General features: G+C 60.7%; 47 protein-coding genes (1 of these 47 running past the window's edge). 28 read left to right on the top strand and 19 right to left on the bottom strand.

Annotated features, from left to right (window positions below; translation table 11 throughout):
• The 7 genes from QRN36_RS23925 to QRN36_RS23895 all read left to right on the top strand — a co-directional run.
• On the top strand, window positions 1-2,425 hold the 3' portion of the coding sequence (locus QRN36_RS23925; RefSeq protein WP_285426305.1) for a glycogen/starch/alpha-glucan phosphorylase. It extends 59 nt beyond the left edge of the window; 2,425 of the gene's 2,484 nt are visible here — the last part of the coding sequence; the start codon falls outside the window, past its left edge; the stop codon is at window positions 2,423-2,425.
• A gap of 201 nt (window positions 2,426-2,626) precedes the next feature.
• A complete protein-coding gene (locus QRN36_RS23920) occupies window positions 2,627-5,470 on the top strand; it encodes a DUF2339 domain-containing protein (RefSeq protein ID WP_285426304.1) in 2,844 nt (947 codons plus the stop codon).
• The gene (locus QRN36_RS23915) at window positions 5,467-6,852 is read left to right on the top strand and encodes a DUF3999 domain-containing protein (protein ID WP_373568793.1); all 1,386 of its coding nucleotides are present in this window, start codon (window positions 5,467-5,469) and stop codon (window positions 6,850-6,852) included. Before QRN36_RS23920 ends, QRN36_RS23915 begins: the two co-directional genes overlap by 4 nt.
• 198 nt (window positions 6,853-7,050) lie before the next feature.
• A complete protein-coding gene (locus QRN36_RS23910; RefSeq protein ID WP_093465452.1) occupies window positions 7,051-8,061 on the top strand; it encodes a class 1 fructose-bisphosphatase in 1,011 nt (336 codons plus the stop codon).
• 6 nt (window positions 8,062-8,067) lie between these two features.
• Complete coding sequence (locus QRN36_RS23905; RefSeq protein WP_285426303.1) at window positions 8,068-8,670, top strand: DUF924 family protein; 603 nt, start codon at window positions 8,068-8,070, stop codon at window positions 8,668-8,670.
• A 180-nt stretch (window positions 8,671-8,850) separates the two neighbouring features.
• Window positions 8,851-9,105: a hypothetical protein gene (locus QRN36_RS23900; RefSeq protein WP_285426302.1), complete on the top strand. Its 255-nt coding sequence runs from the start codon at window positions 8,851-8,853 to the stop codon at window positions 9,103-9,105.
• 32 nt (window positions 9,106-9,137) lie between these two features.
• Window positions 9,138-9,689: a lipocalin family protein gene (locus QRN36_RS23895; protein ID WP_373568794.1), complete on the top strand. Its 552-nt coding sequence runs from the start codon at window positions 9,138-9,140 to the stop codon at window positions 9,687-9,689.
• Between the two features lie 122 nt (window positions 9,690-9,811).
• On the opposite strand, the gene QRN36_RS23890 is transcribed toward QRN36_RS23895, so the two are convergent.
• On the bottom strand, window positions 9,812-11,176 hold the full coding sequence (locus QRN36_RS23890; RefSeq protein WP_285426301.1) for a formimidoylglutamate deiminase: 1,365 nt from the start codon (window positions 11,174-11,176) through the stop codon (window positions 9,812-9,814).
• Window positions 11,177-11,374: 198 nt separating this feature from the next.
• Here QRN36_RS23890 and hutC point away from each other — a divergent pair, with 198 nt between their 5' ends.
• The 13 genes from hutC (at window position 11,375) to hutG (ending at window position 27,584) form a co-directional block, all read left to right on the top strand.
• Complete coding sequence (hutC, locus tag QRN36_RS23885; protein WP_177182164.1) at window positions 11,375-12,085, top strand: histidine utilization repressor; 711 nt, start codon at window positions 11,375-11,377, stop codon at window positions 12,083-12,085.
• Entirely contained in the window at window positions 12,082-12,675 is a 594-nt protein-coding gene (locus QRN36_RS23880; protein ID WP_285426300.1) for a HutD family protein, read from the top strand. The genes hutC and QRN36_RS23880 overlap by 4 nt, the downstream gene beginning before the upstream one ends.
• 117 nt (window positions 12,676-12,792) lie before the next feature.
• The gene (gene nhaA / locus QRN36_RS23875) at window positions 12,793-13,980 is read left to right on the top strand and encodes a Na+/H+ antiporter NhaA (protein WP_285426299.1); all 1,188 of its coding nucleotides are present in this window, start codon (window positions 12,793-12,795) and stop codon (window positions 13,978-13,980) included.
• A 365-nt stretch (window positions 13,981-14,345) separates the two neighbouring features.
• Window positions 14,346-16,040, top strand: a complete 1,695-nt coding sequence (hutU, locus tag QRN36_RS23870) for a urocanate hydratase (RefSeq protein WP_285426298.1) — start codon at window positions 14,346-14,348, stop codon at window positions 16,038-16,040.
• 157 nt (window positions 16,041-16,197) lie between these two features.
• The gene (locus QRN36_RS23865) at window positions 16,198-17,667 is read left to right on the top strand and encodes a cytosine permease (protein WP_285426297.1); all 1,470 of its coding nucleotides are present in this window, start codon (window positions 16,198-16,200) and stop codon (window positions 17,665-17,667) included.
• 125 nt (window positions 17,668-17,792) lie between these two features.
• Window positions 17,793-18,758: an ABC transporter substrate-binding protein gene (locus tag QRN36_RS23860; protein ID WP_285426296.1), complete on the top strand. Its 966-nt coding sequence runs from the start codon at window positions 17,793-17,795 to the stop codon at window positions 18,756-18,758.
• 185 nt (window positions 18,759-18,943) lie between these two features.
• On the top strand, window positions 18,944-19,795 hold the full coding sequence (locus QRN36_RS23855) for a proline/glycine betaine ABC transporter permease (RefSeq protein WP_285426295.1): 852 nt from the start codon (window positions 18,944-18,946) through the stop codon (window positions 19,793-19,795).
• Window positions 19,795-20,622, top strand: coding sequence for a glycine betaine/L-proline ABC transporter ATP-binding protein (locus QRN36_RS23850; RefSeq protein ID WP_306470564.1), 828 nt, complete (start codon window positions 19,795-19,797; stop codon window positions 20,620-20,622). Before QRN36_RS23855 ends, QRN36_RS23850 begins: the two co-directional genes overlap by 1 nt.
• A 14-nt stretch (window positions 20,623-20,636) precedes the next feature.
• Window positions 20,637-22,277, top strand: coding sequence for a histidine ammonia-lyase (hutH, locus tag QRN36_RS23845; protein WP_285426294.1), 1,641 nt, complete (start codon window positions 20,637-20,639; stop codon window positions 22,275-22,277).
• Entirely contained in the window at window positions 22,274-23,824 is a 1,551-nt protein-coding gene (gene hutH, locus QRN36_RS23840; protein WP_373568792.1) for a histidine ammonia-lyase, read from the top strand. The genes hutH (QRN36_RS23845) and hutH (QRN36_RS23840) overlap by 4 nt, the downstream gene beginning before the upstream one ends.
• A 243-nt stretch (window positions 23,825-24,067) precedes the next feature.
• Window positions 24,068-25,459, top strand: coding sequence for an amino acid permease (locus QRN36_RS23835; protein WP_285426293.1), 1,392 nt, complete (start codon window positions 24,068-24,070; stop codon window positions 25,457-25,459).
• An 88-nt stretch (window positions 25,460-25,547) separates the two neighbouring features.
• Complete coding sequence (gene hutI / locus QRN36_RS23830; RefSeq protein ID WP_285426292.1) at window positions 25,548-26,753, top strand: imidazolonepropionase; 1,206 nt, start codon at window positions 25,548-25,550, stop codon at window positions 26,751-26,753.
• Window positions 26,754-26,780: 27 nt separating this feature from the next.
• A complete protein-coding gene (gene hutG, locus QRN36_RS23825) occupies window positions 26,781-27,584 on the top strand; it encodes an N-formylglutamate deformylase (protein ID WP_285426291.1) in 804 nt (267 codons plus the stop codon).
• A 171-nt stretch (window positions 27,585-27,755) separates the two neighbouring features.
• On the opposite strand, the gene QRN36_RS23820 is transcribed toward hutG, so the two are convergent.
• Window positions 27,756-30,041: a heavy metal translocating P-type ATPase gene (locus tag QRN36_RS23820; RefSeq protein WP_285426290.1), complete on the bottom strand. Its 2,286-nt coding sequence runs from the start codon at window positions 30,039-30,041 to the stop codon at window positions 27,756-27,758.
• A gap of 84 nt (window positions 30,042-30,125) precedes the next feature.
• On the opposite strand from QRN36_RS23820, the gene cadR reads away from it, so the two are divergent.
• Window positions 30,126-30,584 carry a Cd(II)/Pb(II)-responsive transcriptional regulator gene (gene cadR / locus QRN36_RS23815; protein ID WP_285426289.1) on the top strand — a complete coding sequence of 153 codons (459 nt, stop codon included), beginning with the start codon at window positions 30,126-30,128 and terminating at the stop codon, window positions 30,582-30,584.
• 118 nt (window positions 30,585-30,702) lie between these two features.
• Here the strand turns inward: cadR and QRN36_RS23810 are convergent, their stop codons facing one another.
• The 5 genes from QRN36_RS23810 to QRN36_RS23790 form a co-directional block, all read right to left on the bottom strand.
• Complete coding sequence (locus tag QRN36_RS23810; RefSeq protein ID WP_373568791.1) at window positions 30,703-32,157, bottom strand: catalase; 1,455 nt, start codon at window positions 32,155-32,157, stop codon at window positions 30,703-30,705.
• Between the two features lie 263 nt (window positions 32,158-32,420).
• Window positions 32,421-33,578, bottom strand: coding sequence for a cyclopropane fatty acyl phospholipid synthase (cfa, locus tag QRN36_RS23805; RefSeq protein WP_285426287.1), 1,158 nt, complete (start codon window positions 33,576-33,578; stop codon window positions 32,421-32,423).
• A gap of 422 nt (window positions 33,579-34,000) precedes the next feature.
• Complete coding sequence (locus tag QRN36_RS23800; RefSeq protein WP_285426286.1) at window positions 34,001-34,834, bottom strand: thymidylate synthase; 834 nt, start codon at window positions 34,832-34,834, stop codon at window positions 34,001-34,003.
• 55 nt (window positions 34,835-34,889) lie between these two features.
• Complete coding sequence (lgt, locus tag QRN36_RS23795; RefSeq protein WP_285426285.1) at window positions 34,890-35,702, bottom strand: prolipoprotein diacylglyceryl transferase; 813 nt, start codon at window positions 35,700-35,702, stop codon at window positions 34,890-34,892.
• Window positions 35,703-35,746: 44 nt separating this feature from the next.
• Window positions 35,747-36,529 (bottom strand): sulfite exporter TauE/SafE family protein, encoded by a 783-nt coding sequence (locus QRN36_RS23790; RefSeq protein ID WP_285426284.1) that lies wholly within the window; start codon window positions 36,527-36,529, stop codon window positions 35,747-35,749.
• Window positions 36,530-36,642: 113 nt separating this feature from the next.
• On the opposite strand from QRN36_RS23790, the gene QRN36_RS23785 reads away from it, so the two are divergent.
• A complete protein-coding gene (locus QRN36_RS23785; RefSeq protein WP_285426283.1) occupies window positions 36,643-37,389 on the top strand; it encodes an NRDE family protein in 747 nt (248 codons plus the stop codon).
• 82 nt (window positions 37,390-37,471) lie between these two features.
• Here QRN36_RS23785 and ptsP read toward each other — a convergent pair whose 3' ends face one another.
• Both ptsP and QRN36_RS23775 read right to left on the bottom strand, forming a co-directional pair.
• Window positions 37,472-39,751, bottom strand: a complete 2,280-nt coding sequence (ptsP, locus tag QRN36_RS23780; protein WP_093465520.1) for a phosphoenolpyruvate--protein phosphotransferase — start codon at window positions 39,749-39,751, stop codon at window positions 37,472-37,474.
• Between the two features lie 21 nt (window positions 39,752-39,772).
• Complete coding sequence (locus QRN36_RS23775; protein WP_062379340.1) at window positions 39,773-40,252, bottom strand: RNA pyrophosphohydrolase; 480 nt, start codon at window positions 40,250-40,252, stop codon at window positions 39,773-39,775.
• A 165-nt stretch (window positions 40,253-40,417) separates the two neighbouring features.
• Between QRN36_RS23775 and QRN36_RS23770 the strand changes: the two genes are divergently transcribed.
• The gene (locus tag QRN36_RS23770; protein ID WP_285426282.1) at window positions 40,418-41,074 is read left to right on the top strand and encodes an HAD family phosphatase; all 657 of its coding nucleotides are present in this window, start codon (window positions 40,418-40,420) and stop codon (window positions 41,072-41,074) included.
• 39 nt (window positions 41,075-41,113) lie between these two features.
• On the opposite strand, the gene QRN36_RS23765 is transcribed toward QRN36_RS23770, so the two are convergent.
• Both QRN36_RS23765 and ilvA read right to left on the bottom strand, forming a co-directional pair.
• The gene (locus tag QRN36_RS23765; RefSeq protein ID WP_285426281.1) at window positions 41,114-41,542 is read right to left on the bottom strand and encodes a DUF2269 family protein; all 429 of its coding nucleotides are present in this window, start codon (window positions 41,540-41,542) and stop codon (window positions 41,114-41,116) included.
• 316 nt (window positions 41,543-41,858) lie between these two features.
• Window positions 41,859-43,373, bottom strand: a complete 1,515-nt coding sequence (gene ilvA, locus QRN36_RS23760; RefSeq protein ID WP_285426280.1) for a threonine ammonia-lyase, biosynthetic — start codon at window positions 43,371-43,373, stop codon at window positions 41,859-41,861.
• A 244-nt stretch (window positions 43,374-43,617) separates the two neighbouring features.
• On the opposite strand from ilvA, the gene rpiA reads away from it, so the two are divergent.
• The gene (gene rpiA, locus QRN36_RS23755; protein ID WP_285426279.1) at window positions 43,618-44,289 is read left to right on the top strand and encodes a ribose-5-phosphate isomerase RpiA; all 672 of its coding nucleotides are present in this window, start codon (window positions 43,618-43,620) and stop codon (window positions 44,287-44,289) included.
• A gap of 101 nt (window positions 44,290-44,390) precedes the next feature.
• Here rpiA and QRN36_RS23750 read toward each other — a convergent pair whose 3' ends face one another.
• The 4 genes from QRN36_RS23750 to QRN36_RS23735 form a co-directional block, all read right to left on the bottom strand.
• Window positions 44,391-45,299 carry an SdiA-regulated domain-containing protein gene (locus QRN36_RS23750; RefSeq protein ID WP_285426278.1) on the bottom strand — a complete coding sequence of 303 codons (909 nt, stop codon included), beginning with the start codon at window positions 45,297-45,299 and terminating at the stop codon, window positions 44,391-44,393.
• A 111-nt stretch (window positions 45,300-45,410) separates the two neighbouring features.
• Window positions 45,411-46,334 carry an SdiA-regulated domain-containing protein gene (locus QRN36_RS23745; RefSeq protein WP_285426277.1) on the bottom strand — a complete coding sequence of 308 codons (924 nt, stop codon included), beginning with the start codon at window positions 46,332-46,334 and terminating at the stop codon, window positions 45,411-45,413.
• Window positions 46,335-46,517: 183 nt separating this feature from the next.
• Window positions 46,518-47,183, bottom strand: coding sequence for a fumarylacetoacetate hydrolase family protein (locus QRN36_RS23740; protein ID WP_093465647.1), 666 nt, complete (start codon window positions 47,181-47,183; stop codon window positions 46,518-46,520).
• Window positions 47,184-47,231: 48 nt separating this feature from the next.
• On the bottom strand, window positions 47,232-48,626 hold the full coding sequence (locus QRN36_RS23735; RefSeq protein ID WP_177182166.1) for an FAD-binding oxidoreductase: 1,395 nt from the start codon (window positions 48,624-48,626) through the stop codon (window positions 47,232-47,234).
• A 204-nt stretch (window positions 48,627-48,830) separates the two neighbouring features.
• On the opposite strand from QRN36_RS23735, the gene serA reads away from it, so the two are divergent.
• Window positions 48,831-50,060, top strand: coding sequence for a phosphoglycerate dehydrogenase (serA, locus tag QRN36_RS23730; protein ID WP_285426276.1), 1,230 nt, complete (start codon window positions 48,831-48,833; stop codon window positions 50,058-50,060).
• Between the two features lie 75 nt (window positions 50,061-50,135).
• On the opposite strand, the gene QRN36_RS23725 is transcribed toward serA, so the two are convergent.
• Both QRN36_RS23725 and QRN36_RS23720 read right to left on the bottom strand, forming a co-directional pair.
• Window positions 50,136-50,573, bottom strand: coding sequence for a DUF4399 domain-containing protein (locus QRN36_RS23725; protein ID WP_093465658.1), 438 nt, complete (start codon window positions 50,571-50,573; stop codon window positions 50,136-50,138).
• 190 nt (window positions 50,574-50,763) lie between these two features.
• A complete protein-coding gene (locus QRN36_RS23720) occupies window positions 50,764-51,402 on the bottom strand; it encodes a 2OG-Fe(II) oxygenase (RefSeq protein WP_285426312.1) in 639 nt (212 codons plus the stop codon).
• 194 nt (window positions 51,403-51,596) lie between these two features.
• Between QRN36_RS23720 and QRN36_RS23715 the strand changes: the two genes are divergently transcribed.
• Window positions 51,597-52,337 (top strand): DUF2059 domain-containing protein, encoded by a 741-nt coding sequence (locus tag QRN36_RS23715; RefSeq protein ID WP_285426275.1) that lies wholly within the window; start codon window positions 51,597-51,599, stop codon window positions 52,335-52,337.
• Window positions 52,338-52,370: 33 nt separating this feature from the next.
• Here the strand turns inward: QRN36_RS23715 and QRN36_RS23710 are convergent, their stop codons facing one another.
• Window positions 52,371-53,318, bottom strand: a complete 948-nt coding sequence (locus QRN36_RS23710) for an alpha/beta hydrolase (RefSeq protein WP_285426274.1) — start codon at window positions 53,316-53,318, stop codon at window positions 52,371-52,373.
• Between the two features lie 108 nt (window positions 53,319-53,426).
• Here QRN36_RS23710 and QRN36_RS23705 point away from each other — a divergent pair, with 108 nt between their 5' ends.
• Window positions 53,427-54,011, top strand: a complete 585-nt coding sequence (locus QRN36_RS23705; protein ID WP_285426273.1) for a DUF6436 domain-containing protein — start codon at window positions 53,427-53,429, stop codon at window positions 54,009-54,011.
• A gap of 15 nt (window positions 54,012-54,026) precedes the next feature.
• On the opposite strand, the gene QRN36_RS23700 is transcribed toward QRN36_RS23705, so the two are convergent.
• On the bottom strand, window positions 54,027-54,941 hold the full coding sequence (locus QRN36_RS23700; protein WP_285426272.1) for a ParB/Srx family N-terminal domain-containing protein: 915 nt from the start codon (window positions 54,939-54,941) through the stop codon (window positions 54,027-54,029).
• Window positions 54,942-55,114: 173 nt separating this feature from the next.
• On the opposite strand from QRN36_RS23700, the gene QRN36_RS23695 reads away from it, so the two are divergent.
• Window positions 55,115-57,502: a penicillin acylase family protein gene (locus QRN36_RS23695; protein ID WP_285426271.1), complete on the top strand. Its 2,388-nt coding sequence runs from the start codon at window positions 55,115-55,117 to the stop codon at window positions 57,500-57,502.
• Window positions 57,503-57,671: the final 169 nt, after the last annotated feature.

Raw genomic sequence — 57,671 nt, 5'->3', positions numbered from 1 at the left:
TACCAAACTCGAGTATGCCGTCGGTAAGGATGCCGACCACGCGTTCGACCATGACTGGTTCATGGCAATCGCCTTGGCGACCCGCGACAAGATGGCAGAGCGCTGGATGAATCACACGCGCTACATCTATCGGCAAGAAAAAAAGCGCGTGTATTACCTCTCCCTTGAGTTTTTGATTGGCCGGCTGATGTTCGACAGCCTCAGCAATCTGGGCATCCTGGAAATCGCGCGTGAAGCGCTCAAAGACCTGAAGGTCGATCTGGAAAGAATCCGCACCCTGGAGCCCGACGCGGCCCTGGGCAACGGCGGCCTGGGTCGTCTGGCCGCCTGTTTCATGGAAAGTATGTCCACGCTGGGCATCGCCGGACATGGCTACGGCATTCGTTATGAACACGGCCTGTTCCGTCAGGCGATCGTGGATGGCTGGCAACAGGAACAGACTGAAAACTGGCTGGACTTCGGTAACCCGTGGGAATTCGAACGCCCGGAAGTGATTTATCAGATCGGCTTCGGCGGCAGCGTTCAGCCGGTTCTGGATGCCGCCGGTGCGCCGGTGCTCGACGCCTCCGGCGAAACGCGGCAGGTCTGGACAGCAGGCGAAACCGTGCGCGCCATTGCGTATGACACGCCGGTCGTGGGCTGGCGCGGCAAAGCGGTCAACACCTTGCGCCTGTGGCGTGCGCGTGCCGTCGAAGACTTGCATCTGGAGCGCTTCAACGCGGGCGACCACGTAGGTGCCGTGGCCGAAGTCGTCCGGGCGGAAAGTATCTCGCGCGTGCTTTACCCCAACGACAGTACCGAAGCCGGTCAGGAGCTGCGCCTGCGTCAGGAGTATTTCTTCGTGTCGGCATCGCTGCAGGATCTGCTGCGTCGCCACAAGAACATGGGCTACTCGATCAACAGCCTGCCTGAACACGCCGCCATCCAGATGAACGACACGCACCCCTCGATCGCGGTGGCTGAGCTGATGCGCATCCTCATCGACATCTATGACGTCGAGTGGGACGAAGCCTGGCGCATCACCGTCGGCACCCTTGCGTACACCAACCACACGCTGCTGCCCGAGGCGCTGGAAACCTGGTCCGTGGGATTGATGGAACGCATGCTGCCGCGCCACATGCAGATCATTTACATGATCAATGCGCAGCACATCGACGACGTACGCCTGGAGTACAAGGACGATCCTGACCTGTTCGGCCTGCTGCGCGCCGTGTCGCTGATCGAAGAAGACAACGGCCGCCGCGTGCGCATGGGTAACCTCGCGTTCCTGGGTTCGCACAGCGTCAACGGCGTATCGGCGTTGCACACTCAGCTGATGCGCAAGACGGTGTTCGCACAGCTGCATAAGCTGTACCCGGAGCGCATCAACAACAAAACCAATGGCATCACCTTCCGCCGCTGGCTGTTCCAGTCCAACCCGCAGCTGACCTCGATGCTGGTCAACGAACTGGGCGAACAGGTGCTCGATAATCACGAGACCGCGCTGCTGAAACTCGAGCCGTTGGCCAACGATCCGAAATTCCAGAAGGAATTTGCCGCTCAGCGACTCCAGAGCAAGCAGGCGTTGGCGACGATCATTCAGGAGCGGATGGGCATCGTCATCAATCCCGAAGCGATGTTCGATGTGCAGGTCAAACGTATCCACGAATACAAACGCCAGCTGCTGAACCTTTTCCACACCGTGGCGCTATATCAGGCCATGCGCGCCGATCCGAGCACCAACTGGGTGCCGCGCGTGAAGATTTTCGCCGGCAAGGCGGCGGCCAGTTATCACTCGGCCAAGCTGATCATCAAACTGGCGAACGACATCGCGCGCACCGTGAACAACGACCCGACCCTGCGCGGACGCCTGAAAGTGGTGTTCATGCCTAACTACAACGTCAGTCTGGCCGAAAGCATCATTCCGGCAGCCGACCTGTCGGAGCAGATTTCCACCGCGGGCCTGGAAGCTTCCGGCACCAGCAACATGAAGTTCGGCCTCAACGGCGCGCTGACCATCGGCACGCTGGACGGCGCCAACGTGGAAATGAGCGAGCAAGTCGGGCTTGAGCACATGTTCATCTTCGGCATGACCGCGCAGGAAGTCGAAGCGCGCAAGCACGCCGGCGAATTCAACGCCCATAACGACATTGCGGCGTCCGGACGTCTGAACGATGTGCTCCAGGCGATTCGCGGCGGGGTCTTCTCCCCGGACGATCCGTATCGTTACGCAGGGTTGATCGATCAGTTGATCAACTACGACCGCTTCTTCGTCTGCGCCGACTTCGAGTCGTACTGGCACGCCCAGGCCAAGGTCGAGGCGCGCTGGCACGACTCCACCGAATGGTGGCGCTCGGCAGTGCTCAACACGGCGCGCATGGGCTGGTTCTCGTCTGACCGGACTATTCGCGAGTACGCCGACGAGATCTGGAAGGCGCTGGATTAGTAGCCTGCAAATACCTGTAGGAGCGCTCCGATGATGCGTTGAGTCAGACACTGCAACGTTGACTGACACACCGCCATCGCGGGCAAGCGCGCTCCTACAGTGATCGGGTCCTCAGCACCCGACACAAATTGTTTCCTCTTCCCCTACGCCCGATATACTCCTCGCCATCGCCGGTCACCGGCCGAGAAGGGATGTCGTCGCGTGCAATGGATTCTTTTGTTGGCTGGCCTGGTCATCGGGGCGTTGCTCGATGAATCACTGATTGGCGGGGTTGTCGGCGCGGCGATCGGGCTGTCGGTGGGTTTGAGCCTCCGCCTGTCGACCCTCACCCAAGAAGCTGCCCGCCAAAAAACCGAGCTGGCGCAAACGCGACTGGATCTACAGGCCATTCAACAGCGCCTCGGCCAGCTGGATTCGGCGGCGGTGCAAATGCCGGACGCTCCCACAGCCACCCCGCTGGACATCGAGCCCATTTCGGATGCCGGTCCAGAGTTGATATGGGATCTACCGGACCTCGAGCCCGCCGAGCCGGAACCCGCAACCTCTGCCCAATGGCGTCCCTCGCCAGACCCCACCCACCGCGCCGCCTCCGTCAGTCATTCACCCGCTCAGCCGAACCTGTTCGATCGCGCAGTCCTTCGCGCCAAAGACTGGCTTCTCGGCGGCAACACGGTGTTGCGAGTGGGTGTGGTTCTGTTGTTTCTCGGCCTCGCGTTTCTGCTGCGTTACGCCACCGAAGGCATGGTCGTACCGATCGAGGCCCGATACGCCGGTGTCGCGGCTGCTGCATTGGCCTTGCTCGGACTGGGCTGGTGGCTGCGCCAACGCAACGCCTCCTTCGCCCTGATGCTGCAGGGCACCGGGGTCGCCGTGCTGTACCTGACGGTCTTCGCGGCGATGAAGGTCCATACGCTGCTGGCGCCCGGCATGGCGTTCGGTCTGCTGGTGGCCGTAACGGTTTTCTCAGCCGTTCTGGCGCTCACCCAGAACGCTCTGGCGCTTGCCTGCGTCGCGGCACTGGGCGGTTTCGCAGCGCCGTTGCTCACCTCCTCCGGCGACGGCAGCCATGTGGCGCTGTTCAGCTATTTCGCGCTCCTCAACGGCGGCATTTTTGCCATCGCGTGGTTCAAGGCCTGGCGCACGCTGAACCTGATCGGCTTCATCGGCACATTCGGCATCGGCTTCGCCTGGGGCCTGAACGCCTACACGCCAGCGCTGTTCTGGAGCACCGAACCGTTTCTCATCCTGTTCTTCCTGATGTATTTGGCGATCGGGCTGTTGTTCGCCCGGCGCAAGTTGCAGGAACACGCGATTGGCCCCGAGGACGACAGTCGTGAAGCGTTGCTGCGCTGGTCCGCAAGACAGAGTCATTACGTGGATGGAACCCTGCTGTTCGGGACGCCCATCGCTGGATTCGGCCTGCAATACGCACTCATTCAGCACGTTGAATTCGGCGCTGCATTCAGCGCGCTGGTGTTGGGCGTTCTCTATATGGGTATCGCCCGGTTCCTCGCCGGGCGTGCGTCAGGCCGGACGCTATTGCTGGTCGAGACCTGCCTGGCATTGGGCGTGGTCTTCGCGACGCTGGCCGTCCCGCTCGGACTCAGCGCGCAATGGACCACCGTGGCGTGGGCCGTCGAAGGGGCCGCCGTGTTCTGGCTGGGCATGCGTCAGAACCGGTTGCTTGCGCGGTTCTTCGGCTTGCTGCTGCAGCTGGGCGCAGGCTTTGCCTTTCTGGGCATTGTTGGACGCTGGTACTCGCCAAGCTTCAATCATGGGGATTTCTGGACGCCTTCGATCATCTCGATCGCCGGCCTGATCAGCGCTTTCACTGTCGAACGCATCGGCACGCTGCGTCTGGCGTTCAGCGAACGGGTGTTGCAACCCTCGTTGCTGATCTGGGGCGCGTTGTGGTGGTCCATCGCCCTGTGCGTCAGTACCCATTACGTATCGGGACCACGCGAAGTCCCGACCCTTCTGCTGCTGGGCGCGCTCAGCGTCGCGCTGTGGGCCGTGCTCGCCTTGCGCCTGAAATGGTCCGGGCTGGCGCAACTGTGCTGCCTGCTGACACCGGCGAGCGCAGTTTTACTGGGCCTGATGATTTTCAACCCTTACTACAACCCGGCCGCCGACTTCGGCTGGTTGAGCTGGCTTGCAGTATTCACCGCTCACCTGCTGACCCTCAAGCGCCTCGACGGCATGCTCGACTCACGCCTGCGCAGTGCGTCTCACATACTCGGCTGCTGGCTGATCATCGGCGTGCTGTCGCTGGAGTTGAGGTACGGTCTGCTCGTGATGTCCGAGGCCTACAATGCGTGGCGATGGCTGGGCTGGGCGCTACTGCCGAGCCTGTATCTGCTGGCAATGACGGCGCCACGCAGCTGGCCGTGGCCGATTGATACGTACACAAAAGAATACGGCGTGTGGGCCGCCGCACCGCTGGCGGCGCTGATGCTGGCCTGGTTCTGGCTGGCGAACGGCTTCAGCGACGGCAATGCCGATCCCCTGCCGTACATCCCACTGATCAGCCCGCTGGAGCTTGGCCTGCTGATCACGCTGGCGGGCGTTTTCAGCTGGGTTCGCAAGCAGTTGCCGCCATTGGGCGTCAGCGTCGATCACGCGCACAAAGCCGCTCTGCTGATCGCCGGCACGTCCCTGTTCGCGCTGATGACAGCGATGGTCATGAGAACGGCGCATCACTGGGCTGGCATCGCCTGGCAGACCGATGCACTGCTTGAATCCATGCGTGTGCAGGCCGGTCTTTCCATCGTGTGGACGCTGATGGCGCTGGCACTCATGATCGGCGGCCACCTGCGTGCACGCCGTGACATGTGGATCGTCGGCGCCGCGCTGATCGGCGTGGTCGTGGCCAAACTGTTCTTCGTCGAGCTGAGCAATCGCGGCGGACTGGAGCGCATCGTTTCGTTTATCGGCGTTGGCATTCTGTTGCTTGTAGTGGGATATTTCGCACCATTGCCGCCGAAAAACCCTACACGAAGTCAGTCATCAATCGATGCTGCGCCTACCGATTCGGCACCGGAATGAAGCGCGTAAGGAGTCACCCGTTGAGCCGTCAGTGCATCTTCAAGGCCGCCATGTTCGGCTCTCTGCTGTGCGCAGCATTGCTGACTCAGGCGGAGGATTTGCCGGATGATTTCGCCAGTCACACACCGCTGACCCTCAGCGGAGAAGGGCCGTGGTACAGCCTCGAACTGCCGCTCGGGCTGCAGCTCAATGCGCGTCAGGGCAATCTGAACGATGTGCGCGTGTTCAATGCCGACGGCCAGGCCCAGCCTTATGCGATCACCCTCGGACAGCCGCAGCGCGCGGCGGATGAAACGCCGGTCGCAGTGAAGTGGTTCGCGCTCTACAACAGCGACGATGCCAAGGACGCCGAACCCCGAATTCGCGTCGAACGCACGCCGGAGGGCACGCTGGTCGAGGTTCAGCCCCAAGGCGAAATCGAGGCCGGCGAAGAAGTGCTGCGCGGCTGGTTGCTGGACACCAGCGCCATCAACGCGCCCCTTGATCAACTGATCCTGGACTGGAGCACCGAGCGCGAAGGGTTTCAGCGTTTCAGCATCGAAGCCAGCAACGACCTGCAACACTGGCAACGCTGGGGAGAAGGTCAGGTGGCGCGGCTTTCTTTCGCCGACGAACTGGTCGAACAGCGCATCGTGACGTTGCCCGGGCGAACCGCGCGGTACTTGCGGCTGCTGTGGAGCACGCCGCAATCGGCGCCCACACTGACCTCGGCGCAGTTGGTCAGTACCCGCCCCGGCGTGCTGCCACTGAGCTGGTCGCCGACCATCAATGGCCGCGTGGAGAAACCGGGCGTATACGTGTGGCAGCTGCCTGTGGCGTTGCCGTTGGAGCGCATGAAGGTCGACATCGCTCAGCCCAACAGCCTGGCCCCTGCAACGCTTTACGCACGTCGCGACAGCAATGCGCCCTGGCAGATGATCGACAGCGGCCTGCTGTATCGCCTGACTCAGAATGGCCAGGATGCCGTGCAGGATGAAATGGAATTGCCGGGCAATGTCGTTCAGCAGTTGAAACTCGAAGTCGACGACCGAGGTGGTGGTCTGGGCAAGGATGCGCCGAAGCTGAGCTTTGCCGTGCGGGCCACGCAACTGGTGTTTCTGGCGCGCGGCGCACCGCCCTACAGCCTGGCCATCGGCAACGACAAGATCGAGGGCGCCAGCCTGCCGCTGACCACGCTGGTGCCGGGTGTGACGCCCGAAAAAGCCGCGTCATTCGGTAAAGCCTCGCTGGCCGTAGCGCCCGCGCCTGCCATGACGCCCGTGCTGCCGGCAGCCAGCGGGCCCGACTGGAAACGCATCGGTCTGTGGAGCGTGCTGGTACTGGGCGTCGTGTTTCTGGGGTGGATGGCGTTGAGCACGCTGCGCACTTCACGCAGCAAATAAATATCGCGTCGGTGCCAGCGCTGAACCGATCCCGCAGGGGGAAATCGCGCCGGATGCACACGAACTTGTAACCAGTGAACGTCTACGCTCATGTAGTTCGTGAACTCAATCACTACGAAGCCGGTCTGACAGGCAGTATTAACTCCCCACTCGCGCTAAACTGTGCGCGTTTTTTTATTCCCATCTTCGGAGCTCTCCATGTCCCGCACTACCCTGAGTCGCTATCTGATTGAGCAGACCCGCAGCAACAACACTCCTGCCGATCTGCGCTTCCTTATCGAAGTGGTGGCGCGTGCGTGCAAGGAAATCAGCCACGCGGTATCCAAAGGCGCGCTGGGCGGCGTGCTTGGCAGCATGGGTACCGAGAACGTGCAAGGTGAGGTGCAGAAGAAACTGGACGTGATGTCCAACGAAATCCTGCTGGAAGCCAACGAATGGGGCGGTCACCTGGCAGGCATGGCTTCCGAGGAAATGGACAACGCTTACCAGATCCCGGGCAAATACCCGAAAGGCGCTTACCTGCTGGTGTTCGACCCACTGGACGGTTCGTCCAACATCGACATCAACGCCCCGGTCGGCACCATCTTCTCGGTGCTGCGTTGCCCTAACGAGTACCTGAGCCAGAACGAAGCGCTGAACGAAAAGGCCTTCCTGCAGCCAGGCACTCAACAGGTTGCCGCCGGTTATGCCATCTACGGCCCACAGACCATGCTGGTTCTGACCCTGGGCGACGGCGTCAAAGGCTTCACCCTGGACCGCGAAATGGGCAGTTTCGTGCTCAGCCATGAAGACATCCGCATCCCGGAATCCACTCAGGAATTCGCGATCAACATGTCTAACCAGCGTCACTGGGAAGCCCCGGTCAAGCGCTATGTGGAAGAGCTGCTGGCGGGCGAAGAAGGCCCTCTGAAGAAGAACTACAACATGCGCTGGGTGGCCGCGATGGTTGCCGACGTGCACCGCATCCTGACCCGTGGCGGCCTGTTCATGTACCCGCGCGATGCGCGTGAGCCTTCCAAGCCAGGCAAACTGCGCCTGATGTACGAGGCCAACCCGATGTCGTTCCTGGTTGAACAGGCGGGCGGCGCTTCCACTGACGGTCATCAGCGTATTCTCGACATTCAGCCTGAAGGCCTGCACCAACGCGTGGCTGTGTTCCTGGGCTCGAAAGAAGAAGTGGAACGCGCTACGTCGTATCACAAGGAATAACGGATCATGAGCGCGCCCTGGCTGCCGCTGCTGGATTGGTGGTTCGGCTCCGCTGAATCGCCAGCAGAGGCCGCGAGGGAGAAGAACAGGCTCTGGTTCGGCAAGAAGAAATCCCAGGACGCCGACGCGTTGAATCGCTTCGGCGGTCTGGTGGACCTCGCGCTCAAAGGCGGGCTTTCCGAATGGACGGCCACGCCCCAAGGCTGGTTGGCGCTGGTGCTGTTGCTCGATCAGCTGCCGCGCATGATCTTCCGCGACACACCCGAAGCGTATGCCGGAGACACCCGCGCTCAGGCGCTCGTCGCCCACGGCTTGAAGCTTCATCGCGATCTGGCCCTGACGCCACTGCAACGCACGTTCATCTATCTGGTGCTCGAACACACTGAGGACCTTGCCGCCCAGCATGAAGCGATTCGCCGCTTCACCGCCCTGCTCGATCTGCTGCCTGCCACGGATCGCGAATACTTCACCAGCACGCTGAACTACGCCAAAAAGCATCGCGTGGTCATCGAGCGGTTCGCCAGATTCCCCCACCGCAACGCCGTGCTCGGCCGAGAATCGACGCCTGAGGAAGTAGAATTCCTGAAGGAGCGTGGGTCGCGGTTTTAAGCCCGTCTGCCGCCTTGTTCCGGCAAATAGGCAGGAATCGTGAAGCCGCCCTGAATGGAACTTCTGCCTCCACGGAACCAGACCTGCGGTTTTCTCTTCTAAGCTTTCGGCATCGCGCCAGTGACCCGGGCCAGCCCCTCACCGTGCCGTCGCCCCCTCTCGATTCAGGAGCTTCATTCCATGTCTTTGCGCTCTCTAGCGTTATTGTCGTTCTGCGTGCTGCTTGCGGCGTGCAGCAAGATCAACCAGGAAAACTACTCGAGAATCAAAGCCGGCATGTCCAAGGCCGAGATCGAGCAGCTGCTGGGCAAGCCGACCGAATGCTCAGGTGCCTTGGGCATGTCCAGCTGCACATGGGGTGATCAGAAGACATTCATCAGCGTTCAGTACGCTGCCGATAAAGTCGTTTTGCATACGGGTCAGGGCCTGGAATGAATACTCGTCGCGTGATGAAACTGGCCGCAATGATGGCCGCGGCAGTGTGGCTGTCGGCCTGCTCAGTAACCCCGGAAGGTGAATCCATGGCACCCAGAACTGTCGATCACGTCGACCTCAAGCGCTATCAGGGCACGTGGTATGAATTGGCACGACTGCCGATGTTTTTCCAGCGCAACTGCGCGCAATCGGAGGCGCATTACGCCCTGAAGGATGACGGCAATATCGCGGTCACCAACCGTTGCCGCACCCAGGAAGGCAAGTGGGAAGAAGCGACCGGTACGGCCTCGCCTCAGGTTCAGGGCAAGACCGACAAGCTGTGGGTGGTGTTCGATAACTGGTTCTCGCGACTGCTGCCCGGCCTTGCGAAAGGCAACTATTGGGTGCTGTACGTCAGCGACGACTACAAGCTGGCGCTGGTCGGCAACCCGAATCGCAAATACCTCTGGCTGCTGTCGCGTACCGCCCACGTCTCCGAGAGCGTGCGCAACGACCTGCTGATCAAGGCGCAACAGCAGGGCTACGACACGACCAAGCTGATCTGGAGAGTCGACGACTCGCAGATTGGGAAGTCAGCGCAATAGCGCCGCTTCCAGACAGGAGCGAACTGCCCGCGCTCGTGGCATATCCGGCAATGTGATGCCGACCAGCCGCAATCGCGGGCAAGTTCAGTTCTGCAGGCTATTCATCCCCGCACGCCTGGGGTTTAGCCCAGCAATTCTCGCAGCACCTGCGCAAACGCCCGGCTGCTGTGCTCTTCGTCAGCGTGTCGCCCGTCGCGGATCACCCAGCGCCCGTTGACCATCACCTCACGAATCTGCCGGTCGCTGCCTGCGAACAGCCACCGATTGAGAATCGCATCCCCCGAAGCCGTCGACAGGTACGGATCGTTACCATCGAGCACCAGCCAGTCTGCACGCTTGCCGACTTCCAGCGCGCCGATCGGTTGGCCCATGGCCTGAGCGCCGCCTGACAACGCAGCGTCGTACAACGTGCGGCCGACCATCGGCTGGTCTGCCCGGTGCAGGCGATTACGACGCTGATCACGCAGACGCTGGCCGTATTCGAGCCAGCGCAGTTCCTCGACCACGCTCAGCGACACATGGCTGTCGGAGCCGACGCCCCAGCGTCCGCCCTGAGCGATGTAATCCACTGCCGGAAAAATCCCGTCACCCAGGTTTGCTTCTGTGGTCAGGCACAGCCCCGCGACGGCGCCGCTTCGGGCCATCGAGGTCACTTCGTCGGCTTGCGCATGCGTGGCATGGACCAGGCACCAACGCGAATCGACGTCGACGTTCTCGAACAACCACTGCAACGGACGGCGGCCGCTCCAGCTCAGGCAGTCGTCCACTTCCTTCTGCTGCTCGGCAACATGAATGTGCACCGGACAGTGCTTATCACTGGCCGACATGACCTCGCTGATCTGCCGGGGCGTCACCGCCCGCAGCGAGTGAAAACACAGGCCCAGCGCCTGCGCGGGCTGCTCGTTGATGATCGTCCGCAGCTGATTGTGCAGGTCCAGGTAGCGTTGCGTGCTGTTGATAAACCGGCGCTGGCCCTCGTTGGGCGCCAGCCCGCCAAAACCTGAGTGGCTGTAAAGCACGGGAAGCAGCGTCATGCCGATCCCCACTGAACGGGCTGCCTGACTGACCTGCAGTGCGAGTTCGGCGGGATTGGCGTAGGGCTTGCCATCGGCGTCCTGATGCACGTAATGAAATTCGGCGACCGAGGTGAAACCGCCTTTAAGCATTTCGATGTACAGCTGGCGGGCGATGACGCCCAGTTGCTCCGGACTGATCTGGCCGACAAGCCGGTACATCAGATCGCGCCAGGTCCAGAAGCTGTCATTGGGGTTGCCCGCTACTTCCGCCAGACCCGCCATGGCGCGCTGGAATGCGTGTGAATGCAGATTGGGCATGCCCGGCACCACCGGCCCGCTGAGCAGTTCGGCGCCCTGACGATCGGCATCCGCCTGAACGCTCGTCAACAGCCCGTCGGCGCTGACTTCAAGACGTACGTTATTGGCCCAGCCTGTGGGCAACAACGCGCGTTCGGCAAAGAAAACGGACATGGTTTCGCACCCCTCGCGTGAAATTGTCTATACATATACAGACGTTTGCCTGCCCGGTAAACTGCGGCAAGCTTGTCGGCACACGCGTTAATGGTTAGCGTGGACGCTGTTGGTCATATCTTCTTTTCGTCTCATTACGCCATAACAAGGATTTTCTCTGTGCCGACTCCGCCTGCCAACTCTCCGCTGGCCGCCCAGATGGGTGACAGTCCGGCGCCGCTTTACGCTCGGGTCAAGCAAATGATCACCCAGCAAATTCAGAACGGCAGCTGGCCGCCGCATCATCGCGTGCCCTCCGAGAGCGAGCTGGTGACCCAGTTGGGCTTCAGCCGCATGACCATCAACCGCGCCCTGCGTGAAATGACCGCCGAAGGGCTGCTGGTGCGCATGCAAGGCGTCGGTACCTTCGTCGCAGAACCCAAGACACAGTCCGCCCTGTTCGAAGTCCACAATATCGCCGATGAAATCGCCGCCCGGGGCCACGTCCATACCTGCCAGGTGATCATTCTGTGCGAGGAAGCCGCGGGCTCCGAACGCGCGCTGGCGCTGGACATGCGTGAAGGACAGCGGGTTTTCCATTCGCTGATCGTGCATTTCGAAAACGATATTCCCGTGCAAATCGAAGACCGCTTCGTCAACGCGCTCGTCGCCCCCGAATACCTGCGTCAGGATTTCACCAGACAGACGCCTTACGCTTACCTCAACCAGGTCGCGCCGCTGACTGAAGGCGAGCACGTGGTGGAAGCGATACTGGCCGAGCCCGACGAATGCAAACTGTTGCAGATCGAGACCGGTGAGCCATGCCTTTTGGTGCGCCGCCGGACCTGGTCTGGCCGACAGCCGGTCACCGCCGCACGCCTGATCCACCCCGGCTCCCGTCATCGTCTCGAAGGACGCTTCAGCAAATGACCCGATTGACCGTTCTCCGCTCCGCCGATTATCCACGCATGCCCTGGAAAAACGGTGGCGGCAGCACTGAAGAGATCACCCGCGACGCCGGCCAAGGCCTCGACGGCTTTGGCTGGCGCCTGTCGATTGCGGACATCGGCGAATCGGGCGGTTTTTCACTGTTCGCCGGGTATCTGCGGATCATCACGGTGCTGCAAGGCGCAGGCATGATCCTGAACATCGATGGCAAGGACAGCGAGCCGCTGCTGCCCTCGGACCCGTTCGCGTTCAGCGGCGACAGCAATGTGAACTGCACGCTGCTCGACGGTCCGATTCGCGATTTCAATCTGATCTACGAGCCGACGCGTTATCGCGCGCGCCTGCAATGGATCGACGTGCTGCAGCCGCAACGGTTTTTCAGTTCGGCCAACGCGTTTCTGGTGTTCAGCACGGCCGAACAGATGGCGGCTAACGTGGGCGATCACCCTCCGCAACTGCTGGAGCGACACGACTGTCTGCAACTGGACAACGCCGAAGGCTCGCTACTGGAAGTGGTGCTCTATGCGCCGCGTGCAAGCCGGGTCTGTGTGATCGAGCTGACCGCGATCTGAGTGCCGAATTGCAGGAACACGCTTGTCACGCTCTCACGCCACCGGCAACAGCGAGCCTGCACTGCGTCATACCACCTGTGCTAATTTGCGCTCTTTTCAACCCGAACAAGGACGCCGATGACCCAGCTCAACCCTCAGAAAGAAAGCCCTAGAGCGCTGGCTATCCTCACCGGCTTTCTGGCTTCGGAATCTGCTGGCGGCATCGTTCTGATGGTCGCGGCGCTGGCGGCGATCATCGTTGCCAACTCACCGATCGCGTCTCTCTATTTCGCATCGCTGCACAGCGTCTGGGCTGGACTGTCGGTAGAGCTGTGGATCAACGATGGTTTGATGGCAATTTTCTTCCTGATGGTGGGCCTGGAGATCAAGCGCGAAGTGCTGGCGGGCGGTCTGGCCAGTTGGGGCCAGCGCGCCCTCCCCGGCTTTGCGGCGGCGGGCGGCATGCTGGTGCCGGCGCTGATTTATATCGCCATCAACATGGGCAACGCTGAAACACTGAGTGGCTGGGCGATTCCGGCCGCCACCGATATTGCATTCGCATTAGGTGTGCTTTCGCTGCTGGGTAAGCGCGTTCCGACCTCGCTGAAAGTGTTTCTTGCTGCTCTGGCGATCCTCGACGACCTCGGCGCGGTGACGATCATCGCGCTGTTTTACAGCACAGGCCTGAACATGCCGATGCTGGGCGCCTCGTTCGTGACGCTGGCCGTACTGGTGATCATGAACCGCATGGGCGTCCAGCGATTGCTGCCCTATCTGCTGCTCGGCCTGCTGCTGTGGTTTTTCGTGCTGCAGTCCGGCGTCCACGCAACACTGGCAGGCGTCGCACTGGCGTTATGCATTCCGCTGGGCACGCGAGAGGAGGAAGCTCGCTCGCCGCTGCTGTTTCTCGAAGAAAAGATGCACTACTGGGTGGCCTTCGCCGTCGTCCCGATTTTCGGCTTCGCCAACGCGGGCGTGTCACTGTCCGGCATCACGCCCGGTAACCTGCTGGATCCGGTGCCGCTCGGCGTCGCGCTGGGCCTGTTCGTTGGCAAGCAGATCGGCGTATTCCTGGCCGCGACGCTGGCCATCCGCTCAGGCCTCGCCGCTCTGCCCGAAGGCAGCAACTGGCCACAGCTTTACGGTGTCGCCTTGCTGTGCGGCATCGGCTTCACGATGAGCCTGTTCATCGGCAATCTGGCATTCCCCGGCGCGCCCCATCTGATCGACGAAGTGAAAGTCGGCGTGCTCATGGGCTCGATTCTGTCTGCGCTGGCCGGCGTAATGCTGCTGCGCAGCGTCGCTGGCCGCTCATCAGCGCGCTGATGCTTCGCAGGGCGCTGATCGACTCAGCGCCTGTTACCCGACGCACCGGCTTGGGGCGTGCGCACCCAAAAGTAACAAATCAGGCGTTCGCGTAACGCCAGTCCTTCCCGCCCGATTTTCTGCCCGCCTCTCTAGAGCCCGACACGTTGCGGCTTTGCGGCGTTTTTTCAACGCGTCTGAAAAGTTGGCCCTTCGGTTGCATATGCTTGTATGTACAAGTAAATATGAGTACGCATGAGTATTTGCCGCCCTCTGTCGAGATTCATCGACTGCGGCGCTTGATCTGCTAAACCCATATTCCGCCTGTTCGACACAGGCACCGTCAGCCCAGTGCCTGGGCCGGATTGATCATCGAGGATTGTTACGTGACTACTGACAACAAAACCCCCGCTCAGCAATGGACCAGACGCCGCGACGTGGAAATCCGCGCGGCACGTGGCACGCAACTGACCGCCAAGAGCTGGCTGACCGAAGCGCCGTTGCGGATGTTGATGAACAACCTGGATCCGGAAGTCGCCGAAAACCCCAACGAGCTGGTGGTTTACGGCGGTATCGGGCGCGCGGCGCGTAACTGGGAGTGCTACGACAAGATCGTCGAGAGCCTCACCCAACTGAACGACGATGAAACCCTGCTGGTGCAATCGGGCAAACCCGTCGGCGTTTTCAAGACCCACAGCAACGCCCCACGCGTGCTGATCGCCAACTCCAACCTGGTGCCGCACTGGGCAAGCTGGGAACACTTCAACGAACTGGACGCCAAAGGCCTGGCCATGTACGGCCAGATGACCGCTGGCAGCTGGATCTACATCGGCAGCCAGGGCATCGTCCAGGGCACCTACGAAACCTTCGTCGAAGCCGGTCGCCAGCATTACGACGGCAACCTCAAGGGACGCTGGGTGCTGACCGCCGGTCTGGGCGGCATGGGCGGTGCACAGCCGCTGGCCGCGACACTGGCCGGCGCGTGCTCGCTGAACATCGAGTGCCAGCAGAGCCGCATCGATTTCCGCCTGAAAAGCCGTTATGTCGACGAACAGGCCAACGACCTGGACGATGCTCTGGCGCGCATCGCCAAGTACACCGCCGAAGGCAAGGCGATCTCGATCGCACTGCTGGGCAACGCCGCTGAAGTACTGCCGGAACTCGTGAAGCGTGGCGTGCGTCCGGACATGGTCACCGACCAGACCAGCGCCCACGACCCGCTCAACGGTTACCTGCCAAAAGGCTGGACCTGGGAGCAGTACCGCGATCGCGCTGTCACCGAGCCTGCCGCAGTGGTCAAAGCCGCCAAGCAATCGATGGCCGAGCATGTCGAAGCGATGCTGGCGTTCCAGAAACAAGGCATTCCGACCTTCGACTACGGCAACAACATCCGTCAGATGGCCAAAGAGGAAGGCGTCAGCAACGCGTTCGACTTCCCAGGCTTCGTACCCGCCTACATCCGTCCTCTGTTCTGCCGTGGCATCGGCCCGTTCCGCTGGGCAGCGCTGTCGGGCAACCCGGAAGACATCTACAAGACAGACGCAAAGGTCAAGGAGCTCATCCCGGACGACGCGCACCTGCACAACTGGCTGGACATGGCCCGCGAGCGCATCAGTTTCCAGGGTCTGCCGGCACGTATCTGCTGGGTCGGCCTGGGGCAGCGCGCCAAGCTGGGGCTGGCATTCAACGAAATGGTTCGCCGTGGCGAGCTTTCGGCACCGGTCGTGATCGGTCGTGACCATCTGGACTCAGGCTCCGTGGCAAGTCCGAACCGCGAGACTGAATCCATGCGCGACGGCTCCGACGCCGTGTCCGACTGGCCTCTGCTCAATGCCTTGCTCAACACCGCGAGCGGCGCGACCTGGGTGTCGTTGCACCATGGCGGCGGCGTCGGCATGGGCTTCTCGCAGCACTCGGGCATGGTCATCGTCTGTGATGGCAGCGACGAGGCTGCCGAGCGCATCGCCCGCGTGCTGCACAACGACCCGGCAACCGGCGTGATGCGCCACGCCGATGCGGGCTACCAGATCGCGATCGATTGCGCCAAAGAGCAGGGCCTGAACCTGCCGATGGTCAAGTAACAGAGAGAACAACGCAGAACCTGTAGGAGCGCGCTTGCCCGCGAAGACGTCAGCACACTCAACATCGATGATGACTGACACGACGCTATCGCGGGCAAGCGCGCTCCTACACGGGGCCGCGGCGTGAACCAACACACGCTTTAGGGGAAGTTTCGAGATGGCTGTTTCAGATGATCGTGTTGCACATTCTTCCGTGATCGAAAAGCGTTCGATCGATTACATCCCTGACGCGGAAAGGCATGGCCGTCTGTTCAGCCAGTTCACACTCTGGCTGGGCGCCAACCTGCAGATCACTGCGATCGTCACCGGCGCCCTGGCAGTGGTGCTCGGCGGTGATGTGTTCTGGTCGCTGATCGGGCTGTTCGTCGGTCAGTTGCTCGGCGGTGCGGTCATGGCGCTGCATGCCGCACAAGGTCCGAAGCTCGGCCTGCCGCAGATGATCTCCAGCCGCGTGCAATTTGGCGTCTACGGCGCCGTGATCCCGTTGGTGCTGGTGTGCCTGATGTACATCGGCTTCTCGGCCAGCGGCTCGTTGCTTGCCGGGCAGGCGGTCGCTCAACTGATTCAGGTTCCCGACTGGCAAGGCATCGTGATTTTCGCGGCGGCCATCGTGGTCCTGACCATCTTCGGCTACCGGGTCATTCACATGATCGGCCGGGTTGCCAGCCTCATTGGCGTGATCGCCTTCGTCTACTTGTTCGGCGCGCTGCTGGCTGGCAACGATGTTGGCGCGTTGCTGGGCAACAAGCACTTTTCGCTGAGCAGCTTTCTGCTCGCCATCTCCCTTTCGGCGTCGTGGCAAATCGCGTTTGGTCCGTATGTCGCGGACTACTCGCGCTACCTGCCGCGCAGCACGTCGGCCAGCAAGACGTTCTGGGCCGTTGGCCTGGGCGCAGTGATCGGCGCGCAGGTGTCGATGGTGTTCGGCGTGTTTGCGGCAGCGCTGGCAGGCAAACAGTTCGCTCACCACGAAGTGCAGTTCATCGTCAGCCTGGGTGGCACAGGTGCAGTTGCCGCGGCGCTGTATTTCAGCATCGCCTTCGGCAAAGTCACCGTCACCACGCTCAATGCCTACGGCAGCTTCATGTCGATGGCGACCATCGTCAGCGGCTTTCGCGGCAACCGTCACATCTCCAGCGCACTGCGCCTGACCTACATTTTCGCAATGGTCGGCGTCGCCACTGCGCTGGCCCTGGCCGGTAAGGACTCGTTCCTCAAGGACTTCTCCGCATTCATCCTGTTCCTGCTGGCGTTCTTCACGCCCTGGAGCGCGATCAATCTGGTGGACTTCTACTGCATCACCAAAGAGCGTTACGACATCCCTGCCCTGTCAGACCCTGACGGCCGCTATGGCCGCTGGAACTGGATCGGGATCAGCATTTACGTCGTCGGTGTGCTGATCCAGATGCCATTCATCTCCACGCATTTCTACACTGGACCTTTGGTGGCCAGCCTGGATGACACCGATATCTCATGGATCATCGGCCTGGTGGTGCCGGCTGCGCTGTATTACGTGGCAGCGAAGAAATGGCCCGGCAGGATTGCGGATCGCTTGATCCTGCCCTCAGAGCAGGACGCGCCCAACGCACGGCCTCACGTTGTACCTGCTGGAACGGCGATGAACTGACCGCCGCTGATGCACGTCTGTTTAAGCTGGAGTGAAGCGGAACGGGACCACCAAGTGTCCTTCCCATCGGCTGGATGCCACTTGCTTACTGCCGTAATCCAACTCAAGACCAGGAGCGTCTCACAATGAAAACCAAAAAGGCCCTGCTATCCACGTTGCTGACAGTGGGTGTGCTTGCCAGCGGCGCGAGTCAGGCGGCGGGATGGTGCGAGTCCGGCAAGCCGGTGAAATTCGCCGGCTTGAACTGGGAAAGCGCAATGCTGCTGACAGACGTGCTGCAAGTCGTGCTGAACAAAGGGTATGGCTGTGAAGTGGACAGCTTGCCTGGCAACTCCATCACCATGGAGAACGCTCTGAGCACCAACGACATCCAGATTTTTTCCGAAGAATGGGTGGGCCGCAGCGAGGTCTGGAACAAGGCCGAGGCCGCTGGCAAAGTCGTCGGCGTGGGCGCACCGGTCAAAGGCGCCGTGGAAGGCTGGTACGTGCCGCGCTACGTGATTGAAGGCGATGCCAAACGCAAACTGGAGGCCAAGGCTCCGGACCTGAAATCCATCGCTGATCTGGGCAAATACGCAGCGCTGTTCAAGGACGCCGAAGAGCCTGAAAAAGGTCGCTTCTACAATTGCCCGGCAGGCTGGACGTGCGAGCTGGAAAACAGCGAGATGCTGAAAAGCTACGGGCTGGAAAGCAAATACACCAACTTCCGCCCAGGCACCGGCCCGGCGCTCGACGCTGCGATTCTGTCCAGCTACAAGCGTGGCGAGCCAATCCTGGCTTACTACTGGTCGCCGACACCGCTGATGGGTCAGGTGGACCTGGTGCGCCTGGAAGAGAAAGCCGGCGTCAACAAGACCATCGACATCAAGGTGGGCCTGTCCAAAGCCTTTCACGATCAGGCCCCTGAACTGGTCGCCGTGATGGAAAAGGTAAATATCCCGATCGACCTGCTCAACCAGAATCTGGCGCGCATGACCAAGGACCGCATCGAGTCGCCGAAGCTGGCGAAGATCTTCCTCAAGGAACATCCTGAAGTGTGGCATCAGTGGGTCAGCGAAGATGCTGCCAAGAAGGTTGATGCGTCACTCTGACGGGCAGCGCTGCCTGTAGGAGCGTGGCTTGTCCCGCGAACTGGCGCGAAGCGGCAGTAAATCTGTAAACGCGACCTGTCAGGCAGAGTGCAATGGCAGGTATTACGACGGTTACACCGCCGATCGCTGGACAAGCCGCGCTCCTACAGACGTTGAGCGAACACTTCATAGATCGAGACACGCTTATGTTCCCCGAAAGCTTCACGTTCTCCATCGCCGACTGGGTCAATGACTGGGTCGACAAGCTGGTCACCAACTACGGCGATGTGTTCCGGCACATCTCCGACACGCTGTTGTGGGCCATCGTCAAACTCGAAGGCCTGCTGCGCATCGCGCCGTGGTGGGTGTTGCTGGCCATCGTCGGCCTCATCGCCTGGCACGCTACGCGCAAAATCACCACGACGGCGATCATCATCGGTCTGCTGTTCCTGGTGGGCGCCGTCGGGCTGTGGGACAAGCTGATGCAGACCCTGGCGCTGATGCTGGTCGCCACGTTCATATCGGTGCTCATCGGCGTGCCGCTGGGCATTCTCTCGGCACGCAGCAATCGTCTGCGTTCGGTGCTGATGCCGCTGCTGGACATCATGCAGACGATGCCGAGTTTCGTGTACCTGATCCCGGTACTCATGCTGTTCGGGCTGGGCAAGGTGCCGGCAATTTTCGCCACGGTCATCTACGCCGCCCCGCCGCTGATTCGCCTGACCGATCTGGGTATTCGTCAGGTCGACGGCGAGGTGATGGAAGCGATCAACGCCTTCGGCGCCAATCGCTGGCAGCAACTGTTCGGGGTGCAACTGCCGCTGGCCCTGCCAAGCATCATGGCCGGGATCAACCAGACCACGATGATGGCCCTGTCGATGGTCGTCATCGCTTCGATGATCGGCGCGCGAGGCCTGGGCGAAGACGTGCTGGTGGGCATTCAGACGCTCAACGTCGGTCGCGGCCTGGAAGCGGGTCTGGCCATCGTGATCCTTGCGGTGGTCATTGACCGCATCACTCAGGCCTATGGCCGCCCACGACATGAGGCGAGCAAATAATGAGCGCTGAGCAAAACAAAATCGTCGTCAAGAACGTCTACAAAATCTTCGGCAGCCGCGCCAAAGACGCGCTAGCCATGGTTCGCCAGAACCACAGCAAGGATCAGGTGCTGGCGCAGACCGGCTGCGTGGTGGGCGTTAATGATCTGTCGCTGTCCATCGGCAGCGGCGAGATCTTCGTGATCATGGGACTTTCGGGTTCCGGAAAGTCGACCCTGGTGCGGCACTTCAATCGCCTGATCGACCCGACCAGCGGCGAGATCCTGGTCGACGGCGAGAACATCCTCACCTACGACATGGAAGCGCTGCGCAACTTCCGTCGGCACAAGATCAGCATGGTGTTCCAGAGTTTCGGCCTGCTGCCGCACAAGACCGTGATGGATAACGTCGCTTACGGACTCGCTGTACGTGGCGAGAGCAAGGCGCAATGTGCCGAACGCGCACAGCACTGGATTACCACCGTGGGCTTGCAGGGCTACGAGAAAAAGTACCCGCATCAGCTCTCTGGCGGCATGCGCCAGCGTGTCGGCCTGGCCCGTGCGCTGGCAGCCGATACCGACATCATCCTCATGGACGAGGCGTTCAGTGCGCTCGATCCGCTGATTCGTGCAGAGATGCAGGACCAGTTGCTGGAGCTGCAATCGACGCTCAAGAAAACCATCGTGTTCATCACCCACGACCTCGACGAAGCCGTACGCATCGGCAACCGCATCGCCATTCTCAAGGACGGCCGGTTGATACAGGTCGGAACCCCCAAAGAAATCCTTTACTCGCCAGCAGACGAATACGTTGATCGTTTCGTCCAGCGGCGCGTGGCGACCATTTAAGGACGGCTGCAGTCATGTCGCGAGCAGAACAGGTCATCATCGGCGACGCACCGGTCACGTGGCAGGACGTCGTCGCTGTCGCCCGCCACGGTGCCACGCTGGCATTGTCCGAAAGCGCCTGGGCGCGCATCGACAATGCGCAGGCAATCGTGCAAAGCATCGTTGCCAGCGGTGAGCGCGCTTATGGCGTCAACACCGGTCTGGGCGCGTTGTGCAACGTCTCGCTGGAGCGCGAGCAACTGAGTCGCCTGTCACGCAACACGCTGCTCAGTCATGCCTGTGGCGTGGGGCCTGCACTGCCCGACGAGCAGACCCGTGCCATCACCTGCGCCGCGATCATCAATTACAGCCAGGGCAAATCAGGGATTCATCGTCAGGTGGTGCAAGCGCTGCTCGCGCTGCTCAATCATCGCATTACCCCGCAGGTGCCTTCGCAGGGCTCGGTGGGCTATCTGACGCACATGGCGCACATCGGCGTCGCGCTGCTGGGCGTGGGTCAGGTGAGCTATCGCGGCCAGACGGTTTCAGCGCTGCAGGCACTCAGTGAAGAAGGCCTGTCGCCGGTCGAACTCGGCGCCAAGGACGGCCTGTGTCTGGTCAACGGTACGCCGTGCATGACCGGTCTCAGTTGCCTGGCAGTGGCTGACGTCAATCGCCTGATGCAGTGGGCCGACGTGATCAGCGCCATGACGTTCGAGGGCCTGCGCGGCCAGCTCGATGCTTTCGATGAAACCATCATCGCGCTCAAACCGCACCCCGGCATGCAGCAGGTCGGCAGAAATCTGCGCGGGCTGCTCGCGGGCAGCGAGGTGCTGGCCAACAGTCAGGGCATTCGCACGCAGGACGCCTTGAGTATCCGCTCCATTCCGCAAGTGCACGGTGCGACACGCGACCAGTTGGCCCATGCCACGCGGCAGATCGAGGTCGAGCTCAATTCGGCCACCGACAACCCGCTGTTGTTGGGCACGCCGCAGGCTTATCGCGTAGTCTCCCAAGCCAATCCGCACGGCCAGTCCGTCGCGATGGCGGCCGATCTGCTGGCCATTGCCATGGCCGAGCTGGGTTCCATCGCCGAACGGCGCCTGGACCGGCTGATCAACCCCACCGTCAGTGGCCTGCCCGCGTTTCTGGTCAGCCAGCCGGGCGTGAACTCCGGAATGATGATCGTGCAGTACGTCGCGGCGTCGCTGTGCGCTGAAAACCGCCAACTGGCGCAACCGGCGGTCATCGACAACTACGTCACGTCGGGGCTTCAGGAGGATCATCTGAGCATGGGCACCAGCGCCGCGCTGAAACTGCACAAGGTGCTGGAAAACGTCACTCAGATTCTCGCCATCGAGTATTTGCTGGCCGCTCAGGCGTTCGAGTTCTTCAAGGGCCCGCGCTTTGGCGTGGGCACCGAAGTCGCCTGGCGCCTGTTGCGCGAGCGCGTCCCGGCCTACGACGAAGACCGCTGGCTGGCGCCCGATATCGCCAGCAGCGTGACCCTGCTCAAAAACGAAGAATCACTGGAAACCGTATTCCAGCGCTGCCGCGAGTATGCGGCAGCGCCCCATTACAACAGCAACAGTCGCAGCTCGAGCGCCAAAAGCGCGGTACAGGCAGGAGCCGGTTCTGAGGCGACAGACATCAATGAAGGAGTAGCAGCATCGTGACCGATACCCAAAAGGCGACCCCGCTGAACCTGATCCCCGGCCAGTTGACCCTGGCGCAATTGCGCGCGATCTATCAGCAACCTGTCACCCTTACACTGGACGCCAGTGCCGATGAGCAGATCGACGCCAGCGTGGCATGCGTCGAGCAGATCCTGACCGAAAACCGCACGGCCTACGGCATCAACACCGGTTTCGGCCTGCTGGCCTCGACCCGCATCGCCAGCGCCGATCTGGAAAACCTTCAGCGCTCGCTGGTGCTGTCTCATGCCGCTGGCGTGGGTCAGCCGATCAGTGACGAACTGGTGCGCCTGATCATGGTGCTCAAGGTCAACAGCCTGAGCCGGGGGTTCTCCGGTATCCGTCGTCAGGTGATCGATGCGCTGATCGCCCTGATCAACGCCGAGGTCTATCCGCACATCCCACTGAAGGGCTCGGTGGGTGCTTCCGGCGATCTGGCGCCACTGGCGCACATGTCGCTGGTGCTGCTCGGCGAGGGCAAGGCGCGTTACAAGGGCCAGTGGCTCAACGCAGAGGAAGCGCTGGCGGTCGCCGGTCTGGAGCCCCTGACGCTTGCCGCCAAAGAAGGTCTGGCGCTGCTCAACGGCACTCAGGTGTCGACCGCTTACGCCCTGCGCGGTCTGTTCGAAGCGGAAGACCTGTTCGCTGGCGCACTGAGCTGTGGCGCGCTGACCGTCGAAGCCGTGCTCGGCTCGCGCTCGCCATTCGATGCCCGCATTCACGCCGCACGCGGCCAGCGCGGCCAGATCGACGCGGCTGCGGCCTATCGCAACCTGCTGGGCGACAGCAGCCAGGTGTCCGATTCGCACCGCGATTGCGACAAGGTTCAGGACCCTTACTCCCTGCGTTGCCAGCCGCAAGTCATGGGTGCCTGCCTGACTCAGCTGCGTCAGGCCGCCGAAGTGCTGGCGATCGAATCCAACGCGGTGTCCGACAACCCGCTGGTGTTCGCTGCCGAGGCCGAGGTGATTTCGGGCGGTAATTTCCACGCCGAACCGGTCGCCATGGCCGCCGACAACATCGCGCTGGCCATCGCCGAAATCGGCTCGCTGAGCGAGCGCCGTATCTCGCTGATGATGGACAAGCACATGTCCCAGCTGCCGCCTTTTCTGGTCGCTAACGGCGGTGTGAACTCCGGCTTCATGATCGCTCAAGTGACTGCAGCTGCATTGGCCAGCGAGAACAAGGCGCTGGCCCATCCTCACAGCGTCGACAGTCTGCCGACATCGGCCAACCAGGAAGACCACGTCTCGATGGCGCCGGCGGCCGGCAAACGTCTGTGGGAAATGGCAGAAAACACCCGAGGCGTGCTGGCTGTAGAATGGCTGGCTGCGTGTCAGGGCCTGGACCTGCGCAATGGCCTGAAAACCTCCGAGAAACTGGAAATCGCCCGCACGACGCTGCGCGGGAAGGTCCCGTTTTACGAGAAAGACCGTTTTTTCGCCCCGGACATCGAAGCCGCCACCGAGCTGCTGGCTTCGAACTGCCTGAGCGAGCTGGTTTCTGCTGATCTGCTGCCGAGTTTCTGATCGGTGACAGGCCAGGAGGGCCTGTCGTTGGAATGAGGGTGAGGAGACCGATTAATGTGCCGGGGTTCGCTCGCGATTGCGTGCAAAACGCCGGCCTCTGTGGGAGCGAGCTTGCTCGCGAATGCTGGTTGTCAGCCGCTGATTATCCTGCGGATGTACCGGCCTCTTCGCGAGCGAGTTCGCTCCTGCAGGGATGTGTACTCACCGTCGTTTCACAGCAAAGAAATACTAGGAAAGTGTGAAATGAAATCGCAAAACGCAACAGATATGAAACGCGGGCTCAGTGCCCGTCACATTCGCTTCATGGCGCTGGGTTCGGCGATTGGCACGGGGCTATTTTACGGCTCGGCGTCGGCGATAAAACTGGCGGGTCCCGCGGTCCTTCTGGTCTACATCATCGCGGGCGCCGCAGTATATATGGTCATGCGCGCCCTCGGCGAAATGGCCGTGCGCAATCCGGTGTCCGGCTCATTCGGCCAATACGCAACGACCTATCTGGGTCCGCTGGCAGGCTTCGTCCTGGGCTGGACCTACGCTTTCGAAATGATCATCGTCTGTCTCGCCGACGTCACCGCATTCGGGATTTACATGGGCTTCTGGTTCCCTGATGTCCCCCGCTGGATCTGGGTGCTGGGCATCGTGTTCCTGATCGGCGCGCTGAACCTGTGCAGCGTCAAAGTCTTCGGCGAAATGGAGTTCTGGCTGTCATTGCTCAAGGTCGGCGCGATCATTGCGATGATCCTCGCAGGCTTCGGCATCATGCTGTTCGGCGTTGGTTCGGCGTCGGGCGAAAGCATCAGCAGCGTGAGTAACTTGTGGGTGCATGGCGGCTTCATGCCTAACGGCGTCGGCGGTCTGGTGGCTTCACTGGCCGTTGTGATGTTCGCCTTCGGCGGCATCGAGATCATCGGCGTCGCAGCCGGTGAGGCGCGCAATCCAGAACGGGTGATCCCGCGTGCGATCAACGCCGTGCCGCTGCGCATCCTGTTGTTCTACGTGCTGACACTGTTCGTGCTGATGTCGCTTTATCCCTGGCAGGAGATCGGCAGCCAAGGCAGCCCGTTCGTGCAGATCTTCGACCATCTGGGCATATCCTCTGCCGCGATCATCCTCAACATCGTGGTGATCTCTGCCGCGGTCTCGGCCATCAACAGTGACATCTTCGGCGCCGGGCGCATGATGTATGGCCTGGCCCGCCAAGGGCAGGCGCCACACCGTTTCGCCCAGCTTTCCGAACAGGGTGTGCCGTGGATGACGGTGGTGGTGATGGGGATTGCGCTGCTGTGCGGCGTGGTCTTGAACTACTTGATTCCCGAAGACGTTTTCCTGCTGATCGCCTCGATCGCGACCTTTGCGACCGTGTGGGTATGGCTGATGATTCTGGTCACGCAGATCGCCATGCGCCGTTCGATGAGCGCAGAAGAAGTGGCGCAGCTGAAGTTTCCCGTGCCGTTCTGGCCCGTCGCGCCGCTGGTTGCCACGGTCTTCATGCTGTTCGTTTTCGGCGTGCTGGGTTACTTCCCCGACACCCGGCCCGCACTGGTGGTGGGGGCGGTCTGGATCGTGTTGCTGGTGATTGCGTACCGGCTTTGGGTCAAGCCCAAGCTGATCAACGCGAGATCTTACGGCCAATGAATAACCGGTGGGTCTGGGCTGTTCATGCAGGTAACGCCCCTGCGTGAGCAAGCCCACACCCACAGAACGTCACTCTCTGGAGGTACTGATGAAAACGCTCTGGCACAACTGTCACGCTGCAAGCATGGCAAACGGTTCTTACTCGATCGTCGAGGACGCCGCCATCGTGACTGAAGGAGCGCACATCGCCTGGATCGGGCCGCGCAACGAATTGCCGGATCAAGGCAGCATCGAGAGCGTCGACCTGAATGGCGCCTGGGTCACGCCAGGCCTGATTGACTGCCACACGCACACGGTCTTCGGCGGCAACCGCAGCGGTGAATTCGAGCAACGGCTGCAAGGCGTCAGCTACGCCGAGATCGCAGCCGCTGGCGGCGGCATCGCCAGTACCGTGCGCGCCACCCGCGCTGCCAGCGAAGCCGACCTGTATGCCAGCGCCGAACGCCGTTTACAGCATTTGCTCAAGGACGGTGTCACCACGGTCGAGATCAAATCCGGCTACGGGCTGGACATCGCCAGCGAGCGCAAGATACTGCGCGTCATTCGCAAGCTCGGTGAAAATCTGCCCGTGACGGTGCGCAGCACTTGCCTGGCGGCCCATGCATTACCGCCCGAGTACAAAGACCGCGCCGACGATTACATCGCCCACATCTGCAGTGAAATGCTGCCGGCACTGGCGGCCGAAGAGCTGGTGGATGCGGTCGATGCCTTCTGTGAATACCTGGCGTTCTCGCCCGAGCAGGTCGAGCAGGTGTTCATCACGGCGGGCCAGTTGGGCCTGCCGGTCAAGCTGCACGCCGAGCAGCTCTCCTCGCTGCACGGTTCGAGTCTGGCGGCGCGTTATCAGGCGCTGTCGGCCGATCATCTGGAGTTCATGACCGAGGAAGATGCCATCGCCATGGCGGCGTCCGGCACCGTCGCGGTACTGCTGCCCGGCGCGTTTTATTTCCTGCGTGAAACCCAGCTGCCGCCCATGGACGCGCTGCGCAAGCACGGCGTGAAGATCGCTATCGCCACCGACCTCAATCCCGGAACATCGCCGGGCCTGTCGCTGCGACTGATGCTGAACATGGCTTGCACGCTGTTTCGCATGACGCCTGAGGAAGCCCTCGCCGGTGCGACCATTCATGCCGCCAAAGCGCTGGGGATGGCCGATACCCACGGCTCGCTCGAAGTCGGCAAGGTCGCCGATTTCGTGGCGTGGAACATTGAAAGACCCGCTGACCTGGCTTACTGGCTGGGCGGCGATCTGGACAAACGCGTCGTGCGTCACGGCGTACTGAGCACGTTCTGACAGCTACTTCTGATTCGGGAGAATATCGTGGACAAGGTTCTGAGCTTCACTCGCGGCAGCGTACCGTTGCTGATCAGCATGCCTCACCCAGGGTTGAACCTGACGCCCACCGTACGCGACGGACTGGTGGACGAAGCGGTCAGCCTGCCCGACACCGACTGGCACATCCCGCGCCTCTATGATTTCGCCCATGATCTGGGCGCCAGCGTGCTGGCTGCCGAATATTCGCGCTTCGTCATAGACCTCAACCGTCCCTCAGACGACAAGCCGCTGTATGCCGGCGCCACGACCGGGCTGTATCCGTCGACGCTGTTCGAAGGCGATCCGCTGTTCAAGGCCGGCCAGGAGCCGAGCAAGGAAGAGCGAGCCTCATACCTGGAGCAGATCTGGACGCCGTACCATGACACCCTGCGCAACGAGCTGGATCGCCTGCGCGACGAGTTCGGTTATGCGCTGTTGTTCGACGCTCATTCGATTCGGGGTCATATTCCGCACCTGTTCGAAGGTCGACTGCCGGATTTCAACCTCGGCACGTTCAACGGTGCCAGCTGCGACGCGTCTCTGGCTCAGCGCCTCGAAGCCACCTGTGCCGCCGCCAGTCACTACAGCCACGTGCTGAACGGGCGCTTCAAGGGCGGCCACATCACCCGTCACTACGGCAATCCCGCCGAACACATTCACGCCGTGCAGCTGGAACTGGCGCAAAGCACCTACATGGACGAGTTCGTCCCGTTCCACTACCGCACCGATCTGGCCGAACCCACCCGCGCAGTACTGAAGGCACTGCTCGAAGACATGATCGCCTGGGGACGCGAGAAATACGGTAAGTAATATGCGCTTGCCCGCCAAGAGGCCGATGCATCCGCTGAAGATGCATCGCCCGACACACCGCCTTCGTGAGCAAGCTCACTCCCACAAGGGCTCTGCGGTGTTTTGCTTATCGGAGCCACGCCGCATTCCGACACATTTTGCGCAGCGCATTCACGGAGGACGTCGGACCGCTTACTTCCTCAATAACCGCAAGCCGTTGAACACCACCAGCAGGCTCACGCCCATGTCGGCGAAGACGGCCATCCACATGGTGGCAACGCCGGCAAACGTCACTGCCAGGAAGATCGCCTTGATCACCAGGGCCAGGGCGATGTTTTGCTTGAGCACCGCCGAGGTGTCTCGGGACAGGCGAATGAATGCCGGAATCTTGCGCAGGTCGTCATCCATCAACGCCACATCCGCAGTCTCGATAGCGGTATCGGTTCCCGCAGCGGCCATCGCGAAGCCGATCTCGGCCCGCGCCAAGGCCGGAGCGTCGTTGATTCCGTCGCCGACCATACCGACACGATGATGCTGTGCATAAAGGTCCTCGATGGCCTGAAGCTTGTCGCCCGGCATGAGGTTGCCGCGGGCCTGATCGATGCCCACCTGCGCCGCAATCGCCTTCGCCGTATGCGGATTGTCGCCGGTCAGCATCACGGTTTTGACACCCAGTGCGTGCAGCTGGGCTATGGCTTCGCGGCTGCTTTCCTTGACCGTATCGGCCACTGCGAAAAGCGCCAGAGGACCCGACGCATCGAACAACAGCACCACGGTCTTGCCTTGGGTCTCCAGCGCTTCAAGCCGCTCTTCGAGTGCCGGCGAACACAAACCGGCGTCGTGCACCAGACGATGATTGCCCAAATGGTACAGACGCCCCTGCACCTCGCCTTTCACACCAAGGCCCGGCAGCGCCTCGAACGCTTCGACCGGCAGCTGCGCAGGCTGCTGCGCCGCATTGGCAACGGCTTGGGAAACCGGATGATCCGAGCGTGCGGCCAGGCTTGCTGAAATCGTCAGCGCCTGTTCGCCCAGGGAGTCGTCGAGCAGCACGTAATCGGTCTGCACCGGCTTGCCATGAGTGATCGTCCCGGTCTTGTCCAGCGCCAGATAGTCGAGCTTGTGGCCCATTTCAAGATAGACGCCGCCCTTGACCAGAATGCCTTTGCGCGCCGCAGCCGCCAGCCCGCTGACGATACTCACGGGCGTCGAAATCACCAGTGCGCAAGGGCAGGCAACCACCAGCAACACCAGCGCGCGGTAGATCCAGTCGAACCATGGCGCGCCCATGAACAACGGCGCAATGACTGCCACGGCCAACGCCAGAGCGAACACGGCAGGGGTGTAGATCTTCGAGAAGCTGTCGACGAAACGCTGGGTTGGCGCCCGCGCGCCCTGCGCTGCTTCGACTGCATGAATGATCCGCGCCAGCGTCGAGTTGTTCGCAGCAGCGGTCACGTTGTATTCCAGCGAGCCGGCCTGGTTGATGGTCCCGGCGAACACTTTGTCGCCCACGCCCTTCTCTACCGGCAGGCTCTCACCGGTGATCGGCGCCTGATCAATGCTCGACTGACCGGCTACAACTTCACCGTCCAGACCAATGCGCTCGCCCGGCTTCACACGGACGGTACTGCCCAGCGCAATGCTCTTGACCTCGACTTCGCGCCACTCCCCCTCCTGCAGCACCGTCGCGGTGTCAGGCGTCAGCTGCATCAGCCCGCCAATGGCGTTGCGCGCGCGGTCCAGGGATTTGGCCTCGATCAGCTCGGCCACGGTGAACAGAAACATCACCATGGCCGCTTCTGGCCATTGCCCGATCAATACGGCGCCGGTCACCGCGATGCTCATCAGCGCATTGATATTCAGATTGAAGTTCTTCAGGGCGATCCAGCCCTTTTTATAGGTCGTCAGTCCGCCGCTGAAAATCGCGACCAGCGCAATCAGCGCCACTACCCAGGTCGGCGCGGCGTCCGTGAAGTGGACGACTTCGGCAACCACCGCGGCGATGCCAGACAACGCCAGGGGCCACCAGGGCTTTCTGGCCGCAGGCAGCGATTCGGTGTCCTTGTCTGCGCCTTCTTCAATGACGTCAGCCTGCATGCCCAGCGAGCCAATCGCGTCAGTGATCGGCTCGGTCGAAGGCAACTCGTGCCACACGCCGAGCACGCGATTGATCAGGTTGAACTCAAGCTTCTGAATGCCCGGCATCTTGCCAAGCTTGTTTTGGATCAGCGTCTGCTCGGTGGGGCAATCCATGGCTTCGATGCGAAAACTGCTCAAGCGCCCATCGGCACTCGGACCATTACCCACCGTCACCACCGCCGGTGCGCTGTCATGGGAGCAGCACGCATGCGCGTGAGGCTCGTGTTTGTGCACGGGTGTGAACTTGCCGGTGGCTTGATCCTGCGCAGGGTCATGCGCTGCGTAATCGTGACCTGCATGATCGTGGGGAGAATGCTTGTGTACAGAGTCACTCATCGGTTGAGTCTCTTGGTGTGCGTGTTGCCAAGTGAACACCCTGTAGCCACTATAGGGTCAAGCCACTAATGGAGGTCGACAGCGATGAAAGCGTCTTTCAAGATCGGCGAGCTGGCAAAGCTCACGGATTGCCCGGTGGAAACCATTCGTTACTACGAACGCGAAGGCCTGCTGGCGGAGCCCGCTCGCAGTGAAGGCAACTACCGGCTGTACTCGCAAGAACACGTGGAACGGCTGACGTTCATCCGCAACTGCCGCAGTCTCGACATGACGCTGGATGAAATCCGCAGCCTGCTGGCGCTGCGCGACAGTCCACAGGACCAGTGCGAGAGCGTGAATGCGCTGATTGACGAGCACATCCAGCATGTCAGCGCTCGCATCTCGAGCCTGCTGGCGTTGCAGGAGCAACTGATTGATTTGCGTCAGCGCTGCAGCGAGGGCGCGCCGGATCATTGCGGGATTCTGGAGCGGCTGGAAGTGAGCGGTGGCGTTGTTCAACCTGATATCGAACATTCCCATGTCGGCCGCAGCCACGGTCACTGACCCGAAACGGAAAGGTCCGACGCACAAACGCGCTTGCCCGCGAACAGGTTCAGCCAATCGACTTATCGTCGCTGACAGTCCCCGATCGCGGGCAAGCGTGTTTCAACGACGCTGTCGATCAACCGTGGTGAATGCGCTCGACGGCCTCGGTGACCCCTGCGCCGTACTCAGGATCGGCCAGCGTGCAGTGCTCGATGTGCAGCTGAATGATCGGCGCGGACACACCCCTGAGCGAGCGGGCCGTGTTGTCGAACAACGATTGCTTCTCCTGCGCACTCATCAAGCGGAACAGATTGCCCGGCTGTGAGTAGTAATCACCGTCGACCCGATGGTTCCAGTGGCCCGCCGCACCTTCGATGGACAGCGGAGGCTCTCTGAAGTCGGGTTGTTCCTGGAACGCCCCCTTGGTATTTGGCTCGTAAGACGTCATGCCGCCCCGGTTGCCGTCGATACGCATCAGGCCGTCGCGGTGGTAGCTATTCACATGCAACGCGGCACGCGGCGAGTTCACCGGGATCTGATGGTGGTTGACGCTCAACCGGTAGCGCTGAGCATCACCGTAAGAGAACAGACGACCCTGCAACATTTTGTCCGGCGAGAAACTGATGCCCGGCACCACGTTGGAAGGCGCGAAAGCAGCCTGTTCGACGTCGGCGAAGTTGTTTTCCGGGTTGCGATTGAGCTCCACGACACCCACTTCGATCAGCGGATAATCAGCCTTCGGCCAGACTTTAGTCAGGTCGAACGGGTTGATGTGGTAAGCGCCCGCTTCCTTCTCCGGCATGATCTGCACGAACAGTTTCCAGCGCGGGAAGTTGCCGTTTTCAATGTTTTCGTACAGGTCGCGGTGGTGAGACTCACGATCCTTGCCGACGAGCACTTCGGCTTCGGCGTCGCTCAAGTTGGCGATGCCCTGTTGCGAGACGAAGTGAAACTTGACCCAGAAGCGCTCGTGCTGCGCGTTGAGGAAACTGTAAGTATGGCTACCGAAACCATGCATCTCGCGGTAGCTGCGCGGGATACCGCGCTCGCTCATGACGATCGTGACCTGATGCAACGCCTCGGGCAGTTGCGTCCAGAAGTCCCAGTTGTTCTCGGCGCTGCGCATACCGGTGCGCGGATCGCGTTTGACCGCGTGGTTCAGGTCGGGAAACTTCAGTGGGTCGCGCAAGAAGAACACCGGCGTGTTGTTGCCAACCATGTCCCAGTTGCCTTCCTCGGTATAGAACTTGAACGCGAAACCGCGGATGTCGCGTTCAGCGTCCGCAGCGCCCCGCTCGCCGGCGACCGTCGAGAAACGGGCGAACATCTCGGTTTGTTTGCCGATCTGAGAAAAGATTTTGGCGCGAGTAAAGCGCGTGATGTCGTGGGTCACCGTGAAGGTGCCAAATGCGCCCGAACCCTTGGCGTGCATGCGGCGCTCAGGAATGACTTCGCGATCGAAATGCGCCAGCTTCTCCAGGAACCACACATCCTGCAGCAGCGCAGGGCCATTTGGGCCGGCAGTCTGGATGTTCTGGTTGTCGACGACGGGAGCGCCGAAGGCGGTGGTCAATTTGTTGCTCATGCGCATTTCTCCACAAGTGATCACTGTTCGGAAGGCCTCTTGAGCGGCCTGCCTTTATCTGTTCGATGTGGAGAACGATAAGCAAAACCCGGCGCGTAAGCTCATTGTGATGGCGCACTGGGTGAATAGAGGAATTCAATCGTTTGTTCGTCAGACGATAGACAGGACGGATTGCCGGTCCATTAACGATTGCAGGAGCGCACTGGCTTAAGCCGCAATCGTCTGAATGCGACTCAGAGCCAGCGTGCTCCTGCGGAGACGGGGCTTACTCAAATCTGGCTGCGGTGGTATCCATGCGGCACGCCGCCCTTGGACAGCACCCATTGCCACAATTGAATGTCACGTGCACGGAAAGCACCTGCACAGGAAAGCAGGTAATAACGCCACATGCGATAGAAGCGCTCACCCAACTGATCTTGAAACTGCGGCCAGGCCTTCATGAAGTTATCGTGCCACGCCATGAGAGTCTTGTCGTAGTCCGCGCCAAAGTTGTGCAAATCTTCGACGACAAACAAGCCATCCATGGCATCGCCCATTTGACCAATGGACGGCAAGTCGCCATTGGGAAATATGTATTTGTCGATCCATGGGTCAGGATAAGAGTTGCGCTGGTTCTTGCCGATGGTATGCAGGAGGAAAAGACCACCCGGCTTCAAACACCGATGAGCCAGTTCCATGTATTCACGGTGGTTCCTGCGCCCGACATGTTCAAACATCCCCACGCTGGCAATAGCGTCGAACTCTTCATCGAGCTCACGGTAGTCCTGAAAACGAAACTCCAGTGGCAGATGCTTGTAACGCTCCTTGGCCCAGGCGATCTGCTCTTTGGAAATGCTCACGCCAACGGCTTCTACCCCATAGTGCTCCGCTGCATAGCTCATGAAGCTGCCCCAGCCACAGCCGATATCCAGCACGCGCATGCCGGGCTTGAGCTGCAACTTGCGGCAGATGAGGTCCAGCTTGGCGGCCTGCGCTTCTTCCAGATTGCTCGCGTTCTCCCAATAACCACAGGTGTAGGTCATGCGCGAATCGAGCATATTGGAATAGAACTCGTTGCCGAGATCGTAGTGCACCTCGCCCACGGTCTTGGAGCGCTGGATGTTCTGCCTGTTCATGAACTTGGCCATGAGCGCGTAGAACACCAGCCGTATTGGCTTGACGTCGTCGGTCATGCCGGTTTTCAGCAGTCGGTGGAAGAATTCGTCCAGTTGCTCACTGTCCCACTGGCCATCCATGTAGGCCTCGCCCAGCCCCAGATTGCCCTGCGCGAAGGCGCGCTCGATGACGCCCGGCCCATTGAAGCGGATATCGGAGGGTGCCGACCCGTTAATCTGAATGCCTGCTTCGTTGAGGATGCGCGCTGCGGTGCGATACAAGCCGGAGGTATGCTCCGAAAAGGTGTCCGTGCTGAAGTTCGTCGTGGTCATGGATGATTAATTCCAAACGCGTTGTCAGGCTAAAGACTTATAGGAAGACCCCGACTATAGAACAACCCATCAACGGATTTAAACTCAATAAAGACACTCAATAGATTGAAAATATCTATCGTGCCGATTTTGTTTACGAACGTGCAAAACACTTATTACGCGGCTGCAACAATACGACTTTACCCTAGACCTTCATATGATAGACAGGTGACTTTTAACCAGATGGAACATAGTAAGTATGTGCTCTTTTATATAGCCACAAAGCGCGAGAGGACATAACAACTCCGGTAGTCTCCAATATGAATAGCGCATGCCGCCACTTGGCATGTGACGATAACTGGTTGATTTGGCACAGCAAAAAATGACGACGGGAGCACATTTGCTCCCGTCGATTGCATAAGGCAAGCCTTGCGGCTCCTCGGTCAGACGGCGACCGGCGCCTTGATGCTCGGATCCGCTTCGTAACCTACGATCTCGAAATCCTCGAAACGGTAGTCGTAAATGCTGTCCGGGCGACGCTTGATGTTCAGCTGCGGCAGCTTTTTCGGCGTGCGAGTCAGCTGAGTGGCGATCTGTTCTTCGTGGTTGGAATACGCATGCGTGTCGCCAAGACTGACGATGATCTCGTGAGGGATCAGGTCGCACTGCTGGGCCAGCATATGGGTGAGCAATGCCAGCGCCGCGATGTTGTAAGGCAAACCAAGGAATACATCGGAACTGCGGATATACAGCTGCATCGACAGCTTGCCGTCAGCAACGAACGCTTGATACAGCAGGTGACACACAGCCAGCGCCTGACGACCCGCCTTCACGTTTTCCTGCGGAGACAGCTTTTCATCCGGCAGGTATTCGGTGTTCCAGCCGTGGAAGAGGATGCGGCGGCTGTTGGGGTTGTTCTTCAGGCAATCGACCATGTAGTCGATCTGGTTGATCTTGCCGCCATCCTTCGTCGGCCAGCCCGTCCACTGCGCGCCATACACCGGGCCCAGATCGCCTTCTTCAGTCGCCCATTCATCCCAGATGGTCACGCCATTGTCGTTGAGCCATTTAGTGTTGGTGTTGCCGCTGAGCATCCAGATCAACTCATTGGCAATGCTTTTGAAGTGCAGCTTTTTGGTGGTCAACAGCGGAAAGCCATCGGCCAGGTTGTGACGGATCTGACGCCCGAACACCGCAGTGGTGCCGGTGCCGGTGCGGTCGCCCTTACGGGTTCCGTTGGCAATGACGTCCTGTAACAGCTCAAGGTATTGCTTCATGCCCAAAGGCCCTCTGTAGCGTGAATCCGCCGAGCCCGGGGCCCGGCGATTCGAATCAAACGGCTGCGTTGTTGGCAGCAGGCGCGCGGTGGTAAGCCAGCCAGATCAGCACCAGACCACCAATGATCATCGGCAGGCTGAGAATCTGACCCATCGTGACCCAGCCCCAGGCCAGATAACCCAACTGGGCGTCCGGCACGCGGACGAACTCCACGACGAAACGGAAGATCCCGTAGAACAGCGCGAACATGCCGGATACGGCCATGGTCGGACGCGGCTTGCGCGAGAAGAAATAGAGAATGACGAACAATGCCACACCTTCCAGCGCAAACTGATAAAGCTGCGACGGGTGACGCGGCAACTGAGCAGGATCGCTATAGGGTGGGAAAATCATGGCCCACGGCAGGTCGGTCGGTTTACCCCATAACTCGCCGTTGATGAAGTTGCCGATGCGCCCGGCGCCAAGGCCGATCGGCACCATCGGTGCGATGAAGTCCATCAGCTGGAAGAACGATTTGCCGTTGCGCTTACCGAACCAGTACGTCGCGATCATCACGCCGATGAAGCCACCATGGAACGCCATGCCGCCCTTCCATACTTCGAAGATCAGCAACGGATTGGCGATGTAATTCGGCAGATCGTAGAAAAGCACGTAACCCAGCCGTCCCCCGACAATCACACCCATTGCGACCCAGAAGATCATGTCCGAGAGTTTTTCCTTGGTCCATGTCGGGTCGAAGCGATTCAGGCGACGGGACGCCAGATACCAGGCACTGCCGATACCGACCAGATACATCAGGCCGTACCAGTGAATTTGCAGCGGACCGATGGCCACGGCTACCGGATCAATCTGCGGGTAAGGCAGCATTGCGACTCCTTAAAATAGAACGCTCACTGAGCGACAAAGCAAAACTAGATCAGAAAACTGGTACCGACGACCACGAGCAGCAGCGCGAACAGTCGTTTCAGCAGCCTGGGTGACAGTTTGTGCGCAAGCCTGGCACCGAATCGCGCAAAGAACATGCTGGTCACGGCAATGCCGATCAGGGCCGGCAGATAGACGAAACCGAGACTATGCGGTGGCAACAGCGGATCGTGCCACCCAAGAATCATGAAACTTATGGCACTGGCCACCGCGATTGGAAATCCGCAGGCCGACGACGTCGCGACCGCTTGCTGCATGGTCAGGCTGCGCCATGTGAGAAACGGCACTGTCAGCGAGCCGCCGCCTATCCCGAAAATCGCCGAGGCCCAGCCGATGACGACACCTGCTGCGGTCAATCCGGGCTTGCCCGGCACCCCTCGGCTGGCTTTGGGTTTGAAGTCCAGAGCCATTTGAACGGCGACCAGTATGGCGAACACGCCGATGATTTTCTGCAGATGCGGCCCGGCAATGTAGCTGGCTGTCAGCGAGCCCAGGCCCGCACCGATCAGGATACCGACGGTCATCCACGCGAACACCGCCCAGCGCACGGCGCCCATGCGGTGGTGCGCGCGAACCGACTGGATCGAGGTGAAGACAATGGTTGCCAGCGACGTGCCGACCGCCAGATGGGTCAGAACCGAACTGTCGAAACCTTGCAACGTGAAGCTGAACACCAGCACCGGCACGATGATGATGCCGCCGCCCACGCCGAATAATCCGGCCAGCACCCCGGCGCATGCGCCCAAAGCCAGATAGAGCAGAAATTCCATGGGCGTCTCCCGAAATCAGTGCGGCATGTTACCGGAGCGCGCCGATCGGCTCTAGCAGCGTGCGATGGATGTCAGCGCCGGGTGTGGGTAGAGTGGCAAAAAAGGAGTCATTCATGTGCCTGATCGTCTTTGCCTGGCGCCCGACCCATGCGCAGCCGCTGGTGCTGGCAGCCAACCGTGACGAGTTTTACGCGCGACCCACGCTGCCACTGGGCCGCTGGGAGGAAGTACCGCAAGTCTGCGCCGGCCGTGATCTGGAAGCCGGCGGCACCTGGCTTGGCGTGAATGAAGACGGCCGCTTTGCAGCCCTGACCAACATCCGCGATCCAGACCAACCCATGGGCCGGCGGTCGAGGGGCGAGCTGGTTGCTCATTTTTTGACCGGCGCGCTGTCCATCGACGACTACCTGCGCGAAGTTGCTGCACGCGCTAGCGAATATGGCGGTTTCAACCTGCTGGTGGGCAACCGCGAGCAGTTGCACTTCCTCAACGCTGCCAACCCGACGCCGTTGCGCTTGCAGGCGGGAATCTACGGCGTATCCAACGCAGGGCTCGATACGCCCTGGCCCAAGCTGGTGAAAGCCAAAGCGCAGCTGTCGGCGCATCTGGACGATCCACAACCTGACGCGCTGCTGCAATTACTCGCCGATCCCCAACCTGCGCCAGACGCAGAATTGCCGAACACCGGTGTCGGGCTGGCGACCGAGAAACTGCTGTCGAGTGTGTTCATCGCCAGCCCCAATTACGGAACGCGCGCCAGCACCGTGCTTTTCGTCAACGCCGACGGCAGCCGCAGGTTGATCGAGCGCAGCTTCGGCCCGTATGGCGGGCGATTGGGAGAGATAGACCTGCAGCTCTGATTGACGCTGCGAACGAACCTTAGCGGACCGAACCCCGTGGAACCCGATTTTGTGGGCGGCCCCTGGCAGGACCGGCCCAGGCTCAATGACCCTTGACGGACCCCGGATTGATCATCCGCGCCAACCCCAGGTTTCTCAGCGCCAGCTGCAGCGAACTGCTGATGACTTGCGGGTTGTCGTTCTTCATCAGTTGATCGAGCAGTTCCTTGGCTTTGCTGAGGTTGATCTGGCGCAGCATCCACTTCACTTTCGGCAAGTTGGTGGCGTTCATCGAAAGACTGTCGAAGCCCATCGCCATCAACAGCACCGCCGCTGCCGGATCGCCCGCCATTTCGCCACAGATACTCACCGGCTTGCCTTCGGCATGGGCATCGCGAACGACATTCTGCAGCGCCTGCAGCACCGCAGGGTGCAGATAGTCGTACAGATCAGCCACCCGTGGGTTGTTGCGGTCGACCGCGAGCAAGTATTGCGTCAGGTCGTTGGAGCCCACGGAGAGGAAGTCCACCTGACGCGCCAGCTCGCGGGTCTGATACACCGCAGCCGGGACTTCGATCATCACGCCCACCGGCGGCATCGGCACATCGGTGCCTTCGTCACGCACCTCGCCCCACGCACGGTGGATCAGGTGCAGCGCTTCCTCGGTTTCGTGAGTGCCGGAAATCATCGGCAGCAGAATCCGCAGGTTGTTCAGGCCTTCACTGGCCTTGAGCATGGCGCGGGTCTGCACCAGGAAGATCTCAGGGTGATCGAGCGTGACCCGGATGCCGCGCCAGCCCAGGAACGGGTTGTCTTCCTTGATCGGGAAGTACGACAGCGCCTTGTCACCGCCGATATCCAGCGTACGCATGGTCACAGGCAGCGGGTGGAAAGCAGCCAGTTGCTCGCGGTAGATCGCCAGCTGTTCCTTTTCGCTCGGGAAACGCTGGTTGATCATGAAGGGGACTTCGGTGCGATACAGCCCGACGCCTTCTGCACCGCGCTGCTGCGCGCGGGCAACGTCGGCCAGCAGGCCGGTGTTGACCCACAATGGCATGCGATGCCCGTCCAGAGTGACGCACGGCAACTCGCGCAGGGCATCGAGCCCCTGGGACAGCTGGCGCTCTTCCTCGACGACCACCGAATACTGCTTGCGCAGCACTTCACTCGGGTTGGTGTAGACCTCGCCGTGGTAGCCATCGACGATCAGCTCGATGCCGTCGACCTTGGAATACGGCAGATCGACCGCGCCCATGACGGTAGGAATACCCATGGCCCGGGCCAGAATCGCCACGTGGGAGTTACCCGAACCCAGTACCGAAACCAGACCGACAAGCTTGCCTTCCGGCACTTCACCCAGCATCGCCGGGGACAGTTCTTCACTGACCAGAATGGTGTTGTCGGGATATACCAGTGCCTGCTGACGCGCTTCCTGCAGGTACGCCAGCAAGCGACGGCCGAGGTCTTTGACGTCCGATGCACGTTCGCGCAGGTAGGCGTCGTCCATCAGCTCGAAACGTTTGACGTGTTCGTTGACCACCGAGCGCAGCGCGCCCTGCGCCCACTGGCCGGTCTTGATGACATTGGTAACTTCGCTGCCCAGCGATGCATCGTCGAGCATCATCAGGTAGACGTCGAACAGCGCGCGCTCTTCCGGGCGCAATTGCGTAGCCAATTTCGCCGAAAGCGTGCGCATATCGCTACGAACGCCCTCTAGGGCGTTCTGGAAGAGCTTAAGCTCGGCGTCGATGTCGGTGACGGACTTGTCCGGGACCACTTCGAGATCGGCCGGCGGGAGCATGACCAGGGCCGTGCCCACTGCTGCGCCCGGTGAACCGGGCACGCCGACGAATTTGGCTTCCTGAATACCTTTGCCTTGCCGGCCCAGGCCGCGAATCGAGCCGGTGGCTTCGGCATGGGCGATGACGCCTGCGAGCTGCGCGCTCATGGTCACCAGGAAGGCTTCTTCACCTTCGTCGAACTGACGACGTTCCTTTTGCTGAATGACCAGCACGCCCACCACACGCCGGTGGTGGATGATCGGTGCACCGAGGAAGGAGGCAAAACGCTCTTCGCCGGTCTCCGCGAAGTAGCGATAACGCGGGTGATCGGCGGCGTTTTCGAGATTCAGCGGTTCTTCGCGCGTACCCACCAGACCGACCAGGCCTTCGTTGGGGGCCATGCTGACTTTGCCGATTGAGCGCTTGTTCAGGCCCTCGGTCGCCATCAGCACGAAGCGATTGGATTCAGGGTCGAGCAAATAGACCGAGCAGACCTGGCTGCTCATGGCCTCCTTGACGCGCAACACAATAATCCCCAACGCCGCCTTGAGATCCTTGGCGGAGTTAACTTCCTGGACGATCTTGCGCAGCGTATTGAGCATGGCTCGGGGTCGAACTCCGTGTCAGTCGCGCGCCAACAGGCGCGGGGCAAGCTCTTTGAGTGCGCGTCGATACACCTCGCGCTTGAATGTCACCACCTGGCCCAACGGATACCAATAACTGACCCAGCGCCAGCCATCGAACTCCGGTTTACCGGTCAAATCCATCCGCACCCGCTGCTCATTGGAGATCAGGCGCAGGAGAAACCATTTCTGCTTCTGGCCGATGCACAGCGGCTGGCTGTGCGTGCGGACCAAACGTTGCGGCAGACGATAGCGCAACCAACCGCGGGTGCAGGCAAGAATTTCAACGTCATGCCTTTCCAGCCCGACTTCTTCATTCAATTCACGATAGAGCGCGTCTTCCGGCGTTTCCTGAGGGTTGATTCCCCCTTGCGGAAACTGCCAGGCATCTTGATTGATACGGCGAGCCCATAAGACCTGGCCTGCATCATTTGTCAGAATTATCCCGACATTAGGGCGGAAACCATCGGGGTCGATCACGGCTACAACCTCGCAAACGCATGTCGCCGCATTGTTCCACAAAGATCGTGAAGGCAGCAACGAGCCGTCGACAGCTTATCGTGACAACTGCATTAATAGATGCGATCTCTTGGTCAAACCTCGTATTCTTGTGCTCTTTTTTCAGTTATTTCAGCGAGTAACCCCATGCGCCTGGCATTATTCGACCTCGACAACACCCTCCTCGGCGGCGACAGCGATCACGCTTGGGGCGACTATCTGTGTGAGCGGGGCATTCTTGATGGCGCCGCCTACAAGGCCCGCAACGACGCGTTTTATCAGGACTATCTGGCCGGAACGCTGAACCTGACCGATTACCTGAATTTCAGCCTGGAAATCCTGGGTCGCACCGAGATGGCGCAACTTGACGAGTGGCATGGGGATTTCATGCGCGACTGCATCGAGCCGCTGATTCTGCCCAAGGCCATGGCTCTGATTGCCAGGCATCGGGATGCTGGCGACAAGCTGGTCGTCATCACCGCGACCAACCGCTTCGTCACTGCGCCGGTGGTTACGCGCCTGGGCATCGACACGTTGCTGGCGACCGAATGTGAGATGGTCGACGGCCGGTACACAGGTCGCACGACCGACGTACCGTGCTTTCGCGAGGGCAAGGTGACGCGCCTGAACCGCTGGATCGAGGAAAACGGCTTCGATCTGGAAGACAGCTACTTCTATAGCGACTCCATGAATGATCTGCCGCTGCTGGAGCAGGTCGCGAATCCGGTGGCCGTCGATCCTGACGAGAAGCTGCGTGCCGAAGCGACCCGTCGCGGCTGGCCGGTGATTTCGCTGCGCGACTGACGAAGACGATCTGCCGGGGCAAGCCGATCAAAGGCTTATTCAGACGGGCTTGGCGCCCATCAACCCGGCAATCGACACGAAGCAGACAGTGCTGAAGATTGCCAGCGCCAGCGTGAACCTGGGATTACCCACGACCACCGGACGGCGCAGGCGATTGACGCGCACTGCGAGCCACGCCCAGCTCAGTGCGCCAAAGGTGTACAACACGCTCGCAGCCAGCAGCCAGGTCTGCCCCAACGGCCAACCGGCGTAATGCACCAGCCACCAGCCACTGACCGGCAAGGTCAGCAGGCACAACCCCATCAGCAACCAGACAAACACCCAAGGCCTCTGCATGGCGCGATTCTGCACCGTCAGATCCCCGGCCCTGCGGCCGCGAACGATCCAGACGATCATCGCCAGCGCACCAACGAACAAGAGTGCCGTGGTGACCATGTGCAGGATTTTCAATGCGGCGAAGTGTTCCATCGCGGTTTGTTTCCTTATATAGAAGCCATGCTTCTGAGCGTAGCCGTACGCGGGCAAGCGCGCTCCTGCAGGGCTGCCTGGTTTCAGGAACGGGCCACAGGACCTGTAGGAGCGAGCTTGCTCGCGAAGACTGACTCCCGGGCGCTGAGTATCCGGCGGATTTACCAGCCTCTTCCCGGCTAAAGCCGGTCCTACAGATGCCGCAAGCTTTTCGTAGGACCGGCTTTAGCCGGGAAAGCGTCGGGGTGTTCGCCGTAGACCTAAGGGGGCGTTAAAGACCGTTGGCTCACTCCCACCGGGCGTACGCAATGGCGACTCAGCCGAGAAACAGTTTGTACGCCGGGTTGTTGCTCTCGTCCCAATACGGATAACCGATTTCCGCCAGCGCTTGCGGCACCAGATGGCGCTCGTCTTCTGGCACGACCAGACCGGCCACCACGCGGCCGTCGGCGGCGCCGTGGTTGCGGTAGTGGAACATCGAGATGTTCCACTTGCCGCCCAGTTTGTTGAGGAAGTTGAACAGCGCGCCCGGCCGCTCGGGGAATTCGAAGCGCAGCACCACTTCATCGCTGACCCGTTCCGAATGCCCACCGACCATGTGCCGCAGGTGCAGCTTGGCCAGTTCGTTGTCGGTCAGGTCCAGCACCGGAAAGCCCTGCGCCCGCAGGCTGGCGATCAGCGCCTTGCGCGGGTCGTTTTCCGGGTGGGTCTGCACGCCGACGAAGATGTGCGCCTCGCGGTCGGTGTGGTAGCGGTAGTTGAATTCGGTGATCTGGCGCTTGCCGACGGCCTCGCAGAACGCCTTGAAACTGCCCGGCTGCTCGGGGATGGTCACGGCAATGATCGCCTCGCGACCTTCGCCCAGTTCGGCGCGCTCGGCGACATGGCGCAGGCGGTCGAAATTGACGTTGGCGCCCGAGTCGATGGCGACGAACGTCTGCCCGGTGACGCCGTATTCTTCGGTGTATTTCTTGATGCCCGCCACGCCCAGCGCGCCGGCCGGCTCGGTGATCGAGCGGGTGTCGTCGTAGATGTCCTTGATCGCCGCGCAGATTTCGTCGGTGCTGACCGTGATCACCTCGTCGACGTAGTCCTTGCAGATGTCGAAGGTGTGCTGGCCGATCTGCGCCACAGCGACGCCGTCGGCAAACAGCCCGACCTGCTGCAGCACCACGCGCTCGCCGTAGGCCATGGCCTGCTGCAGGCAGTTGGAATCGTCCGGTTCGACGCCGATCACCTTGATCTCGGGACGCAGGTATTTGACGTACGCCGCGATACCGGCGATCAGCCCGCCGCCGCCAACCGGCACGAAGATCGCGTCGAGCTTGCCCTGATGCTGGCGCAGGATTTCCATGGCGACCGTGCCTTGTCCGGCGATGGTGTCAGGGTCGTCGTAAGGGTGAATGTAGACGTAGCCTTTTTCCTCGACCAGCTTCAGGGAATACGCCAGCGCCTCGGGGAAAGAGTCGCCGTGCAGCACCACTTTGCCGCCGCGCGAGCGCACGCCTTCGACTTTGATCTCCGGCGTCGTCTTGGGCATGACGATGGTGGCCTTGATGCCCAGCTTTCTGGCCGCCAGCGCCAGCCCCTGCGCGTGGTTGCCCGCCGAAGCCGTGACCACGCCGCGGGCAAGCTCCTCGGCGCTCAGTTGCGCCAGCTTGTTGTACGCGCCGCGAATCTTGAAGGAGAACACCGGCTGCAGGTCTTCGCGCTTGAGCAGCACCTGGTTGCCGAGTCGCTCGGACAACTGACGAGCGCCCTGCAGCGGGGTTTCCACGGCGACGTCGTAGACGCGGGAGGTGAGGATTTTCTTCACGTACTGTTCGAGCATCGGAAAGCATCACTGGCGAAAGGGCAAGACCGGGAAGTCTACCCCGCGTCCCGACGCACGACCACACCAAGAGTCAGGCTTTAACGACGGCATGTCGCTATAATGCCCGCCCTCTAAACCTATCGCTCTCCTGTAGGAGCGCGCTTGTCCGCGACAGCATCGTTTCATTGGGCTCATCGGTGCCTGACACAACGCCTTCGCGGGCAAGCGCGCTCCTACAGGCTCTTTACCTCTGGAGCCCCGCATGACCCAGGATCAACTCAAACAGGCCGTCGCCCAGGCCGCCGTCGACTTCATCCTTCCCAAGCTCGACGACAAAAGCATCGTGGGCGTCGGCACCGGCTCCACCGCCAACTGCTTCATCGATGCGCTGGCACAACACAAAGGCGCATTCGACGGCGCGGTCGCCAGTTCCGAAGCCACCGCAGCGCGCCTGAAAGGCCATGGCATTCCGGTTTATGAACTCAACACGGTCAGCGACCTTGAGTTCTACATCGACGGCGCCGATGAAAGCGACGAGCACTTGAACCTGATCAAGGGCGGCGGCGCAGCCCTGACCCGCGAAAAAATCGTCGCGGCGGTCGCCAAGACATTCATCTGCATTGCCGATGGCAGCAAGCTGGTGCCGGTGCTGGGTGCGTTCCCGCTGCCCGTTGAAGTCATCCCGATGGCACGCAGTCATGTGGCGCGGCAACTGGTGAAACTGGGCGGTGATCCGGTTTATCGCGAAGGCGTGGTGACGGACAACGGCAACATCATTCTCGACGTTCACAACATGAACATCACCCATCCGGCGGAGCTTGAAGCACAGATCAACGCCATCGTGGGCGTGGTCACCAACGGCCTGTTCGCAGCGCGCTCAGCCGATCTGCTGCTTTTGGGCACTCAGGAAGGCGTGAAAACCCTGACGCGCTGATCATCAACAGATTCCACGCGCCGTGGCAGTTGAGCAACACAGCCTTCGTGATCAGCCTCACTGCCACTGTTCGATGCGCGCGCAAAGCGTGACTGAGCGGCTTATTTCTTCCTGAACGCGTAAAACAGGTTCGGCTCGCTGACCACGTACAGCGTTCCGTCATCACCCATCGCGATGCCCTCGGCCTGGGGCACACTGCGTTCAAGGCCCATGCTGCCTTTGCTCAGCGACACGTTGGCCACCGGCCGCCCCTGAGTATCGAGCTCGAGAATCTGCCGCGATTCATCCGACAGCGCCAACAAATGCCCGCTGCGCTCATCGAATTGCAAACTGGACAGGTCGCGCACGAACAACCCGGCATCGCGCTGCTTGCTCGAAGTGACTTCCAGAATATTCGTCGGAGCGGCATTGGCGCGGGGGAAGCCGCGCACTTCGATGATCTGAACCGGCTTGCGCTCCTTGGCCACAAACAGGCGCTGCCCCTGATTGTCATAGGCCAATCCTTCAAAACCGCTGTTGCCGCCGGCGCCCACCCCAAGCGTCAGCTGCTCGGCTTGCCCGGCATCGAGGGCGACGGTGGCATCGTCGACCTGCACCTTGATCAAACGCTGACCATGCTCATCGCTGATCACGTAAGTGCCGGGGCTGATGTACTCCACCGCTTCGGCATCGCCAAACCCGGTCAGACGAATGCGCCGCAGCACCTGCCCGTCCAGACTCAGCTCGACGAGTTCGGGGTGTTTATTGGTGACCGTGAAGAGGGTTTTGCGCTGCGGGTCGTAGCTGAGTGCTGAAACGTCGTCGAGCCCCTCAATGGCTTTGCCTTCGACCACCACTTCGAACTCATCAAGCCCCAGCGCCTGAGCGTTGGTGGATTGCCAGAACACATGCCAGTTGAACCAAAGCCGCTCGATGACGCGGTATTCGCGGGCGGTGAAGTACAAAGCCGCAAGCACAATGACGACGAGCAAGGTGAGCAGGACGCTCTTGAGAGGCGACAGACGGGTCATGCGAATGGCTCAGCATCGAAAAGGGGCCGCTTTAATACCACTTTTCGATGAAGCCTGGCTTAACAACTGCTGCCGAGGTCATCGGCGGACACAAAAAACAGTGCGGTCAGGTCACTGCTTTTTCTTGAACGAGTAAAACAGGTTCGGCTCACTCACCATATAAAGAGTGCCGTCTTCATCCATCGTCACGCCTTCTGCGCGCGGGATCGTCTCGCTCAATCCATTGAAGCCGTGCAGCAGGGTCATGAAGCTCACCTGATTCCCCTTCTCGTCCAGCTCCAGCAGCATGTGCGACTCGGCAGACAGCACCAGCAAATGCCCGGTCTTCTGGTGCGCATACAGCGAGGACAGGTTGCGCACGATGAGGTTGTCGTTGATCAGTTTCTTTTTCGTGCCGTCCACTTTGCCGCTGACGTCAGCCTTCAGGCTGTACAGCGCCGGCGGCCGCTCCTCGCCAAACAGGAACTGTTGGTTGCGCGGATCCCAGGCGATCCCTTCGAAGGCTTTGTTCTGATCCTTCGAAGGGCCAAGGTCATATTTGGGGAAGTCAGCAATGTTCAGCGTCTTAGTGTCCGGCGTCACCGTGACCACAGTCACCAGATGCTGACGCTCGTCGACGATCGCGATCTGGCCATTACCCAGAACAGCCAGGGCCTCCGGATTGCTCCAGCCTACGAGCGGAATCTTGCGGATGACATCGCCTGTGAGGGTCAATTGCGACAGGAATGCATTTTTGCCCATGACCGCATACAGCGTCTTGCTCGCCGGGTCGTAGGACACATCGGACGCCTCGTCCTTTTCCATCCCCGCCAACGGCTTGGCGTCGATGTCGACCTGATAATCCGGCAGCCAGACGCTGGCCGCGCGTTCGGCGGGCGTTACACCGCGCTCACGCAACCACAACAGCCCCCGGTCATTCCAGTCCCACGCGAACGACAGACCGGCCAGGATCACCAGAACGGCGATCAGTAACCACGCCCAGCGCATGCGCCGGCGGCTCTTGGTTGGGGTCAGCGTTTGAGCATTAACGGCCATCGAAGCAATCCTGAGAAAGTACGTCCATGGGCACAGCGCGGCGCCGCGGTCGGCGAGGAATTATCCAGATCGTTTGTGAAAAAAACGGCAACGCGTGGGTCTGGAACAGGCATTCAACCGGTAAAACAAAAAAGGCCGCCTGCACAGGTTCGCAGGCGGCCTTTACTGGCCGGGCCGGATCGATCAGCGCACGTCGCTTTCAAAACGGCTGTGACCGGGCAGCTCCAGCACGATCTGATCGCCGACGTTGAACGGCCCAACGCCAGCGGGCGTGCCGGTCATGATCAAGTCGCCCGCCTGCAGGGAAAACTGCGAGGCCATGTGCTGAATCATCGGCACGATAGGGTTGAGCATCTGGCTGCTGTTGCCATCCTGACGAACCTCACCGTTGATGCTCAGCCGAATGGCGATATCGGTGAGGTCAGGGTAACGGTCCGCCGAGACGAATGGAGCGATAACCGCCGCACCGTCAAAGGACTTGGCAATTTCCCACGGCAGACCTTTTTCCTTGAGACGGGATTGCACATCGCGCAGCGTCAGATCCAGCCCCGGTGCGAAGCCGGAAATGGCGTCCAGCACCTCTTCACGGCTCGGATTCTTGCTCAGCGGCTTACCGATCAGCACCACGATTTCGGCCTCGTAATGCACCGAACCGCGATCCTGCGGAATGCTGAACCCGCCTTCGAGCTCGACGACGCAGCTGCCGGGCTTGATGAACAGCAGCGGCTCGGTCGGCACCGGGTTGTCCAGCTCCTTGGCGTGCTCGGCGTAATTGCGGCCGATGCAGACGACCTTGCCCAGTGGAAAGTGCACCTTCGTTCCGTCGACATACTTGTGCTGGTAGCTCATGAGCGCTCCTGAATACGAGATCGGCTTGTTATAGGTGAGAACCGTCGCTTAAACCGCGAAGATCTTGCCCGGGTTCATGATGCCGTTCGGATCGAACACCGCTTTAACTGCCTTCATGTATTCGATTTCCACAGCCGAGCGGCTGTACTCCAGATAGTCGCGCTTGGTCATGCCCACGCCGTGTTCAGCGGAGATGGAGCCGTTGTAGCGCTGAACGATCTCGAACACCCATTTGTTCACCGTCGCACATTTGGCGAAAAACTCATCCTTGCTCAAGTTTTCAGGCTTGAGGATGTTCAGGTGCAGGTTACCGTCGCCGATGTGCCCGAACCAGACAATCTCGAAGTCCGGGTAATGCTGGCCGACGATGGCGTCGACATCGGCCAGGAACGCCGGGACTTTCGAGACGGTCACGGAGATGTCGTTCTTGTAAGGAGTGAAGTGCGAGATGGTCTCGGAAATGAACTCGCGCAGCTTCCACAGATTCTGCAGCTGCTGCTCGCTCTGGCTCATCACGCCGTCCAGCACCCAGCCCTGCTCGACGCAGTGCTCGAATGTTTCCAGTGCGTGGTTGGCCACCTCTTCGGTCGTGGCTTCGAATTCGAGCAGCGCATAGAACGGGCACTCGGTCGCAAACGGCGACGGGACATCGCCTCGCGCCATGACTTTGGCCAGCGCCTTGTCGGAGAAGAACTCGAACGCGGTCAGGTCCAGCTTGCTCTGGAAGGCGTGCAGCACCGGCATGATCGCGTTGAAGTCAGTGGTGCCGAGCACCATCGCCGTCAGGTTTTTCGGAGCGCGATCCAGACGCATCGTCGCTTCGACCACAAAGCCCAGCGTGCCCTCGGCGCCAATGAACAGCTGACGCATGTCGTAGCCGGTCGCGTTCTTGATCAGGTCCTTGTTCAGTTCGAGAATGTCGCCCTTGCCGGTGACGACTTTCATGCCAGCGACCCAGTTACGGGTCATGCCGTAACGGATGACCTTGATCCCGCCCGCGTTGGTGCCGATGTTGCCGCCGATATGACTCGAACCGGACGAGGCGAAGTCGACCGGGTAATACAGGCCGTTCTCTTCCGCCAGGTGCTGCAGCTGCTTGGTGACCACGCCAGGCTGGCAGACGGCGGTACGGTCGGTGAGATTGAGCTCCAGCACCTGATTCATGTAATCGAACGCAACGACCACTTCGCCATTGGACGCCACGGCCGCCGCCGAGAGCCCGGTCCGGCCGCCCGATGGCACCAGTGCGACCTTGCGTTCGTTAGCCCAGCGGACGATGGCCTGAACCTGCTCGGTGGTCTTCGGGAACACGATTGCCATCGGCGCAGGCGCGAAGTGCTTGGTGTGATCCTTGCCGTAAAACTCAAGGGAATCGGCGTCGGCAAGTACTTTGCCAGGCTCAACCAGGGTCTTCAGTTCATCAATCAGGGCAGGATGTGTCATCGACAGAACTCTCGAACAATTCATGGTGATCCTGAGAACGGCTCACGTCGCAGGAGCGGGTATTTAGCGGGGCACATATGCTAGCATACCGCCCCCGCAGAGACGTGCCTGAGGCCGACCTGCGGAGGCGCCGTTGCGCCGTGCGGCCAGCTTTGAGGCTGACCATTCCCTGCCATTTTTTCTCCGGGACACAGGTTTACGCAGATGAGCAAGACTTCCCTCGACAAGAGCAAGATCAAGTTCCTTCTTCTCGAAGGCGTCCATCAATCCGCAGTCGACGTCCTCAAGGCCGCCGGTTACACCAGCATCGAGTACCACACCAAGTCTCTGCCGGAAGCCGAGCTGAAGGAAAAGATTGCCGACGCTCACTTCATCGGTATCCGCTCCCGCACCCAACTGACCGAAGAACTGTTCGACAGCGCCAAGAAACTGGTCGCAGTGGGCTGCTTCTGCATCGGCACCAACCAGGTTGACCTGAACGCCGCCCGCGAGCGCGGCATTGCCGTGTTCAACGCCCCTTACTCCAACACCCGTTCGGTCGCCGAGCTGGTGCTGGCAGAGGCGATTCTGCTGCTGCGCGGCATCCCGGAGAAAAATGCGTCCTGCCACCGTGGCGGCTGGATCAAGAGCGCAGCCAACTCTTTCGAAATCCGTGGCAAGAAGCTGGGCATCATCGGTTACGGCTCGATCGGTACGCAGTTGTCGGTTCTGGCCGAAGGCCTGGGCATGCAAGTGTTCTTCTACGATCCACTGACCAAGCTGCCACTGGGCAACGCGACCCAGGTTCCGAGCCTGCATGAGCTGCTGGGTCTGGCTGACATCGTCTCCCTGCACGTGCCTGAGCTGCCGTCCACCCAAATGATGATTGGCGAGACCGAAATCCGCGCCATGAAGAAAGGCGCGATCCTGATCAACGCCGCACGTGGCACCGTGGTCGATCTCGACGCACTGGCCAGCGCGATCAAGGACAAGCACCTCATCGGCGCCGCCATCGACGTGTTCCCGGTCGAACCGCGCTCCAATGACGACGAGTTCGAAAGCCCGTTGCGTGGCCTGGATAACGTCATCCTGACCCCGCACATCGGTGGCTCGACTGCCGAAGCCCAGGCCAACATCGGTCTGGAAGTGGCGGAAAAACTGGTCAAGTACAGCGACAACGGGACGTCCGTGTCTTCGGTCAACTTCCCTGAAGTGGCCCTGCCTGCTCACCCGGGCAAGCATCGCCTGCTGCACATCCACGAAAACATTCCGGGCGTGCTCAGCGAAATCAACAAGGTGTTCGCGGAAAACGGCATCAACATCTCCGGTCAGTTCCTGCAGACCAACGAGAATGTCGGTTACGTGGTGATCGACGTCGACGCCGAATACTCCGATCTGGCGCAAGAAAAGCTGCAGCAGATCAAAGGCACCATCCGCAGCCGCGTGTTGTTCTAAGCCCTGTTGACGGGCGTAAAAAGGAGACCTTCGGGTCTCCTTTTTTGTGCCTGGCGATGGCGAGGACCGACGCGTTTATTTGACGGTGATCGTGATTTTCTGCGACTCAACCACTGGGTTCAGCGGCACGTGGTTCTTGTCGCCCACCAGCAACTGCAACGTGTGCTGGCCCGGGGTGAGGTTCAGCTCGGTCTCGGTCTGGCCTTTACCGAAGTGGCGAATGTTGTCGGTGGTGGGCAACGGTGCGCTCATGTCAGGCTGGTCTTTGACGTCGATCAGCAAGTGGTGATGACCGGTCTCGGGCACATCGACGCCCGCCGGCGCAACGCCCATGCCTTTCAAACCGAACTGCACTTTAAAGGTGCCGTTTACCGTCGCTCCGTCCTTGGGCGAGATGATGTACACCTCTGCCCCGGCAGGCGAAGGCGTGCGCGGGACATCCGCCGCCTGAGCCACACATGCAGCCCCCAGCAACAGTGCGGCGAAGGCAGTTTTTGCAAATAAGGTCTTCATGATCTCTCCCGTTCTGGATTTTATAGGCGCTCAGTGCTGACGAAAGCTCGGCTCAGCAGGCAGGGAACGCTCAAGTACGGTCTTTACCTTAGCGCTATCCAGCCATGGGCACGTCGGGCGAACGGATTTATGTAGAAGATTTCATTTTTGCAGACGCCGTCGTCGGGCAATGCCGTTGCAGCGGCAGCCGTCAGAGTTCCAGCGGATCGTTGCCGCGGCGCCTGAACCAGCCGGTCAGCGACAGGCGCTCACGTGTGGACGGCAAGACCTCGTGTGGCATATCGCCCGAGAGAAACACCACCAAACAGCCACCGGTGGGCTGCACGTCGTACTCGACGCCATTCTTGAGGTACATGCGCAACTGACCGCCATGCTCGGGCAACCAGGCGTCGTTGAGGTAGATCACCGCAGACACCATGCGCTTGTCGTCATCGCGAAAGCGGTCGACGTGCTTTCGGTAGAAAGCGCCCGGCGGATACAGCGCGAAATGGCTTTCGAAGTCTTCAAGCCCCAGAAACAAGCCGCGATTGAGGGCCTGACGCAAGCTGTCCATCAGTGCCAGATAACGATCGCAAGGCTCGGCCTGACCGGCCTCCAGCCACTGAATGTGATCACCGCGAATGCCCTCGCGAACCTCCTGTGCTGGCCCGCGTCCGACGGCAGCAGGCGCAAGCTCGCCTTCGGCTGCGCGCGTGCGGCACTCGAGCGCCAGCTCGCGGGTCAGGCTGTCGGGCAGGAAGATGTTCTGCTGCGACCAGCCACGCTCGGCCAGGTCGTCGACGATTCGCAACAGCAACGGGTGATCGGGGGATATGAGCATGGCGCGCATAGTATCCATACGCCGGTGAATCCGACAGAGCCCGCGGTCTGCCGGAACAAGAATATTTTGTCACCGGGGAAAATCCGCCGCACACCGACACGAAAACGGCCGAACCCACGGGTTTTCTTGGGGTCTGGCAACTGTTAACTCGACAAATCCCCGCCACCCCGCCGAGAATAGCGGCCTGCCGACAGGAGTCTCTAATGCGCCGTCTGTTTTTCCTGCTGTTGATGTTCTGCACCATGCCCGTTTGGGCAGACGGCCACGACCAGCTGTACAAGGTCGCCGGCTGGCCAGAACAGCGCGCGCATTTCACCGACGCCCTCAAAGCCGCGCAGCAGCGCTACCGCAACAGCCTGCCGCCAGCGGTCTTCGATGCACTGGTCAACAACAGCAATCAGCGGTTTGCCGCGCAAGCGATGGATCAGCGCGCCGAACAGAAGCTGCGCCAGAGCCTGCAAGACCCCAATCCCGCACTGCAGTTTTTCCAGTCGCCGCTGGGCCGCAAGATCGTCAATGCCGAGCTGACGGCAACCCGCCCCGATCAACTGGCCAAAAACGCTCAGGGACTTCCGCACATTCAGGCCGATGACAATCGCACGCTGATTATCGGCCACCTGGCCAACGCCCTGCCCGCCCGCGAGGCTGGCGCCGAAGTGAGCCTGGCCATCGCCGGCGTTGCTGCGGACAGCCTGAGTTCGATGATTCCGGGACTGATGGGAAGCGGCTCGACCCAGGCCATGCTCGACGGCCAGCGCCAGCGCCTGATGGCGCAGATCGGCAATGACCTCAACAACACGCTGCTGTATGTCTACCGGGACTTGTCCGATGCGGAGCTGGATGAGTTCGCCACGTTCGCCGAATCCAGCGAAGGCAAGGCTTATTATCAGGCCGCTCTGGCCGCGATCCGTGCAGGCTTGGCGGTCGGCCAGAACGTGAAGTAACGCCGCACGCCGAAACCTTTCAACGCACGGCGATCAGGATTGCTTCATCCGCTGCGTCAGAAACTCGAAAAACTGCGCCCGCAATTCCGGCAGCTCATTGGCCAGGTGATGCCGCGCCTCATGCAGCATGAATACTTGCGGCTGCTCGAACTTGTCGTTGAGCACGGCCAGATTGTGGCTCCAGTCCACCGTCATGTCCGACTCGCCCTGAATGATCAAAGGGCTGCGACGGCTGCGCGGCGCGCTTTCGATGCGTTCGATCCACTTGGCCAGCGCACCGACCCACGCGGTCGGCAAGCGCCTGGGCTGCAGTGGGTCGGCCATCAGAAACGGCAGAAAAGCGGGCGCGTTGGAGTTTTCGCTGAAACGCCGGTCGATGCCTTTTACGAAAGCGCGCAGCAGGTAATAGCTGACCTTGGACAACGTCCAGCCACGCGGGCGCACCAGAGGCGCTAGCAGAATAGACTGGCCTTGCGCCGGACTTTCATTGCCACGACTGAGCAGATGATCGATGACGATCGCACCGCCGGTGCTCTGCCCGCAGAGATGCCATGGCTTGGGCAACTGCAGCGTGGCGGCTTCGACGAACAGACGCTCCAACACCAGCTGGTATTCGGCGAAATCAGTAATGCTCGCCCTCGTTCCGCTGGACAGGCCATGGCCTGGCAAGTCACAGGAAATCACCGCAAATCCCAGCTCCAGCGCCCATTCGACGACGTGACGATACAGCCCCATGTGATCGTAGAAACCATGCACCAGCACGAGGGTAGCCACAGGCCGCTCTGGCATCCACAGCTGAGTGACGATTTCATAGCCACCAATTTCGAAACGCCCCAGCCGGCTGTTTACCGCACCCTCGCGGCCCAGCCCCAGCATGTTGTAGAAACGCTGGTACGCCAGACCTTCTTCGGAAAGCGCCAGGTTCGCACTGAGCGGCTGAAGCCCGGCGCGCAGGTGATCGGGGTCGAACGAGTCGGACATCGGTATTCCAGATCAGGCAGGTTTAGGGTTTGGGGGGCGCCGCTGCTTGCGAGTTTCTTCTGTCCGTCAAGGCGTGGCAAGCTACGGCATCCAAATCGAAGCCGCCTCATGACTGCTCATTCCCGCATTCGACGCCGCACTGTAATCGCGCTGATCGCCCTCGCCTGCGCGGCAGTTCTGTGGCTTGGCTTCACGTGGTTTGAGGGTCGATACCTTCGGACGTTCAGTGACACGACCGCCTTGTTCGCCGGGGACAGCTTGAGGCTACCGCCAGAGCTTGCCGGCCCCGGACCGATCCGTGTCGTGCATTTCTGGGACCCTGCCTGCCCGTGCAACGTCGGTAATCAGGAGCATCTGAGCGAACTGGTCGCGCATTACGCCGGGGTCGGCGGCGTGGCGTTTTACGCGGTGCAAAAACCAGGCACTCGCGGGCAATTGCCGGTCACGCTGAACGCGATCAAACCGCTGAGCCACCTGCCCGGCGCCGAGCGAATGACATCCAGCCCGGCCATTGCCATCTGGGATCGCCAAGGCAAACTGGCGTATTTCGGCCCTTACAGCGAGGGGTTGGTGTGCAATTCACAGAACAGCTTCGTCGAGCCCATTCTTCAAGCGCTCAGCGCCAATCGCCCGGTCAATGCCACACACACTATGGCCGTGGGGTGTTACTGCCCATGGCAACCCCCCGACTGAAACGCCCTGCCGTGGTCAGTGCGTGCTCTTGTAGTCGATCACATAGGGCAGCTTTTCACTGGCGGTCCTGGTCAGGACCTTGCGCTTGACCGACTTGAATCCACCGAGCTGCCTGGCCGTCATGCCGCCGCCCACCGACTTGCTCGACGGCGGCTTGACCATCAGATCACTCGCTGCCTGCAATGCCTGGTGATAGCCGCTGCGCTCGCTGAGGTTGAAGTCCGCCAACTTGAGCCGGTCACGCAGCCAGTCTGCCCAGTAGAACTCCAGAAACTCGGGCGACACCTCGCCTGCCTTTGGCTTGTCGTAAGCAGCGCCACGCACGAAGTAAACAATGCTGCGCAGGATGTCGTTCTGCATGGATTTGAGGCCGACATGGGCCGGCAATTGGTCGGGAGCAATGGCCTGACCGTTGCCGTCCTTGAGCCAGACCTTGTGTGTCTGCTGCATGCGCGCCCAGAAGGCAGGCATGTCGGCGCTGTCGCTGAAGACATCGGTGATGCGTACCTTCATTTTCATCTGCGGACCTGCGCCGGGCTGTTCCCACAGCGCGCTGAACGTGTGGTGTCCGTCGGTGAGATAAAAATCGCCGCCCGGGCCCACGACCACGGTCTTCATCTGTTGCGGATGGGCATTGGGCTCGTCCTTGCAGGCAAAGCTTTCCGGCTTCAAAGGGTCGGCAGACTCACTCACCGGCCGGGCCTTGACCTGGCCATTGCTCTCGCAGATCTCGTCGAACAGCGCCTGCCGGTCTTTGGCGAAACGCTCCAGCTTGTAATAGACCTGATCGAAGCCGATCACCGCCTGCGTGGGATGGACCTGATCAAGCGTGACCTCAACCACATCACCCGGCTTGGGCCCAGTGAAGGCATACGCCTGAGCCGAAAGCAGGAGCAAAAGGATCGTAAGCCTGCAGGATTGGATGCGCATGGTTCGGGACTCTCTAGGACGTCGGCTCAGCTTAATGCAATAACCACCTGGCACAACCTGCACGCGGCGCGATTAATCCAGCGCACGAAGACGCTCCCGGTGATCACCTTCTACCCAGCCAGGCGACAAATCTGTAGCCTGCCAATCCTTCTCGATCCTTTTTTGAGTCCCGCATGAAACGCAGTTTCTACGTCATTGCCGTCGCGCTTGTCCTCATGGCGGGCGGCGGCGCCTGGTACGTCCACAGCAAGCAACCGGTGCGCGACGGCGAGATGAAGCTGGCGCACTTGAACGCGCCGGTCAGCGTGCGCTACGACGAGCGCGGCGTGCCGCATATCAAGGCCGATAACGAAGACGATCTGTACCGCGCGCTGGGCTACGTGCATGCGCAGGATCGCCTGTTTCAGATGGAAATCCTGCGCAGGCTGGCGCGCGGCGAGCTGGCTGAAATCCTCGGTCCGAAGCTGGTGAATAACGACAAATTGTTCCGCAGCCTGCGTATTCGCGAGCACGCAGACGAGTACGTTGCCCGCCAGGACAAGAACACCCCGGCGTGGAAAGCACTTCAGGCCTATCTGGATGGCGTGAACCAGTATCAGGACACGCATTCCAGCCCCATTGAGTTCGACGTGCTGGGCATCGAAAAGCGTCCGTTCACGGCGCAGGACACGCTGAGTATCGGCGGTTATCTGGCTTACAGCTTTGCAGCAGCTTTTCGCACCGAACCGTTGATGACGTTCGTGCGTGATCGGCTCGGCCCGGATTACCTCAAGGTTTTCGACCAGCCCTGGCAGCCCGACGGCGCGCTGACGCAGGCAGCCGTCTTGAGCGACAGGGATTGGCAAGGTTTGGGTGATCTTGCGCTGCTGAGCCATCAGGCCCTGGAAAAAGCCGGCCTGCCGCAGTTCGAGGGCAGCAATGCCTGGGCCGTGTCGGGCAGTCGTACACAGAGTGGCAAGCCGCTGCTGGCGGGTGATCCGCATATTCGCTTTTCAGTGCCCGCGGTGTGGTACGAGGCGCAGCTCTCGGCGCCCGGTTTCGAGCTCTATGGTCACTTTCAGGCGCTCAACCCCTTCGCGCTGCTGGGCCACAACATGGATTTCGGTTGGAGCCTGACCATGTTCCAGAACGACGACCTGGATTTGATCGCCGAAAAGACCAATTCCGACAATCCCGGTCAAGTCTGGTATCACGGCGCCTGGGCGGACATGACATCGCGCCTGGAGCAGATCAAGGTCAAAGGCCAGGCGCCTGTCACGTTCATGTTGCGTCAGTCCCCACACGGTCCGATCGTCAATGACGCGCTCGGCAACGCAGCGCCCGACACGCCTGTTGCGATGTGGTGGTCATTTTTGGAGTCGGAGAACCCGATCCTTCAGGGCTTCTACGAGGCGAACCGCGCCGACACGCTGGAAAAGATGCGCACTGCCGCTCAAAAGATCCAGTCACCGGGCCTCAACGTGGTCTACGCCAATGCCCACGGCGACATCGGCTGGTGGGCCGCCGCTCAGTTGCCCGTACGTCCGGCGGGCGTGAATCCGACTTTCATACTCGACGGCAGCAGCGATCAGGCCGACAAGAACGGCTTTTACCCCTTCACAGCCAATCCGCAGGAAGAAAACCCTGCACGTGGCTATATCGTCTCGGCCAATTTCCAGCCGGTCTCGCCGACCGGCATCGAAATTCCAGGCTATTACAACCTTGCCGAGCGCGGCCGTCAGCTCGACAAACAGCTGAGCGACCCTGAGGTGAAGTGGACGCTGGAAAAGAGTAAAGCCTTACAGTTGGGCACGACGACTGACTACGCAGCGCAGATCCTGACGCCACTGATTCCGGTGCTGCGCCGAGTCATCAGCGATCCCGAAGAGCACGATCTGATCGAGCGCCTCGCAGCCTGGAAGGGTGACTACCCGGTGGATTCGGTAGGGGCCACGCTGTTCAACCAGTTCCTGTTTAATCTGAGCGATCAGGCGTTCCATGACGAACTGGGCGATGGGCTGTTCACGACCTTGCTGTCAACCCGAATGATCGACATGGCGCTGCCGCGACTGGCCGCCGATGCGAATTCTGTGTGGTGGAACAATCGCAATTCGAACGAACCCGAAAGCCGGGACAACACCGTGAAAGTGACCTGGCATGCGACGGTTTCGCATCTTAAATCTCTCTACGGCGTGAACCCGGACGAATGGACCTGGGGCAAGGCGCACACGCTGACCCACGAACATCCGCTGGGCCGTCAGCCGCCGCTGGACATGCTGTTCAACGTCGGCCCGTTCGCTGCACCGGGCACCCATGAAGTGCCGAACAACCTCTCGGCCGGCATCGGCAATGCGCCATGGCCTGTGAGTTATGGGCCTTCGACGCGACGACTGATCGACTTCGCCGACCCGGCACACGCGCTGGGTATCAACCCGGTCGGGCAAAGCGGCGTGCTCTTCGACAAACACTATGCCGATCAGGCAACGCGCTACATCAACGGCGAATACGTGCCGCAGCGTTTCAGCGAACAGGATGTGGAGGGGAACAGCGAGGCGGTATTGAAGTTGGTGCCAGGGCGATAACCCCGTCAGACCTGCAGCCCGACAGCAGTCCCCAACGTGTAAGACAGGCTGGAGTTCTAACCCGTAGGACCGGTTTTTAGCCGGGAAGACTCTGGAGTTCCAAACCGTAGGACTGGCTTTAGCCGGGAAGGCGTCGGGTGTCACACCGCAGAATCTCAGCGCTCACACT

The sequence above is a fragment of the Pseudomonas sp. efr-133-TYG-103a genome (assembly GCF_030209235.1).
In the GTDB taxonomy this organism is placed as follows: domain Bacteria; phylum Pseudomonadota; class Gammaproteobacteria; order Pseudomonadales; family Pseudomonadaceae; genus Aquipseudomonas.
The sequence above is the reverse complement of the archived record's forward strand: the minus strand, read 5'-3'. Positions and strand labels throughout refer to the sequence as shown.

What these genes read in the sequence shown, in the direction of transcription:
- QRN36_RS23915 (WP_373568793.1), top strand. Translation starts at nt 5,467, where the DNA reads ATGAAGCGCGTAAGGAGTCACCCGTTGAGCCGTCAGTGCATCTTCAAG.
- QRN36_RS23910 (WP_093465452.1), top strand. Translation starts at nt 7,051, where the DNA reads ATGTCCCGCACTACCCTGAGTCGCTATCTGATTGAGCAGACCCGCAGC.
- QRN36_RS23905 (WP_285426303.1), top strand. Translation starts at nt 8,068, where the DNA reads ATGAGCGCGCCCTGGCTGCCGCTGCTGGATTGGTGGTTCGGCTCCGCT.
- QRN36_RS23900 (WP_285426302.1), top strand. Translation starts at nt 8,851, where the DNA reads ATGTCTTTGCGCTCTCTAGCGTTATTGTCGTTCTGCGTGCTGCTTGCG.
- QRN36_RS23895 (WP_373568794.1), top strand. Translation starts at nt 9,138, where the DNA reads ATGGCCGCGGCAGTGTGGCTGTCGGCCTGCTCAGTAACCCCGGAAGGT.
- QRN36_RS23890 (WP_285426301.1), bottom strand. Translation starts at nt 11,176, where the DNA reads ATGTCCGTTTTCTTTGCCGAACGCGCGTTGTTGCCCACAGGCTGGGCC.
- hutC (WP_177182164.1), top strand. Translation starts at nt 11,375, where the DNA reads ATGGGTGACAGTCCGGCGCCGCTTTACGCTCGGGTCAAGCAAATGATC.
- QRN36_RS23880 (WP_285426300.1), top strand. Translation starts at nt 12,082, where the DNA reads ATGACCCGATTGACCGTTCTCCGCTCCGCCGATTATCCACGCATGCCC.
- nhaA (WP_285426299.1), top strand. Translation starts at nt 12,793, where the DNA reads ATGACCCAGCTCAACCCTCAGAAAGAAAGCCCTAGAGCGCTGGCTATC.
- QRN36_RS23865 (WP_285426297.1), top strand. Translation starts at nt 16,198, where the DNA reads ATGGCTGTTTCAGATGATCGTGTTGCACATTCTTCCGTGATCGAAAAG.
- QRN36_RS23860 (WP_285426296.1), top strand. Translation starts at nt 17,793, where the DNA reads ATGAAAACCAAAAAGGCCCTGCTATCCACGTTGCTGACAGTGGGTGTG.
- QRN36_RS23855 (WP_285426295.1), top strand. Translation starts at nt 18,944, where the DNA reads ATGTTCCCCGAAAGCTTCACGTTCTCCATCGCCGACTGGGTCAATGAC.
- QRN36_RS23850 (WP_306470564.1), top strand. Translation starts at nt 19,795, where the DNA reads ATGAGCGCTGAGCAAAACAAAATCGTCGTCAAGAACGTCTACAAAATC.
- hutH (WP_285426294.1), top strand. Translation starts at nt 20,637, where the DNA reads ATGTCGCGAGCAGAACAGGTCATCATCGGCGACGCACCGGTCACGTGG.
- QRN36_RS23835 (WP_285426293.1), top strand. Translation starts at nt 24,068, where the DNA reads ATGAAATCGCAAAACGCAACAGATATGAAACGCGGGCTCAGTGCCCGT.
- hutI (WP_285426292.1), top strand. Translation starts at nt 25,548, where the DNA reads ATGAAAACGCTCTGGCACAACTGTCACGCTGCAAGCATGGCAAACGGT.
- QRN36_RS23820 (WP_285426290.1), bottom strand. Translation starts at nt 30,041, where the DNA reads ATGAGTGACTCTGTACACAAGCATTCTCCCCACGATCATGCAGGTCAC.
- cadR (WP_285426289.1), top strand. Translation starts at nt 30,126, where the DNA reads ATGAAAGCGTCTTTCAAGATCGGCGAGCTGGCAAAGCTCACGGATTGC.
- QRN36_RS23810 (WP_373568791.1), bottom strand. Translation starts at nt 32,157, where the DNA reads ATGCGCATGAGCAACAAATTGACCACCGCCTTCGGCGCTCCCGTCGTC.
- cfa (WP_285426287.1), bottom strand. Translation starts at nt 33,578, where the DNA reads ATGACCACGACGAACTTCAGCACGGACACCTTTTCGGAGCATACCTCC.
- QRN36_RS23800 (WP_285426286.1), bottom strand. Translation starts at nt 34,834, where the DNA reads ATGAAGCAATACCTTGAGCTGTTACAGGACGTCATTGCCAACGGAACC.
- lgt (WP_285426285.1), bottom strand. Translation starts at nt 35,702, where the DNA reads ATGCTGCCTTACCCGCAGATTGATCCGGTAGCCGTGGCCATCGGTCCG.
- QRN36_RS23790 (WP_285426284.1), bottom strand. Translation starts at nt 36,529, where the DNA reads ATGGAATTTCTGCTCTATCTGGCTTTGGGCGCATGCGCCGGGGTGCTG.
- QRN36_RS23785 (WP_285426283.1), top strand. Translation starts at nt 36,643, where the DNA reads ATGTGCCTGATCGTCTTTGCCTGGCGCCCGACCCATGCGCAGCCGCTG.
- ptsP (WP_093465520.1), bottom strand. Translation starts at nt 39,751, where the DNA reads ATGCTCAATACGCTGCGCAAGATCGTCCAGGAAGTTAACTCCGCCAAG.
- QRN36_RS23770 (WP_285426282.1), top strand. Translation starts at nt 40,418, where the DNA reads ATGCGCCTGGCATTATTCGACCTCGACAACACCCTCCTCGGCGGCGAC.
- QRN36_RS23765 (WP_285426281.1), bottom strand. Translation starts at nt 41,542, where the DNA reads ATGGAACACTTCGCCGCATTGAAAATCCTGCACATGGTCACCACGGCA.
- ilvA (WP_285426280.1), bottom strand. Translation starts at nt 43,373, where the DNA reads ATGCTCGAACAGTACGTGAAGAAAATCCTCACCTCCCGCGTCTACGAC.
- rpiA (WP_285426279.1), top strand. Translation starts at nt 43,618, where the DNA reads ATGACCCAGGATCAACTCAAACAGGCCGTCGCCCAGGCCGCCGTCGAC.
- QRN36_RS23750 (WP_285426278.1), bottom strand. Translation starts at nt 45,299, where the DNA reads ATGACCCGTCTGTCGCCTCTCAAGAGCGTCCTGCTCACCTTGCTCGTC.
- QRN36_RS23745 (WP_285426277.1), bottom strand. Translation starts at nt 46,334, where the DNA reads ATGGCCGTTAATGCTCAAACGCTGACCCCAACCAAGAGCCGCCGGCGC.
- QRN36_RS23740 (WP_093465647.1), bottom strand. Translation starts at nt 47,183, where the DNA reads ATGAGCTACCAGCACAAGTATGTCGACGGAACGAAGGTGCACTTTCCA.
- QRN36_RS23735 (WP_177182166.1), bottom strand. Translation starts at nt 48,626, where the DNA reads ATGACACATCCTGCCCTGATTGATGAACTGAAGACCCTGGTTGAGCCT.
- serA (WP_285426276.1), top strand. Translation starts at nt 48,831, where the DNA reads ATGAGCAAGACTTCCCTCGACAAGAGCAAGATCAAGTTCCTTCTTCTC.
- QRN36_RS23725 (WP_093465658.1), bottom strand. Translation starts at nt 50,573, where the DNA reads ATGAAGACCTTATTTGCAAAAACTGCCTTCGCCGCACTGTTGCTGGGG.
- QRN36_RS23720 (WP_285426312.1), bottom strand. Translation starts at nt 51,402, where the DNA reads ATGCGCGCCATGCTCATATCCCCCGATCACCCGTTGCTGTTGCGAATC.
- QRN36_RS23715 (WP_285426275.1), top strand. Translation starts at nt 51,597, where the DNA reads ATGCGCCGTCTGTTTTTCCTGCTGTTGATGTTCTGCACCATGCCCGTT.
- QRN36_RS23710 (WP_285426274.1), bottom strand. Translation starts at nt 53,318, where the DNA reads ATGTCCGACTCGTTCGACCCCGATCACCTGCGCGCCGGGCTTCAGCCG.
- QRN36_RS23705 (WP_285426273.1), top strand. Translation starts at nt 53,427, where the DNA reads ATGACTGCTCATTCCCGCATTCGACGCCGCACTGTAATCGCGCTGATC.
- QRN36_RS23700 (WP_285426272.1), bottom strand. Translation starts at nt 54,941, where the DNA reads ATGCGCATCCAATCCTGCAGGCTTACGATCCTTTTGCTCCTGCTTTCG.
- QRN36_RS23695 (WP_285426271.1), top strand. Translation starts at nt 55,115, where the DNA reads ATGAAACGCAGTTTCTACGTCATTGCCGTCGCGCTTGTCCTCATGGCG.